The 57,671-nt window shown below is 39.9% G+C and carries 57 protein-coding genes (2 of these 57 only partly in view); 12 read left to right on the plus strand and 45 right to left on the minus strand.

The window, feature by feature from the left end:
- The 26 genes from AN391_RS01340 to AN391_RS01465 all read right to left on the minus strand — a co-directional run.
- On the minus strand, nt 1-111 hold the 5' portion of the coding sequence (locus tag AN391_RS01340; RefSeq protein ID WP_055013713.1) for a MipA/OmpV family protein. 693 nt of this gene lie to the left of the window's left edge; the window shows 111 of its 804 coding nt (coding positions 1-111); it begins with the start codon at nt 109-111; its stop codon lies beyond the left edge, outside the window.
- Between the two features lies 1 nt (nt 112).
- Entirely contained in the window at nt 113-1,342 is a 1,230-nt protein-coding gene (locus tag AN391_RS01345) for a beta-ketoacyl-ACP synthase (protein WP_055013714.1), read from the minus strand.
- Nucleotides 1,342-2,067: a 3-oxoacyl-ACP reductase FabG gene (gene fabG / locus AN391_RS01350; RefSeq protein WP_055013715.1), complete on the minus strand. Its 726-nt coding sequence runs from the start codon at nt 2,065-2,067 to the stop codon at nt 1,342-1,344. Before fabG ends, AN391_RS01345 begins: the two co-directional genes overlap by 1 nt.
- Nucleotides 2,067-2,522, minus strand: a complete 456-nt coding sequence (locus tag AN391_RS01355; RefSeq protein WP_055013716.1) for a hypothetical protein — start codon at nt 2,520-2,522, stop codon at nt 2,067-2,069. Before AN391_RS01355 ends, fabG begins: the two co-directional genes overlap by 1 nt.
- 3 nt (nt 2,523-2,525) lie before the next feature.
- Complete coding sequence (locus AN391_RS01360) at nt 2,526-3,695, minus strand: beta-ketoacyl-[acyl-carrier-protein] synthase family protein (RefSeq protein WP_055013717.1); 1,170 nt, start codon at nt 3,693-3,695, stop codon at nt 2,526-2,528.
- A 1-nt stretch (nt 3,696) separates the two neighbouring features.
- Nucleotides 3,697-4,185: a DUF3261 domain-containing protein gene (locus tag AN391_RS01365; protein ID WP_161804100.1), complete on the minus strand. Its 489-nt coding sequence runs from the start codon at nt 4,183-4,185 to the stop codon at nt 3,697-3,699.
- Nucleotides 4,186-4,259: 74 nt separating this feature from the next.
- Entirely contained in the window at nt 4,260-5,525 is a 1,266-nt protein-coding gene (locus AN391_RS01370; protein ID WP_055013719.1) for an NAD(P)/FAD-dependent oxidoreductase, read from the minus strand.
- Nucleotides 5,525-7,852: an MMPL family transporter gene (locus AN391_RS01375; protein WP_055013720.1), complete on the minus strand. Its 2,328-nt coding sequence runs from the start codon at nt 7,850-7,852 to the stop codon at nt 5,525-5,527. The genes AN391_RS01370 and AN391_RS01375 overlap by 1 nt, the downstream gene beginning before the upstream one ends.
- On the minus strand, nt 7,830-8,414 hold the full coding sequence (locus AN391_RS01380) for an outer membrane lipoprotein carrier protein LolA (RefSeq protein ID WP_055013721.1): 585 nt from the start codon (nt 8,412-8,414) through the stop codon (nt 7,830-7,832). The genes AN391_RS01375 and AN391_RS01380 overlap by 23 nt, the downstream gene beginning before the upstream one ends.
- Nucleotides 8,404-8,832, minus strand: a complete 429-nt coding sequence (locus tag AN391_RS01385; protein ID WP_055013722.1) for a thioesterase family protein — start codon at nt 8,830-8,832, stop codon at nt 8,404-8,406. Before AN391_RS01385 ends, AN391_RS01380 begins: the two co-directional genes overlap by 11 nt.
- A 14-nt stretch (nt 8,833-8,846) precedes the next feature.
- Entirely contained in the window at nt 8,847-10,397 is a 1,551-nt protein-coding gene (gene hutH, locus AN391_RS01390; protein WP_055013723.1) for a histidine ammonia-lyase, read from the minus strand.
- Between the two features lie 20 nt (nt 10,398-10,417).
- On the minus strand, nt 10,418-11,407 hold the full coding sequence (locus AN391_RS01395; protein ID WP_055013724.1) for a hypothetical protein: 990 nt from the start codon (nt 11,405-11,407) through the stop codon (nt 10,418-10,420).
- 15 nt (nt 11,408-11,422) lie between these two features.
- Nucleotides 11,423-12,160: a glycosyltransferase family 2 protein gene (locus AN391_RS01400; protein ID WP_055013725.1), complete on the minus strand. Its 738-nt coding sequence runs from the start codon at nt 12,158-12,160 to the stop codon at nt 11,423-11,425.
- A 12-nt stretch (nt 12,161-12,172) separates the two neighbouring features.
- Nucleotides 12,173-12,529, minus strand: coding sequence for an acyl-CoA synthetase (locus AN391_RS01405; protein WP_055013726.1), 357 nt, complete (start codon nt 12,527-12,529; stop codon nt 12,173-12,175).
- The gene (locus AN391_RS01410; protein ID WP_055013727.1) at nt 12,522-13,862 is read right to left on the minus strand and encodes an AMP-binding protein; all 1,341 of its coding nucleotides are present in this window, start codon (nt 13,860-13,862) and stop codon (nt 12,522-12,524) included. The genes AN391_RS01405 and AN391_RS01410 overlap by 8 nt, the downstream gene beginning before the upstream one ends.
- Complete coding sequence (locus tag AN391_RS01415; RefSeq protein WP_055013728.1) at nt 13,846-14,412, minus strand: hypothetical protein; 567 nt, start codon at nt 14,410-14,412, stop codon at nt 13,846-13,848. Before AN391_RS01415 ends, AN391_RS01410 begins: the two co-directional genes overlap by 17 nt.
- Nucleotides 14,412-14,666: an acyl carrier protein gene (locus tag AN391_RS01420; RefSeq protein ID WP_055013855.1), complete on the minus strand. Its 255-nt coding sequence runs from the start codon at nt 14,664-14,666 to the stop codon at nt 14,412-14,414. The genes AN391_RS01415 and AN391_RS01420 overlap by 1 nt, the downstream gene beginning before the upstream one ends.
- Nucleotides 14,667-14,717: 51 nt before the next feature.
- Nucleotides 14,718-14,975 (minus strand): phosphopantetheine-binding protein, encoded by a 258-nt coding sequence (locus AN391_RS01425; protein ID WP_055013729.1) that lies wholly within the window; start codon nt 14,973-14,975, stop codon nt 14,718-14,720.
- Nucleotides 14,968-15,744 carry a 1-acyl-sn-glycerol-3-phosphate acyltransferase gene (locus AN391_RS01430; protein ID WP_235576462.1) on the minus strand — a complete coding sequence of 259 codons (777 nt, stop codon included), beginning with the start codon at nt 15,742-15,744 and terminating at the stop codon, nt 14,968-14,970. The genes AN391_RS01425 and AN391_RS01430 overlap by 8 nt, the downstream gene beginning before the upstream one ends.
- On the minus strand, nt 15,741-16,466 hold the full coding sequence (locus tag AN391_RS01435; protein WP_055013731.1) for a beta-ketoacyl synthase chain length factor: 726 nt from the start codon (nt 16,464-16,466) through the stop codon (nt 15,741-15,743). The genes AN391_RS01430 and AN391_RS01435 overlap by 4 nt, the downstream gene beginning before the upstream one ends.
- Nucleotides 16,467-16,548: 82 nt before the next feature.
- A complete protein-coding gene (locus tag AN391_RS01440) occupies nt 16,549-17,073 on the minus strand; it encodes a hypothetical protein (RefSeq protein WP_055013732.1) in 525 nt (174 codons plus the stop codon).
- Nucleotides 17,074-18,159, minus strand: a complete 1,086-nt coding sequence (locus AN391_RS01445; RefSeq protein WP_055013733.1) for a beta-ketoacyl synthase N-terminal-like domain-containing protein — start codon at nt 18,157-18,159, stop codon at nt 17,074-17,076. It lies immediately after the preceding gene.
- A complete protein-coding gene (locus AN391_RS01450; protein WP_055013734.1) occupies nt 18,159-18,431 on the minus strand; it encodes a hypothetical protein in 273 nt (90 codons plus the stop codon). Before AN391_RS01450 ends, AN391_RS01445 begins: the two co-directional genes overlap by 1 nt.
- Entirely contained in the window at nt 18,422-19,585 is a 1,164-nt protein-coding gene (locus tag AN391_RS01455) for an ABC transporter permease (protein WP_055013735.1), read from the minus strand. Before AN391_RS01455 ends, AN391_RS01450 begins: the two co-directional genes overlap by 10 nt.
- The gene (locus tag AN391_RS01460) at nt 19,579-20,502 is read right to left on the minus strand and encodes an ABC transporter ATP-binding protein (protein ID WP_055013736.1); all 924 of its coding nucleotides are present in this window, start codon (nt 20,500-20,502) and stop codon (nt 19,579-19,581) included. Before AN391_RS01460 ends, AN391_RS01455 begins: the two co-directional genes overlap by 7 nt.
- 44 nt (nt 20,503-20,546) lie before the next feature.
- Nucleotides 20,547-22,580 (minus strand): FAD-dependent oxidoreductase, encoded by a 2,034-nt coding sequence (locus AN391_RS01465; RefSeq protein ID WP_055013737.1) that lies wholly within the window; start codon nt 22,578-22,580, stop codon nt 20,547-20,549.
- 240 nt (nt 22,581-22,820) lie between these two features.
- Between AN391_RS01465 and AN391_RS01470 the strand changes: the two genes are divergently transcribed.
- A complete protein-coding gene (locus AN391_RS01470) occupies nt 22,821-23,639 on the plus strand; it encodes a HEAT repeat domain-containing protein (protein WP_055013738.1) in 819 nt (272 codons plus the stop codon).
- Between the two features lie 52 nt (nt 23,640-23,691).
- Here the strand turns inward: AN391_RS01470 and AN391_RS01475 are convergent, their stop codons facing one another.
- Nucleotides 23,692-24,132: a DUF2141 domain-containing protein gene (locus AN391_RS01475; protein WP_055013739.1), complete on the minus strand. Its 441-nt coding sequence runs from the start codon at nt 24,130-24,132 to the stop codon at nt 23,692-23,694.
- A gap of 82 nt (nt 24,133-24,214) precedes the next feature.
- Between AN391_RS01475 and AN391_RS01480 the strand changes: the two genes are divergently transcribed.
- From AN391_RS01480 to AN391_RS01495, 4 genes are read left to right on the plus strand one after another with little or no spacing between them, the layout of a single operon-like run.
- Nucleotides 24,215-25,135 (plus strand): hypothetical protein, encoded by a 921-nt coding sequence (locus AN391_RS01480; protein ID WP_055013740.1) that lies wholly within the window; start codon nt 24,215-24,217, stop codon nt 25,133-25,135.
- Nucleotides 25,136-25,144: 9 nt separating this feature from the next.
- Entirely contained in the window at nt 25,145-26,299 is a 1,155-nt protein-coding gene (locus tag AN391_RS01485) for a beta-ketoacyl-ACP synthase III (protein ID WP_055013741.1), read from the plus strand.
- Between the two features lie 12 nt (nt 26,300-26,311).
- The gene (locus AN391_RS01490) at nt 26,312-26,713 is read left to right on the plus strand and encodes a hypothetical protein (RefSeq protein WP_055013742.1); all 402 of its coding nucleotides are present in this window, start codon (nt 26,312-26,314) and stop codon (nt 26,711-26,713) included.
- 8 nt (nt 26,714-26,721) lie between these two features.
- Nucleotides 26,722-27,726: a BtrH N-terminal domain-containing protein gene (locus AN391_RS01495; protein WP_055013743.1), complete on the plus strand. Its 1,005-nt coding sequence runs from the start codon at nt 26,722-26,724 to the stop codon at nt 27,724-27,726.
- 64 nt (nt 27,727-27,790) lie between these two features.
- On the opposite strand, the gene dapA is transcribed toward AN391_RS01495, so the two are convergent.
- Entirely contained in the window at nt 27,791-28,705 is a 915-nt protein-coding gene (gene dapA / locus AN391_RS01500) for a 4-hydroxy-tetrahydrodipicolinate synthase (protein ID WP_055013744.1), read from the minus strand.
- Nucleotides 28,706-28,877: 172 nt separating this feature from the next.
- Here dapA and AN391_RS01505 point away from each other — a divergent pair, with 172 nt between their 5' ends.
- Nucleotides 28,878-29,531 carry a DUF6058 family natural product biosynthesis protein gene (locus AN391_RS01505; RefSeq protein WP_055013745.1) on the plus strand — a complete coding sequence of 218 codons (654 nt, stop codon included), beginning with the start codon at nt 28,878-28,880 and terminating at the stop codon, nt 29,529-29,531.
- Between the two features lie 115 nt (nt 29,532-29,646).
- Here the strand turns inward: AN391_RS01505 and AN391_RS01510 are convergent, their stop codons facing one another.
- The 3 genes from AN391_RS01510 to AN391_RS01520 form a co-directional block, all read right to left on the minus strand.
- Complete coding sequence (locus AN391_RS01510; RefSeq protein WP_055013746.1) at nt 29,647-29,934, minus strand: putative quinol monooxygenase; 288 nt, start codon at nt 29,932-29,934, stop codon at nt 29,647-29,649.
- A gap of 66 nt (nt 29,935-30,000) precedes the next feature.
- Nucleotides 30,001-30,816, minus strand: coding sequence for a 2,5-didehydrogluconate reductase DkgB (gene dkgB, locus AN391_RS01515; protein ID WP_055013747.1), 816 nt, complete (start codon nt 30,814-30,816; stop codon nt 30,001-30,003).
- Nucleotides 30,817-30,970: 154 nt separating this feature from the next.
- Nucleotides 30,971-32,143 carry an MFS transporter gene (locus AN391_RS01520; RefSeq protein WP_055013748.1) on the minus strand — a complete coding sequence of 391 codons (1,173 nt, stop codon included), beginning with the start codon at nt 32,141-32,143 and terminating at the stop codon, nt 30,971-30,973.
- A gap of 114 nt (nt 32,144-32,257) precedes the next feature.
- Between AN391_RS01520 and AN391_RS01525 the strand changes: the two genes are divergently transcribed.
- On the plus strand, nt 32,258-33,145 hold the full coding sequence (locus tag AN391_RS01525) for a LysR family transcriptional regulator (protein ID WP_082429290.1): 888 nt from the start codon (nt 32,258-32,260) through the stop codon (nt 33,143-33,145).
- Between the two features lie 57 nt (nt 33,146-33,202).
- Nucleotides 33,203-34,246: a metal-dependent hydrolase gene (locus AN391_RS01530; protein ID WP_055013749.1), complete on the plus strand. Its 1,044-nt coding sequence runs from the start codon at nt 33,203-33,205 to the stop codon at nt 34,244-34,246.
- A 51-nt stretch (nt 34,247-34,297) separates the two neighbouring features.
- Here AN391_RS01530 and AN391_RS01535 read toward each other — a convergent pair whose 3' ends face one another.
- A complete protein-coding gene (locus AN391_RS01535) occupies nt 34,298-34,564 on the minus strand; it encodes a hypothetical protein (protein ID WP_055013750.1) in 267 nt (88 codons plus the stop codon).
- Nucleotides 34,565-34,787: 223 nt separating this feature from the next.
- Between AN391_RS01535 and AN391_RS01540 the strand changes: the two genes are divergently transcribed.
- Nucleotides 34,788-35,051, plus strand: coding sequence for a type B 50S ribosomal protein L31 (locus AN391_RS01540; protein WP_055013751.1), 264 nt, complete (start codon nt 34,788-34,790; stop codon nt 35,049-35,051).
- Entirely contained in the window at nt 35,051-35,185 is a 135-nt protein-coding gene (ykgO, locus tag AN391_RS01545; RefSeq protein WP_055013752.1) for a type B 50S ribosomal protein L36, read from the plus strand. Before AN391_RS01540 ends, ykgO begins: the two co-directional genes overlap by 1 nt.
- A 51-nt stretch (nt 35,186-35,236) precedes the next feature.
- On the opposite strand, the gene AN391_RS01550 is transcribed toward ykgO, so the two are convergent.
- Nucleotides 35,237-35,623 (minus strand): OsmC family protein, encoded by a 387-nt coding sequence (locus AN391_RS01550; RefSeq protein WP_055013753.1) that lies wholly within the window; start codon nt 35,621-35,623, stop codon nt 35,237-35,239.
- A 9-nt stretch (nt 35,624-35,632) separates the two neighbouring features.
- Complete coding sequence (locus tag AN391_RS01555) at nt 35,633-36,022, minus strand: cytochrome b562 (RefSeq protein WP_055013754.1); 390 nt, start codon at nt 36,020-36,022, stop codon at nt 35,633-35,635.
- A 511-nt stretch (nt 36,023-36,533) separates the two neighbouring features.
- Between AN391_RS01555 and AN391_RS01560 the strand changes: the two genes are divergently transcribed.
- Nucleotides 36,534-39,386, plus strand: a complete 2,853-nt coding sequence (locus tag AN391_RS01560) for a TonB-dependent receptor domain-containing protein (RefSeq protein WP_055013755.1) — start codon at nt 36,534-36,536, stop codon at nt 39,384-39,386.
- 558 nt (nt 39,387-39,944) lie between these two features.
- On the plus strand, nt 39,945-42,785 hold the full coding sequence (locus tag AN391_RS01565; RefSeq protein ID WP_055013756.1) for a TonB-dependent receptor domain-containing protein: 2,841 nt from the start codon (nt 39,945-39,947) through the stop codon (nt 42,783-42,785).
- 104 nt (nt 42,786-42,889) lie between these two features.
- On the opposite strand, the gene AN391_RS01570 is transcribed toward AN391_RS01565, so the two are convergent.
- The 11 genes from AN391_RS01570 to AN391_RS01620 all read right to left on the minus strand — a co-directional run.
- Nucleotides 42,890-44,668, minus strand: a complete 1,779-nt coding sequence (locus AN391_RS01570; RefSeq protein ID WP_055013757.1) for a sugar phosphorylase — start codon at nt 44,666-44,668, stop codon at nt 42,890-42,892.
- 24 nt (nt 44,669-44,692) lie between these two features.
- Nucleotides 44,693-45,916 carry a hypothetical protein gene (locus AN391_RS01575; RefSeq protein ID WP_055013758.1) on the minus strand — a complete coding sequence of 408 codons (1,224 nt, stop codon included), beginning with the start codon at nt 45,914-45,916 and terminating at the stop codon, nt 44,693-44,695.
- Nucleotides 45,909-47,654, minus strand: a complete 1,746-nt coding sequence (locus AN391_RS01580; RefSeq protein WP_055013759.1) for an HAD-IIB family hydrolase — start codon at nt 47,652-47,654, stop codon at nt 45,909-45,911. The genes AN391_RS01575 and AN391_RS01580 overlap by 8 nt, the downstream gene beginning before the upstream one ends.
- 136 nt (nt 47,655-47,790) lie before the next feature.
- Nucleotides 47,791-49,029 (minus strand): uracil-xanthine permease family protein, encoded by a 1,239-nt coding sequence (locus tag AN391_RS01585; RefSeq protein WP_055013760.1) that lies wholly within the window; start codon nt 49,027-49,029, stop codon nt 47,791-47,793.
- A gap of 9 nt (nt 49,030-49,038) precedes the next feature.
- Nucleotides 49,039-49,668, minus strand: coding sequence for a uracil phosphoribosyltransferase (upp, locus tag AN391_RS01590; protein ID WP_055013761.1), 630 nt, complete (start codon nt 49,666-49,668; stop codon nt 49,039-49,041).
- A gap of 143 nt (nt 49,669-49,811) precedes the next feature.
- Nucleotides 49,812-50,771 carry a DUF1679 domain-containing protein gene (locus tag AN391_RS01595; protein ID WP_055013762.1) on the minus strand — a complete coding sequence of 320 codons (960 nt, stop codon included), beginning with the start codon at nt 50,769-50,771 and terminating at the stop codon, nt 49,812-49,814.
- A 271-nt stretch (nt 50,772-51,042) separates the two neighbouring features.
- Entirely contained in the window at nt 51,043-52,017 is a 975-nt protein-coding gene (locus AN391_RS01600; RefSeq protein ID WP_055013763.1) for a transposase, read from the minus strand.
- Between the two features lie 164 nt (nt 52,018-52,181).
- Nucleotides 52,182-53,483: a S41 family peptidase gene (locus AN391_RS01605; protein ID WP_055013764.1), complete on the minus strand. Its 1,302-nt coding sequence runs from the start codon at nt 53,481-53,483 to the stop codon at nt 52,182-52,184.
- 773 nt (nt 53,484-54,256) lie between these two features.
- A complete protein-coding gene (locus AN391_RS01610; RefSeq protein ID WP_055013765.1) occupies nt 54,257-54,592 on the minus strand; it encodes a hypothetical protein in 336 nt (111 codons plus the stop codon).
- A 542-nt stretch (nt 54,593-55,134) separates the two neighbouring features.
- Nucleotides 55,135-57,390 carry an acyl-CoA dehydrogenase gene (locus AN391_RS01615; RefSeq protein ID WP_055013766.1) on the minus strand — a complete coding sequence of 752 codons (2,256 nt, stop codon included), beginning with the start codon at nt 57,388-57,390 and terminating at the stop codon, nt 55,135-55,137.
- Nucleotides 57,391-57,650: 260 nt separating this feature from the next.
- Nucleotides 57,651-57,671: the end of a zinc-binding dehydrogenase gene (locus AN391_RS01620; protein ID WP_055013767.1), read on the minus strand. It continues 1,008 nt past the right edge of the window; the window shows 21 of its 1,029 coding nt (coding positions 1,009-1,029); its start codon lies off the right edge, out of view; the stop codon is at nt 57,651-57,653.

Genomic DNA, 57,671 nt, shown 5'->3' on the forward strand with positions numbered 1-57,671 from the left:
ACCTAAATAGTGGGGAATATCAGCAGCAAATACGCCACCACCTAGTTCAAGTTTAGACGCAGCAAAACTCAACGAGCTAAAAAAACACAACAATAGCGCGAGCCAAGGCATATTAATAACCTTTAAAACGTTTAAAAATCAATGAGGTATTAATACCCCCAAATGCAAAGTTATTGCTCATGATATAATCTGTATGAATTTCTCGGCCCTGCTCTGTAATATAATCCAAAGGTGCACATTCGCTATCTACTTCGGTTAAATTGATTGTTGGCGCAAACCAATTATCAGTCATCATATTAATACTGGCCCATGCTTCTATAGCACCGCACGCGCCTAAGGTATGCCCAAGATAGCTCTTTAATGAACTTATAGGTTTAGCACCTAAGGCATTAAAGGTGGCTTGACTTTCAGCAATGTCACCGCGATCCGTAGATGTTCCATGCGCGTTAACATAGCCGATTTGATCTGCCGATAAATTAGCATCTTGTAGCGCCATCTCAATAGCAATTTGCATTGTTGCAGATGTCGGTTGTGTAACGTGTTGGCCATCAGAATTACAACCAAAGCCGACTATTTCAGCTAATATAATTGCTCCTCGCGCTTTAGCATGTTCGTATTCTTCTAAAATTAAAGTGGATGCCCCCTCCCCAATAACAAGGCCGTCACGCTTTTTATCAAATGGTCGTGGTGTTAATTCAGGGCTGTCGTTTTGTGTACTTGTTGCATATAAAGTATCAAACACGGCGGCCTCTGTGACACATAACTCTTCCGCACCACCTGCAACCATGAGTTTTTGTCGGCCAAACTTTATCGCTTCAAATGCGTAACCAATACCTTGCGAGCCTGAGGTACACGCAGAGCTTGTGGTGATCACTCGGCCTTTAAGACCAAAGAAAACGCCAACATTCACAGGTGCTGTATGCGCCATCATTTGAATATAACTAGTGGCAGTTACACCATTCATTGAGCCGGTGTCCATCATCTTTCCAAACGAGACCAGCGGTGTCGTCGAACCAATTGAAGAGCCATACGACACACCAGTAGAGCCATCTGTTAATGCTGGGTGTTCAAGCAGTTCAGCTTGTTCAAGAGCGCGTTCAGTGGCTAAGGTCGACATTAACGACACACGCCCCATCGAACGTACTTTTTTACGTGAGTAATGTGCAGGTCGGGTGAAGTTTTCAATTGGCGCACCCAGGTTTGTATTTAGCCCGTCTATATACTCCCACTGTTGCATTCGCTTCACTGCATTTTTACCCGCTACCAATGCAGTTTTAAAGTCACTCCAGTTATCACCTAAAGCGGTGATTGATGACATACCCGTTATTACTACCCGTTTCATTACGCCATACCACCATTTACTTGAAGCACTTGGCGAGTGATATAACTCGCCCCTTCAGACATTAAAAACGACACAGCAGCAGCCACTTCTTCTGGGCTCCCCATGCGATTTGCGGGGATCATTTTGGTCATTTCAGCAATTGGGAGATCGTCCGTCATACCAGTATCAATCAACCCAGGTGCAACGCAGTTAACGGTAATTTTTCGCTTAGCAAGCTCAACTGCAAGTGCTTTAGATGCACCAATTACGCCTGCTTTTGAGGCACTATAATTGACCTGTCCACGATTACCAGCTACACCTGACACTGACGACATAGCCACAATTCGTCCACCTTTACGGGTGCGGACCATTGGCATCACAAGTGGATGAAGCACATTGTAAAAACCGTCTAAATTGGTGTGAACTACACTATCCCACTCATCGTCTGTCATCGCTGGAAATGCTGTATCCGCGGTAATACCAGCATTACAAACAACACCATAAAAAGCGCCATTTGCTTCAACGTAGCCATCTAAAGCTACTTTTGCACTTGCTCTGTCAGCTACATCAAATTGCAAAATATCAACATCTACACCCAACGCAGCTATTTCAGCTTTGACTTGCTTTGCCGCTTCCAAACCCGAACGACAATGTAAGCTAATATCAAAGCCATCTTTAGCTAATTGAAGAGCAACAGCTTTGCCAATTCCTTTACTTGAACCGGTTACTAATACTCGTTTTGTCATTACATTTGCTCCGCTAAAAATTGTTCTGGATTTTCTGGCTGAAATACATTAATTTTTGCCTCTACTAACAAGGTACCCGCTTCTTTAATGCTACAGTCAAAAGCACTTAAACCGTTTGCTTCGCTGTAAAGCTTTTCAACTTTAACAGTTAACTTACTGTTTAAAGCAAAACGATTACAATGCATTTTATATTTACGGCTACTCACTAAAAAGCCAATTTCTACTTTTGCGCCACTATCTACTTGATTGGCGTTGGCATAAGCAGCAATTGCTTGCGCTACATATTCAATGCCAACATGGCTGGCAACACTTTGGCTATCAACATTATAAAAATTACTCTGTGGTGTAATAGTCACTGAGCAAACTCCTGTATTTTCATCATAGCTATCTAAGCTATCAATCAAAATCATGGGGGCGGTATGAGGTAAAATTGTTTCAATTGGGTGCACAGACATCTCTTATAATCCGATTAATACACTAACGTTATTGCCGCCAAAAGCAAATGAGTTTGACAGGCATGTTTTAATTTTTGTTTCGCTCTTCGCCCCTAATGGCACAAAGTTGATGCTAGGCAATCCAGGATCAGCTTCGCCATCCCAAATATGAGGTGCTAGCTCATTCTCGCCGAGTAACAACCAGCATAAACCTATTTCAGTGGCACCCGCTGCGCCTAATGTATGCCCTATCATGCCTTTAGAAGAACTACAGGGTATATTTGTACCAAACACTTCAGCCACTGCAATAGCTTCCATTTCATCATTTTTAGGAGTGGCAGTACCATGCAAATTCACATAATCGACATCACTGGGCTTATAGCCCGCTCGAGACAACGCAGCTCGCATAGCAGCAACCGCACCTTCGCCTTTTGGATGCGGGGCAGACATGTGATGGGCATCGCTAGATTCACCCACACCAAGCAACTTAATTGTACCTTGCTTTTCAACGATGCATAATGCCGCGGCTTCACCTAAATTGATACCATCTCGGTTCTTACTTGAGGGATTACTAATACCAGCAGAAGTTGACGCCAATGCGGTAAACCCATTGACCGTCATACCGCATAAGCTATCTACGCCTCCGACAATCGCAATATCAGCAAGGTCGGCTGCAATTAATTCTTGCGCGGTAGCAAATGCTTTGGCACTAGAAGAGCAAGCCGTTGATAAGGTCATGCTCGGTCCCTGCACGCCTAAGTACACACTCACAAACTGCGATAAATTACCCATCTCTTGCTGTTGATAATGATAATTAGAAGCAAACTCTCCTTGCTCTAAATGTTGTACCATAGCTTGTTCACCTTGCGCTATACCTGAGGTACTGGTGCCTACAACTACTGCTATTCGCTGTTGGCCATATTGCTGTTTTAATTCATTAACTGGGGCCACTAACTGATCTAGCGCTAAAGCAGCTAATTGATTATTGCGAGTATGAAACTCACGAGGATATTGTGCTAATGAAGGCAAGTCAGCTTGCACCGCGCCAACATGAGTTGGTCCTTCATTAAGTAGCTCATTATTAACAATAATGCCGTCTTGATTACCTGCTAATAAGTTACGTTTAATTGTTTTATTGTCACATCCTAACGGATTAACCATGGCATAGTGGCTAATAAATAGCGGTTGTTGCATATTAATATTCTTCTAATCGTTCTATTTTCAGGCGGTAATTTTGCTCATACTCTGTCAGTAGAGTCATAACGCCGTTATACGTGATTTCTCTTACTAATGTGTCATTGCGATAAAACTGCCGTGTTCGAAGTGACGCGTTATCGAGTTCAATCACTCGATTATTATCGCGCATGTTTTGCTCAAGCATTGCCAACGGCCAAAATGCACTTTGCATATCGTAAATAATTTTTTTGCCATCAAGCTCAACACCTAGCGTATTTGAGGTTATCAGTTGATGAGTTTGCGTATCAAATTGCAGCTGTGTCAACGGCACCCCTTCAAAAGTAAGAGCTGCAACTTTAATTGACGATGTTGCAAACTCAGTTGATACCAACATTGATTGATCAACAAAGCCTGAGAATTGAAATTTTTCAAGCCAACCTTGTTCATTCAGTTGCTTAGGTACTGGCATAAAATTAAACATTGGTGTTGCAACTTGATGAACCATCATTTGTTGGCAACCAGCTAAAAGTAGCACACATAATGGCAACAGGGCTTGTCTAATTAAGCGTATAAGCAACATCGTTAAGCAACGCTATCATTATTACCTGACTCACAGATTTGCTCTAAAATCTTTAGCCCTCGCTCAGTATTTTTAACAAATGGATTGCTTTTATCCCAAGCATAGCCCGCTAAAATTGAGCACACCATAGCTTTAACATCAGGTTGACCATCAGCAAAAAATATTACCGACTGTAAACTCGTGTCATACCATGAATTGACAAAGTATTTAAATACTTCGATGCCTTCACGCAGTGGCTCTTCATACTGAACTTGCCAATCAACAGCTTCTCCTTGAAGCTGTTTAACGACCAAATCAGACGCTTGAACAGCCGACTTTAACGCAATAGTGACGCCAGATGAAAATACTGGGTCTAAGAACTCACCAGCATTACCTAGTAATGCAAACTTATCACCGTGTAACGCTTTTACATTAGCTGAGTAGCCACCAATGGTGCGTACTGGCGCAATAATTTGTGCATCAGTTAATAAAGCACTTAGGTTATCATCCGCATTTATAAAATCTAAAAGTGTTTGTTCTAGTGTTTGGTCTGCTCTTGTGATTTGTGCTGTTTCACCAACAACTCCCACACTAATTGTGCTATCGCTAAAAGGAATAGCCCAGTACCATACATCTGGCATTGTAGGATGTACGGTGATCAGTATCTTATTACGATCAAACTGGCTGTTCTCAATGTTATCTTTAAAGTGTGTAAATACCGCCTTACGTGGAGTGAGTTCACTTGTCTCTTCTAAACCCAGTAAACGCGGCAATACACGGCCAAAACCACTACCATCTAAAGTGAATTTAGCTGAAATGGTGCTTTCCTGTTTCGTTTTTAAATCAACAACACTTAAATAACTAGCATTTTTGCCACTTTTAAAATTAGTTACTTGCTGGCCAAAGAGGATTTGGGCCCCTTGCTTAATAGCTTCTTGCGCTAATAAGTGATCAAACTCGGCTCGCTTAACCTGGTATGTTGTACCGGGCCCGTCACTGAACTTTTCTTCAAAGTTAAAGTTTGTATGATGGCCACTGCGATAAAATGCAGCACCATTTTTGAATTGAAACCCAAGAGTATCAGCATTATCTAACAGCGTATCAAGCATATTAGCTTTACTTAAAAATTCCATTGATTGCGGCAATAAACTTTCACCTATTGAAAAACGTGGAAATTGATCCCGTTCAACAAGGCACACGCTTAAACCATGCTGCATTAGCAAACACGCAGCTACCGTCCCTGAAGGGCCTGCGCCTATGATAGTTACATCATAATCAGTTGATGTCATTAAATGTTCCTTTTCGATACTAAAGCAAGGCGCGGCGCAAGCAAAAACACCACAACCACACCAATAAATACAGTAAAACCAAATTGGCTCACTGCAGGCGTTGAGCTAACAATTAATATTGCAAACACAAACAATGAACTTAACGCTGACACACAGGTTGTCAGCGTAATTTTTTTACACAATCCATGCTCTGCATAAAAAACACAGTAGTCTAAACCAAGGGCTAAAATAAGTATCCCTGCTACGTAGTTAAATACTGTTAAGCTGCCATAAAAACATGTACTTAATATGAGTGCAACTAGAACTGCAATGAGCGGACGAGTCACTGCTACAAATGCATTTAAGAAATCATAGCGTAGCCAAAATATTGCCATGGCCGCAACTAGAGCTAAGGCATAAATAAAAATCAGCTGTTGTCTAAACTGCCCTATTTGCTCGCTAATATCAGCGACTTTATCGATAAAAAAAACATCAACATGAGTGTTAGCTAGGGCTTTAACCGTACTAGCATTTTGGAGGCTCTTTAACTTTATAACACTGTAATAACGATCTTCTAATTGTAACCATTGGTCAGAAAAAAAGGCCGCTATACGCGTGTTTTGCCACGCTGAAAAAGTAAGCTGTTGAAAATCACCTAACGCCCGCTTTTCTGCACTCACGCCGAGCACCATGTTCAGTTGTGTAAAATCTCCACGATTTTCTGAACGACTAAGCAATTGTTGATTGTTCTTTTGCATTGATATTGAAGGCAACCATTGGCTGATACTGGCATACGCCACAACCTCTTTATTTACCTTTAGCTGTTCAAGTTGAGGTAAAAGTTGCTCCATCTGTATAAGCACCTGTTGCTCGCTGTTACCTGCAACCAATAAATATGGGCTGTCCCACTGCGTTGCGAGTAAATCGCTGATTGTTTGTTGCTGAGTGAGTAAATCGTGAGATGTTTCGTAGAAATGTCGAGGATCGTCATCATTATTTAATAACGTTAAGCTAAACAATGCAACAATGATAAAGAGCACTTGCCAACGCAACGCCAGCTTATTATTAAGCCAATTTTGTTGTAAGTTATGCAAGCTATTAATAAAGTTAGGTACACGCATAGCGCTTTTAGCTTTTAATATAACTAAACTAGGGTAGAGTAATAAAACACACAACAATGCTCCAAGCAGCCCCGCCATAGTGAAAACCGCAATCTGTCTAAATAATATCAATGGGGTAAACACCAGAATTAAATAACCGGCAGTCGTTGTTAAAAAACCTAATAATAACGAACTACGTATTTTGTGTAACGGGTTAGCCGTGTCAGTTTCAGAAAAACGTAATTCGCTCAGGGCGTGAAAACTGTAATCGGCTGCTATACCAATCAATGTCACGGCAAATACAAGAGTTAAGACATTGACCTCAGTAAACAATAACCGCAGTGCTGTGTAGCCATAAATCATACTGATTGATACGACTAATAACGTGCAAAATACACTCAAAACACTGCGATAAGTTATCATGATCAGTAACAACGTCGCTAATACTGAAATAGCCCCAAATAATGCCATTTCGCTTTGTGCACTTGAACTTGCGCTCGAGGTAAAAAAGGCAGCCCCTGTAGCCAAGTAATCCACACCAGTATTGTTTTTTAACGCCTGTTGTTTAAGGGAAGCTACATTTTGTGCAATCTTTTTCGCGACATTTAAATCTAGCCCCGTGCCATTACTCATAAAGTTTACGAGCACATAATAGCGAGTGTAACCTTGAGGTCCGTTTTTAGTCGTAATTAAAAACCCATCATGATTTTTAAGTTTTGCTGTAGGTAAGCTTTGCTGATTAAAAAAGTCAGCAAGTGCTAGTGTTTTATCGCTTTGTAAAGTAGCAGCCACCCAAGGGGATGCCATTTCATTAAGGAGATTAAATTGGTAGTTAAATAAGCGTTGACTATCATTGGCTTGCAACAGGCTTCGATATTGCTTACTGATAAAAGCGTGCGGAAAATTAATATAATCACTTACAATTGAATCAAGTTGGGGTAAAGCATCAAATTTTACTTTAACAGCAATGCCTGTAATTTCACTTAATGACTGGGCCGCGCTCTGAGCATATTTGGTAGCCGTTGCTTTATCTTGATGACCAACTAATAAAAGGTGTTGGCGTAATTGTTGCCGTTCTAATTGTTCAGTAACAAGTTGTATTTCTGGATCTTGTTCTACGGTAAATATTTGGTTGAGATCAGCAACAATCGAAAATGACTTAAATAGCCATAAATATACTAAGCCAGCTAATAGAACAGCAAACTGTATACACCAAATAACAAACTTAGTGCGTGAGCTTAACGGCATCCATGTCACCTTGACCAAGCTCCTTACTTGTTATGTTCATCGTTATATGCGTTTTATTATTTTGCTGATCGGTTATCACTATCTCGCGTTGACTATCACTATCTCGGCACAATTTAACTTGCTTAAACATCTGTCCAACTTCAGTTAAGGTTGGCACTAATTGATAGCAACGCTTTTGCTCTACAGTAGTTATTTGCCAATCTGAGCTCTGAATTTGACCACTTAATAACTTGGCTAACAACTGGTTTATTTGTTTATCTTGCGTCAATACTTGGTAGTCTTTCTCTGCTTCATTTCGGCGGTAAATTCCATCAGCTAAAACCAGTAGCTCACTTTTCACGGGCCAAAAAGTGTGCCAATAAATTTGTTGATTAAAAATAACAAATTCACCTTGAGATTTTATCGCTCGCTTTAAAAAGCTGAAATGTTTTGCTTGGCTAAACTCCCCTTTGCCTTGTTTAATTTCAAACTGACTAAAATCATTTTGCGCTAAACACTCAGTAGTACCACAAACCAGCAATATAATTAAAAACCAAATTGTTTTGCTAAATTTATTTAACATAGGCACGTACTTTATCAGTTAATACCGTAGGCGATTCAAATTGCAATTCTTGTTCTTTTAAATCTAGGGCAACTTGAATGGTATAGCCTTTAGTTAATACTTTCTGGCTGTCTAAACATTCAATTTTATAGTCAATTTTGATTCGTGTTTCGAATTCAACCAAGCTAGCATGAATACGTATATTCGAACCAAATACAGCCGATGCAACATACTTTAATCGCATATCAACAATCGGCCACATATAGCCTGACTCTTCCATCGCATTGTAGTTATAACCAATTCTATCTAGTAGTGCGCAACGTGCATCTTCTATATATTTTACATAGTTACCATGCCAGACAATTCTCATCGGATCTAAATCATAAAATGGGACCACCATATCAACATAGGCAGTTACAATAGCGTTGGATTTTTTCATTTTAGCCCTTAGCGTTATTGATAAAGCGACCAACGTTGAGTTTGAATATACTCAATGGTTTGGCGTAATAATTTATCAGTTGGACGATCTTCTTCTAGTAGCTCAAAGAAACTAGTAACATCATCAATCATGGCAGTGATTTCTGGGTTAAGTGAATCTGCATCTATTTCATTATTTAAAATACGGATACGCACCCCTTGAACTGCAGCAAGTAAAGTTGCAGCTAAAACTTGTTCAGTAAGTTGTAAAATACGTAAACAATCACGGGCTGCAATTGTACCCATACTTACTTTATCTTGATTATGACACTCAGTCGAACGAGAAAAAACACTAGCAGGCATAGTTAGTTTTAATGCCTCTGCAGTCCATGCAGAGCAACCAATTTGAATTGCTTTAAAGCCATGATTGATGAAACGACGCTCACTAGAAGCAGCGCTTAAATTTGATGGTAAACCATGACTCATTTTTACATCGACCAACGTGGCTATTTGGCGGTCCGCTAAATCAGCTAAGTTAGCCACACAGTTTTTCATCGAATCCATTGCCATAGCAATGTGACCACCGTAAAAATGACCACCATGTAACACATGCTCACCCACACCATCGATAATCGGGTTATCGTTTGCACTATTAAGCTCGTTTTCAATCATGTTTCTCAGCCACGGTAGGCTATCTTCTAAAACACCAATAACATGAGGTGCACAACGGATTGAATAACGATCTTGTAAACGATGTGAATTACGTGGATGTTCTACATGATTTAAATCAGTTTGAATGCGCTTTGCTACATTTTGCTGCCCCGGATGCGGTTTAACACTGAATAAAATATCATCAAAGTGATTGCTATTACCCTTCAGTGCAATACTTGCAAGAGCAGTAATACGTGTCATTAAACGGCTTGCATATTCGCTGCGGTCATAAGCCTGACAAGCAAGTGCCGTCATTACCGCAGTACCATTCATTATTGCTAAGCCTTCTTTTGGGCGTAAGGTGATAGGCTCAAGGCCCTCTTCTTTAAAGGCCGCTAATGAGTTAACAACTTTATCTTTATAATAAGTGTCGCGCTCACCAATTAAGCTTCCTGCCACGTAAGAAAGCGGCGTTAAGTCACCACTTGCCCCCACTGAACCTTCTTGTGGGATCACTGGGATAATATCGCGATTGATCATTTCAACAAGTAGTTTTAGTAAATCCCAGCTGACACCTGAATACCCCTGCGATAATGACGCTAAGCGGCTAGCTAAAATCAATTTACCTTGTTCAGGAGTAAAGTAGTCACCCAATCCACACCCATGGAAGCGCGTAAGGTGCACAGGTAGTTCATTTACTAATGCTAACGGTATTTCTACAGTACACGAGTCACCATAGCCTGTAGTGACACCATAGATATGGCCTTCTTCAGCTAAAAGCTTGTTTAAGAAGGTCACTGCTGAATCGATTTTTTCAGCAAACTTGCTATCACCAGATAGCGCTACAGTACGATCTTCTTTTACAACACTAATAATATCTTCAATCGTTAAACGGCCTGCGCCAAATAAAAGGTGTGTTGATTTATTGTTTTCCATTTACTACTGTCTCCAGATATTTAGCTAGGCTTAGAATCTTTGTCGCTGGCCTTTTGCCAGAAGTTAAAAAAATTGTACCACTGATAAGGCGCTTTTTTGCAATAGAACTCTAAACGCTCTGCAAATCTTGTTGCCATTGATTGAAAATGTGCTTGGCGCTCTTTACGTTTTACTTTAATGGGGTCGGCAAACTTCTCAATATAGGTTCTATAGTGTCCATGCTCATTAATACAAAACATTAAAAATACAGGACATTCCATTATATTCGCAAGGGCGAATGGGCCGACGGCAAAAGGAGCATCTTCACCTAAAAACGGTGCTTGATGAACACTTGTGGGATTATTTACGGAAGTTCTATCTGCAAAGATAACAATCGATTCGCCATCATCAATTTTTTGTTTTAGTTTAATTGTGTCATCAGGACCAAAGTTGTTGATATGAATAAAATTAATCGCTGCTTCTTGGTTTACTTTCTTTAAAAAATTATTGAATGATGGAGTATGCTCATTATAGGTGATGACATTGAGTGGACGCTTATTATCACCCATACTAAAAATTGCGCGGCATATTTCCATATTACCTAAATGTGCACTGAAAATGACTGACCCTTTTGCTTGCACTAATTCTTGATAAGCGCCTGGAGTTGCAATCTCGATATCTTCAATATTGACCTTACCAAGCCAAGCATCAAATTTATCGAGTATTGCCATACCAAATGAAAAATACAGTTTAAAACCTTGCTTAAAGCGTGCTAAACCTACCCGCTTTTGCTCACCCATACTGGTGTTTAAATTGTCTAAATAATGCCAAATTGCATGTCGTGATAAACGCCCTGTAATGTAAAAGTAAAACATCACTGGTGTTAAGACGACTTTAAATAACCATTTGCCAAATACTTTATAAATAAACACAAGCACTTCGATACCGAACATAGAACCACGCTCTTTTAGTTGTGACCAATGAAAGGTATTGTCGTTGTGAGGCTGCGGTGTTTTGTTGTTATCTGACACTGTATTTTTAACTTCCTATTTAAATTTATTCGCGATAAGCCAAGGTAAACGGGCCAACATACCAAAAAATAAGCGCGTATGCATTTTTGATATTAAGACGTTATCCTCCCATACATTAAAGTGAGACACACCATTTTCTGGGTACAAAACTTTAGTTTTAATGAACTCAACGGGTGTGCCCTGCCAATAAAGCTTTACCATGACCTCAATATCAAAATCCATCTTCTTCCCTAAGCGCGAGTTATTAATTAACCGCATGTAAGCAGCCAACGGATAGACTCGAAAGCCACACATAGTGTCTTTAATTTTAAAGGAAAGCGTTTCAATATAGACCCAGAAATGAGTGATAAAGCGACCATAATAACGCCCTTTTGATATTGAGTCGTCATAAACAGGCTGGCCACTGACCAATGCTGTAGGAGCAAGTTTAGAGCACGCAATTAATTGCTCTACATCATTTAAGTCGTGCTGACCATCGGCATCCACTTGTATAGCATGACTCCAGCCAGCTTCAGAAGCGTGTTTTAAACCGGTTTGTACAGCTGCGCCTTTGCCCCCATTTTGTGTTCTACGCACCAGTGTAACCAGAGCAAATTCACGTTCTACATTCTCTAACACTGTTTGAGTTTGTTGGTTACTTCCATCATCGACCAAGATAATAGGTAAGTTAAAACTAACTAAAGCCGCAATGGTATCGTGAATAACTATATGATGATTGTAATTTGGGATCACAAACCCGTATTTGCTACTCATATCTGGTTCGCTTTATTCATCTGTAAGGACCACTTTTCCTGAGGCATGCTGACCTTGTGTAGAGCTATAACTAAAACTAAATTTATTTGCTTTTACTTGCTTCAAGCACAGTTCAATTTCATAATTAGGTTTTACAATAATTTGAAATTTTAGCGCATCGATAGATACAGCTTTACTAGTATCAACCGCCAAGTATTTGTTTAAGTAATGCATCACCCAATCAAGTTGTACTACACCGGGTAGAATAGCTACCTGCGGAAAATGGCCTTGGAAATAATAGAGATTTTCAGGGATCTTTAATTTTAGCAATACATGTTCTTCACTTTGCTCAATCAGATGACAATCCGGTTTATATACAAAATCAGTCAAACAATTTCTCCAACTGCGCTTTATTAAGTTTACCCTGTGAGTTATAAGGTAACTCATTTAAATAACGATACTTTCTAGGTATCACTAAGGGTTCGAAAAATGCTTTTAAATGCGTTTTCAAAGCTTGCGAAAACTTAAATTTCCCAAGCTGTTCTAATGCCTGCTCACCTTGCTCTGTTAACACTAATACAGCGGCAATTTCATCTCGCTTGCCATCACTTTCATGGTGCTGCAATAGAAAAACATAACTATCTATAACCCAATCTGACTGGTTTGCTCTGAGGCTTATTTCGTCGAGTGAACAACGCTTTTCTTCTATTTTGACGATACGGTCTGCACGCCCTAATAAATTAAACTGATTGTTTGTCAATAACTGTACGCAATCATCAGTTTGATACCATTGACCATTATCAACATAAGGAGATGAAATAATAAGCCTCTGTAATTCATCGAGCTTAAGCTTTATTGCTGAAAAAGCCCGCCAGTGACTATGGGTACTTTGATTCCGCCAAGCAATACCACCTGTTTCTGTACTACCTAACACTTCTATTGGCGCATTTCCAAGTTGGCTCGCCAACTGCATCGCAGCGGCTGGCTTTAGTGGACCACCGGATGAAAATAAGCAATGTATTTTATGCTTAATAGCAACAAGGACATTGTCTTGTACTAATCGATGGTAGTAAGCTGGGCTGCTGATCACAACAAAGTCATGCGCGTCACTTTGTTGATTGATAAAGTGCAGTAAATGTTCTGGGTAATCAAAGCTACTAAAACAGACATCGCGCCCACTATACAGTGGCCACAAAACCTTAAATAATAAGCCATAAATATGCTGATGCGACACCGTCGCAACCATCATGGCTTGTTGCATTTGTTCAGCAAATTGCTGCTCCAACTCTTTAACTTCAAACAACAACTGAGAAAAGGTTTTATCAATCGCTTTTGGTTGCCCACTCGAACCAGAGGTGAAAAATCGGATCGCGGCGTTCACATCAACCTCAATAGCAGTATTTACCATATTCTCAACACGAATGTATTTATTGAAAGCCACATCTGCGCAGGTATTATCGGCTACGCCAGTGAATGCCTCAGCTTGCACTAAACACTGTGCAAGTTGTTCTGGTTGGCCATTCTGTGGCAATACGATGGATTTTTTTGCGGCTAATAATGCAAAAAATAAAACGCTAAACTGGTAACTGTCGATATCAAATAAAAGCCAAGTTTGCTCATCACGCGCAGTATACAACTCTGCATGGGCATGTACTTGCTGTTGCCAAATGCTAAAGTCGTGCTTTTGACAATAAAAGTAGGTCTTGTTAGTCGGCCATTTCATTTGATTTATTTTTTGCCTTTTTCAATTTTCTTATTATAAATTCTACGGCCATTAATATCCCCATTAACACATAGGAAATAAAACCGTTATAGGTTAGCCAAACCAATGGATCTGGGTGATATATAGTTGCTGTCGCAATCAATCCATTAATGATAAAAAATACACACCATACTTTTGTTACTATACGGGTGTAATGCTTGCCGTACTCGTCAATCGTTTCGAATTTACTGGCAATTACTTCAACAAAACTAGGTGGCTTATAAAGTGAATAAGCAAATACAACTAAAAAGCAGCTACTTATTACCACCGGGTAAAACTTCAGTGCCAATTCGGAGTTAGCAAAAGTCGCAAAACTTAATAAAGCTAAACCACTGATAGTTACTATTTTAATGTGTGCGAGATTAACTTTACTGCCTTTTGTTAACCAGTATCGCGCTATGAGTACTCCAATAAACAGTGCTGCAATTAATGCTGGCTCACTAAACTGTAAGCCAAAGTACACGGCTAGTGGATATAAAAAAAGTAACCCAACTAGCACAGCTTTGTTCATTAAGCGTCCTCTGTCATCAGTTTTTCAACTGCATCAATGACGTCTTGCACTGTCCGAACTTGTTTAAAATCATTTGGCTCGATTTTTTTACCAGTTTGCTCACGTAATTTAACAACCAAATCAACCGCATCAATGCTGTCTAAATCAAGGTCTTCGTATAGATTCGCGCTGTAGGTAATATCTTCTGCATCTATTTCAAAATCCTGCTCTAGGATTTCGCTTAGCATTGCAAAAATTTTATCGCCATTATTCATGTTTTCATTACTCATAGTTACTTCCAAACAATGCAGAGTCGCTGCAGTTTATTATGCCCGTGTAGAGGCAATAAAATTACACAAAGTTTTAACCGAGTAAAAATGCTTTTTACTGTCGTCGGTATTACCATCAATTTTTACGTCATAAGCTTTTTTTATCGCAACGCCTAATTCAAGAGCGTCAATAGAATCAAGGCCTAAACCATCAACGAATAAGGCTTCTTCGTCGTTGATGTCTGATGCTTCAATATCTTCAAGATCAAGAGTTTCAATGATTAGTTGTTTTATTTCAGTGCTTAAATTACTCATGTTTTAATTTTTCCTCGTTAAAATAAGCTTGTAAATCGCGGGTTAGTTGCCTTACAGTGTTCGTTACATGGCCACCTTCTAGATAAGGTTCTATTTCATAAACCGGTAACACGCGCATTTTAAAGGTAAAGCGACGGTCAGTCACCTGATACCACTTCTGCCCTTTAGTCAGTGTAACTGGGGATACATTTATCAAAATCGGTAACATATCTACTTCAGTACGAAGCGCAATGTTTGCCACGCCCCGTTTAAATTTCCATGGCTGGCCAGGGACACTTCTCGTGCCCTCTGGGAATACAATTAAGTTATTACCGCGGGCAAAACTTTGCTGACACTGATTTAAAAAGTATTCAGGGTCAGCATCATTGTTAATATAACCTGTCGCCTTGACCACACCTTTTAAAAATGGATTTTTCCAAAGGTCAGCTTTAACGACGCAATCAGCATTTCTGACAATTGAAATTAAGACCACTACATCTATCAAAGAAGGATGATTAGCAATCATTAACTGCCCTTTAGCATTTTTTATTGCATCTAACTTATCAAGATCAATTCGTAAAATACCAACTAGACGCATATAACCGACAAAAAACTTAAATGAATAATGTACAGAGGTACGCGCAGCTTGATTCCTTTCATTGATATCAGCATAAAGTAAACGCTGGATAGAAAATACCAACATAGATAAAACCAAGCCGCCACCGCTAAATAAGGCAAACGCACTGCCCGTGGCAATTACGCGGTATATTTTAACTAGTGTGGCTTTCATGCGCGGCTTAACTGCCATTGATAGCGTTTTGATTCAACTGTCAGTTGCTCCGAAGTCGAAAAATAAAAACGCAAAAAGTCAAAACCCTGAAGCTGCCCTAACTCTGAAGCTTTCTCATTCACTTCAAATTCAAGATTAAATCCATTTTGTCCCGTGCTTTTTTCAATTAACAAACCAATAGCTAGATTATCAGCTTGTTGTTGCACATAAGCTTGATAGTGTTCTGGTACTGCTAAGTCACTATAGACGTATAAAATACGGTCGTAATTGTAAGCATGTAATTTTGAGACCGCATCAACCAAGCCCATAAAAAAACTGTCTTCGCCAGCTGACACAGCAGACAAAGGCGCTTTATTACCGGTAAAGATGCTAAATAAACCACCTACAGCGTTATGAACAGATAAACCAAAATGGGTTGGAGACAGTGCCTCTTTACTTGCTACATCAGCAATTAATTTGCTTGTTTTGTGTAAATCCCCATGGCGAGATGAAAATACGCTAGGTACTGTTTTTTCATATGATTCACAGGCAGCAAGTGCGCAATGCAGCGTAATTTTAGCAAACGGACTAAGACGCCTGCGCTGCATAGCTGGCATTTGTTTCAATTCAGGAAGAGTTAACGTTTGGGTGTTTAAACTACGATTATTAGCAAACGCATACCAATCCTCGGTACTAGCTTTACCGTCGCCCCAAGCAACACATTTTTTTACAGCAAATTTCAACGTAACAATCCCTATTACAAAGGCGATGACAAAAAGAGGCTAGATTCTACAGCCCAGCATGCTCGGATTCAAGTAGAAGACACTAATCTTTGCCACGTTCGCTGGAAAAACCAGCATTTTCCACTATTTTCACTGAACATTGACGTATTTTATCATCTTCATGCCACACTACTAAGATGGCATTATCAATGATACCATTTTCCATGTCAGCTTTAGCTAATAGTTGATTCTTTTTCATTCCTGACTTATCTGAGCCGATAAACAAATTAGGGCCATTAATAAAATAAGCATTAGCAATATAATAATTAGCGGCATTGCCTACACTAGCGACGAAGCTAAGCGGCTTTATGGCTTCACAGTCATGAACATCAATCAGCATAGATTGCATTAAATCACTAGAGAAATAATCAGCACAACTGTATAAGCCAGTCCGCGAGGTTAATTCAAGACCATCTTTTGCCCTAAAAATTGTCAGTAAGGCAATCAATGTAAATGCATCCATCCTACGAACCGCTAAACCTGTTTCTTGTTTTACCTGCTGACGTAGTGCTTTTATACAGATTGACTTATCTAAACAGACTAATGAGTTTGCAAGTACGTTCATCATCTAAACCTTATACCTTTGCATCACTAACGCTGCATTATTTCCACCAAAACCAAAGTAATTAAGTAGCACCGTGTTTACCTGCGTAAAGTCTGGCTTTACATAAAACGGCCACATTAATTCTTTGCTATCGTGAGCATAACTTGCCACTGCGTAATTTTGTTGTTGCTGACATTGGTGGTACAAGGCTATTTCGATAACACCACACGCTCCCAAGGTGTGACCTGTAAAAGGCTTGAAAGCGATTAAAGGTGGTTGGTGCTGGTTAAAAACCCTTGTTAATGCGTTGCACTCTGCTTCATCGTTACCAAGCGTTGCTGTGCCATGTACCTTAACAACATCAATCTCACTAGCACTAATACCGGCATCGCTAAGGGCATCGGTGATCACTTGCGCAATATGACTGCCGTCTTCTTGCGTCATAGTTAAACTGTAAGTATCACAAGCAGAAGCACCACCTAACAACTTGAGCTGACACTGCTCAGCTGCGTTTTCAGATAGGTACAATGCAGCAAGGCCTTCTCCTAACACCAGACCGGAGCGCCCTTTAGCAAATGCGGCTAAGCCAGATTGACTAATCAAATCTAGCGACTTAAACCCTTCGACTGTTAAAGGATTATAAAACTCACAGCCAATGACTAGCGCATTGTCTATTTTACCTTGGGCAATTAAGCGTGTTGCGTATAAACATGCATTAGCGCTAGCGGTACAGGCCGTACTAAAAGTAAATTCTAAGTCATTGAGGCCATAACGCTGAACTAAAGCACGATTTATTTTATTGGTCGTAGAGAGCCAAAGTTCATCACTGGCACCAATATCAACTGCACTGATATCTAATGATGTTGAACCTAAAAACAAAGATGTGGCTTTAAGATCCTCTGCAGTTAATGAAAGTTTTGCAAACAGCGGTAATAACAATTGATCAAAGTAAGCTAAAATGTCGCCAAACTGACAATTGTCTATTTCATTTCTAAATGATTTAAACGCCACTACTTCACTTTCGTTAGTCTGTACTTTATTGCTTGTTTCAGTGCCTAGCGTTGCACACATCACTTCACTGGCATTTAAATAGACACTGCGTAAAGCCATTATTTTTTGCGCTCACTAACAATAAAATCAACAATAGTATCAATAGACTGCAAATGCTTACGAGTTTCTTTCGAGCCCTCAACTTTAATACCAAAATGTTGCTTTAGTACTAAAGATAATTGCAATGCGTCTAATGAGTCTAAATTTATGCGTGACTGACTACCAAATAAAGGCTCTGAGTCGATAATGTCTTCAGGGGCAAAATCATCTTCTTTGTCACACTCGGTAATAATCAGCTGCTTTAATTGTAATTTTAGCTCGGCTAATTCCATATCAAATTCCTCATTTTTTTATTAAATATCCATAGAGCGGCACTAAAGCATGACAATGAAAAACCCCAAAGTAATACACTATAATGCCAAAAACTGTGTGTCATTGTCTCGCCCATTATCAACCTTAAAATTTGTGCTGACCAATACATAGGCGAACCATTTGCCAGTGCTGCAAGATTGCTTGGCATGATCTCAAGCGGTACCATAAATCCACTCAATGCCGCTAGAATGATATTCACCCCTCCCCCAACAACAATAGCTTGCTCATAGCTTGATACTAAACTGGCTAAAAGTAATGCAAAGGAGATAGCCGCAACACTCAAACTGATTAATGCAATCACAGACAAGCTCAAGCTGTTTAGAGATAGTAGTGGCAAGTCTAAACAATACGGGATCACCAAACAGCCTATTAACGCTAATAAAACTGTTTGCACTAAGCTTACGAGTGTATAGGCACATGCTTTATTATAAAAGTAACGCGCCATGCTAATAGGGTAGGTTTTTAACCGCACTAATGTGCCATTATTTCGCTCGTTTATAAAAGTTAAAGAAACTGGTAATACAATAAAATACACGCCAAACACCCACCATGCAGGAATACTATTTAATGCTGAGTTGTGTAGCGCTTTTGCTGGCGTATCGGCAAGTAAATAATTGACATCAGATGCTGTGATTACTGCGTTTATTTGCTCATCAATAACAGCATCAGTGTTTAAATCACCAGTTTCGAGCATATATAAATAAAGTTTCAGTTGTGCCAAACACGCTTTCACTTTTTCTCGCAGTAATAAACGTGTTTGTGGGGCAAGATCATCACTTATAATAAGTTGTAACCGGCTTGTACCTTGGCGCATAAGGATTTGTTGATCAAACTGCTGATGGATAATCAACTGACTAACTTGCTCGGTTCTGCTTTTATTAACGCTAATAGTAAACCCTTGTGCTTGCAGTAACTTAGTAATAACCAAGCTGTGTTGGCTATTATTTTCACCCGCCACTGACAGTACCAAGTTTTCCTGTATACTTTGTTGTGACTGACTACTTGCCATGGTCATAATAACCATGAAGACGATGGGCATAAGCAATAATACCGCTAAACTGTGCAAATCATTAGCGATTAAGCGCGCTTCTTTTTTCAGTGTGTGAATTAACATGCCTGCTCCGAAAACAACGCCCGATAAAGCTGCTCAATTTGGTTATCAGAAAAATTAACAGACTTTATTTCATCACTGAGCTGACTTAAAGCGCTAAAAAGACTGCCAAGTAGCTTGGTGTCTGAAATAGTCAACTGATAGTGAGCCTCATTAACCACTGTTAATTGCTCTGTAAATAACGCTAACTGCATCTGAGATAAACGGTTTGTAGTAGTAAAGTTAAGCGTGAGTTGAGCATTGTTAATAGCTTGGTTGGCGACAACTTTACCGTCTTTTATAAACACTACATCGTCACATAATTGCGCCACTTCGTACAACAAGTGTGAGGTGTAAACCAAGGTTTTTCCTTGTTTTTTTAAATCCTGCAACAAACTAATAATGGCATCACGAGAGAGCGGATCGATTCCCACAGTCGGCTCATCTAAAAATATAATATCAGGTTGTTTGCTCAGTGCGATTGCGATATTTAAACGCCGTTTATAGCCACCTGAAAGTGTACTTGCTCGTTTATTAGTAACCGCTTGTAAATTGCAGGCAGCAATTGCGGATTCAATATACTGAGCATGTAAACGGCGATTTTTTTCACTTATTGCAACAAAAAAAGCAAGATTATCATACACAGTTAGCTCTTCATAAAAGGCAAAATCTTGTGGTACTAAAGCCACTTTTTTTGCTATTGCTTGTTTTAGGCTTAACTGTTGATAATGCGGGTACTCTATCCGTCCTGCAGCAGGGGCTAACAAGCCAGTCATTAACGAAATTAATGTCGATTTACCTGTGCCATTTGGGCCTAAAATAGCGGTGCATGTACCTTGTTTTAACTGCAATGAAACAGCATCAACCGTCAACCGTTCAGCCCCTTTGTAAGCAAAGCTAAGTTGTTGTAGTTCCAAGATGATAGGAGCTATTTTTGCCATAAGGTATCCTGCGCCATGATTACTGTCCTTGTTGTTATTTTTAATTATAAGCGTTGCGCAAGGTTAAACGCCTCGCCAATAGCCCGTTGTAAATCTAATTTTTCGGCTTTTAATGCACCACCAATATAGCTTACAGGAATAGTGAGTTCATCTAGCTGCTGATGATTACAAGGTAATACGGGTTCTTGCCCACTACAAATCACAACATGGTCGACCGCCAAAATCCGCTTTCTTTTTCGTACGCTGATATGTAACCCTTGTTGATCAATTTTAGTGTAATTTACCGCAGCTAACATCTTAACACCTTGATGTTTTAAATGTTCACGGTGGATCCAACCTGTGGTTTTCCCCAAGTCAGCCCCATGCTTTCGTAATTTTCGCTGTAATAAGTACACTTTAGGTGCTGTATCAGCACTGCCTGCTTTCGGCTGTTTATTTATCACACCACCGGGTGAACTCACCGTTAAATCAATGCCCCATTGATTCGAAAAAACCCGCGCAGATTGTTGCATACTGTGTCCAGATTGATTGCCAGTAATAAAACTAGCAACATCAAAACCTATGCCACCAGAGCCGACAATCGCCACATTGCCTTTAATCGGCACACTACCATCTAACACTGCTTGATAGCCGACCACTTTCGGGTCATCAATTCCCACAATATCAGGTGTATAGCCCTTCACCCCAGTAGCAACAACACAATGATCAAACTGAGCCAAGGTTGCAGTATCCGCTTGAGTATTCATGCAAACTTTCACATTAAGGCTCAATAAACGATTTTTAAAATACCGTAATGTTTCTTTAAACTCTTCTTTACCCGGAATATTTGCCGCTAATAAAAGTTGCCCACCAAGCTGGTTTCTTTGTTCAAACAAGCTCACTTTATGTCCTCGCTCAGCAGCATATATTGCGCAGGCCATGCCCGCAGCCCCACCGCCGATTATAGCTATCTGTTTACGGTGTGTTGCTTTAACTATCGGCATTAAGGTTTCATTACATGCGCGAGGATTAACAATGCATGAAGCGGGTAAATTAACAAAAATATTATCGAGGCAAGCCTGATTACAGGCTATACAGGTATTGATCTGTGCACTTTGGTTGTTATGTGCTTTGGCTACAAATTGGCTGTCAGCTAAAAATGGTCGCGCCATGGAAATAAAGTCAGCGTGTTCGTCCGCTAATAATTGCTCTGCGACTTCCGGGGTGTTGATACGATTACTGGTGATCACCGGCACCGAAACCGCCGCCTTTAAACGTTGGCTCAATGACGTAAATATCGCCCTAGGAACACTGGTTACAATAGTCGGCACGCGTGACTCATGCCAGCCTATGCCTGAGTTGAGCATATCGACTCCAGCATCCACAAGCGCATGTGCAAGCTGTAATACCTCAGAAAAAGTGCTGCCATCTGCAACTAAATCCAGTAATGATAACCTAAATACTAATAAAAATTCAGGGCCTACGGCTTGGCGAACCTGTTTTACAATTTCAATCGCAAAACGAATACGATTTTCATAACACCCACCCCACTCATCAATGCGCTTATTGGTCGCTTTAACAATAAACTGGTTAATTAAATAACCTTCTGAGCCCATAATCTCAACGCCATCATAGCCTGCTTGTTTAGCAAGTTTTGCACATTGCGCAAAATCATTAATTTGTTTTTCTATTTCAGCGGTGGTTAATTCTTTTGGCGTGTAAGGACTGATGGGTGCCTGAATGGCCGATGGCGCGACTTGCTGAGGCTGATAGCCATAACGACCGGCGTGGAGTATTTGCATGCATATTTTAGTTCCGTGTTGTTTTACGGCATCTGTTATGAGCTTATGCTGTGCCACCCCAGTTTGGCAATCAAGTACACTTCTATTTGGTGCCAGTATGCCTTCGGGATTCGGAGAAATTCCCCCTGTGATTATTAAACCGACCCCACCCTGTGCACGTTCACCGTAAAAAGCAGCGAGACGAGTAAAGCCATCTGGTAGCTCTTCTAAATTTGTATGCATAGACCCCATTACCACGCGGTTTTTCAGCGTAGTAAAAGCTAAATGATAAGGGGCAAATAATCGACTGAATGACATACAAACTACACAACTGTGGTACAAAACCGCGCTAGAGTAGCAAGCTTTGATAATGACTGCAAAAATAAGCTACTTATTTTTCTTCGTAGCAAATAAACAGTATATTTTACATACAGGAATTAAAATAAGGGCTTGTTGAATAGCTAAACCGGCATTATGATAAAACTCAGTTAACAGATAAAAACGTTTGTACCCTCTGTTTTTATTAATTTTATTTTACTCTACCAACAAGGAATGGTTATGTTTTCATTCAAGCCTTTAATAATTGGCTTAGCTTTAGCAAGCTTATCAAGCTCAGCATTTGCCCTAACAACAATAGAGCAGCGCGATTATGATCGTTTAGTTTCTGGTGATTTAACCGAAGTAAAAAAAGCCGCACAATCAATAGTCGCTAATAATACCAACAATGCTCAAGTGTTAGATGTACTAGCCGAATTTGTCGCACAAAACTATTTACATGCACCTGATTATCAACTCGATACCATTGCATGGGCGTGTCGCGCACTAGGTGAAACAGGTAACCCACGTTACCAAGAGTTACTCGCTAGCATTGTAAACAGTGATGCTCATAAAAAAGTTCGTAAATACGCGAAACGCTCACTAAAAAGCTTACCTTCTACTGATGCGAGCCAATACGTTGTTGGTAGTATTGATTTAAATAGCATACAAAAAGCGCCTGCTACAAACAATTCATCATTAACTGGTGATGATAAAGCAATGTTTGATATTGCTTCAGGAAATTTGATTGAAATCAAAATGCTCGCGCAAAAATACACCACAAGTGGTATTCCTTCGCAACAAGTTGGCGACACCCTGGCTGAATATTTTGCCCAAAACTACAAAACGGGGCAACAACATCAATACGATACACTCGCATGGATATGTAAAGGCTTAGCAACAGATAAAAACGGTCGCTATAAAGCCTTAATTGAAGATGCCGAAGAAAATAGTCCTATTCGTGCAGTGCGTAAGCATTGTCCTGACGAAATCGAAGGCAAAGGCCCTTACTATCAGGCAGGTACGGTTGACCTAATAGAAGTAGAAAAACAACTACAATAATACGGGGTCTGTAGACGTTATAGGTCAACAAACTTGATAACAACGCCGCATTTTAGCGGCGTTTTTTATTGTTCACTTTAATTTGAATCTCGCTATTTTGTCTAAACTCAAAGACAGCATCTTCAGGGGATGGCTGGCCAAACATCAAATTTGGGTTATTTGAAAAGCCAACAGGTTCTTTGGGTATCGAACTGCCAGCTAAGTCTAGCTCACCATTACCATTTAAATCCTGAAAAAATCGTACACAATAACTGCCTGCTTGCAGTGAAGTTGACTGCTCCAATGAGCTGGCTGAAACGACTACTTCTTGCGTGACTAGATTAGGTAACTCTTGCCAGCTTAAAGCCACATTACTGCAATCAAGAATTTGATAATGCACCGTGCCAGTGACCTGTTTAAATTTGGCAAATGAGAGCTTAAGTGTGTATTGCTCCTTCGCGACACCTTGACTCATCATTAAGCTGATGGCTAATAATCCAATGAATTTTTTCATGCCTATACGCTCCTTTCTATGGCTTGAGTACCTATATCTAGGTATAATAACGGACTTTTAGGAAGTTACAAAAGGTTAAAGGATGCGTAAAGTTCTCGTTATTCACTACTCACAAACGGGTCAACTCACTCAAATAGCAGACTCTATCGTCTCACCGATTCAAGGCGGTGAAGATATAATTGTCGACTATCTTAATTTAAAACCAAGTAAGCCTTATCCTTTCCCTTGGCCCTTTTTAACCTTTTTCCATATCTTTCCCGAATGCGTAAAAATGGTTCCGCAGCCAATGGATCTTATAGAGTCTGCCCATGATGACTACGACCTGGTTATTTTAACTTATCAAGTATGGTTTTTATCGCCTTCGTTACCTATATCTTCGTTTATGCAGTCTGAACAAGCGATTAAGCTACTCAACAACAAACCTGTTATTACTGTAATAGGTTGTCGCGGAATGTGGCTGAGTGCGCAAGAGAAAATGAAGCAACTACTGAGTAACGTAAACGCAAGGCTAATTGATAATGTTGTACTAAGTGATGAATGCGGCACCGGTTTTAGCTTTTTAGCCACACCACTTTGGATGTTTTCTGGGAAAAAGAAATCTGTATCTTGGGTGCCAGCAGCGGGTGTAGCAAAGCACGAAATAACCGCAGCAAGTCGTTTTGGCGTTGCTATCAAAAAAGCCTTATTAACCTTAGATCCGGGGCACACATTAGATAAACCCGTGCTTAAAGGGCTAGGCGCAGTCAAGGTGAACGAAAAGTTTATAGCTAGCGAACGTGTAGGCCAACATAGCTTTAAAATATGGAGTAAAATTTTAGCTACACTTGGCCCGATGCATTCAACGCGCCGAAGTTGTGGGCTATTGATCTATGTGTTATTTTTGCTGACCTTAATCATTACTGTTGTGCCAATAACAGCACTCATAAAAAAATTAATTGCCCCCTTAACTAGAAAAAGAATAGCCAAGCAAAAAGCCTATTTTGCTGAGCCATCTGGAGAGTAACCGTCCGTTATGGAAAATGCTGTATATATAAATAACTTGCACGCTGTCTTACCCAACAGACCTGTAAGCAATAAAGAAATGGAAGTCGTTTTAGGTGAGGTTGGCGGACAACGCTCCCGCGCAAAACCCGTTATATTACGAAGCAACCAAATAAAAACCAGATACTACGCCATTGACCCCGAAACTGGTGAATACAACTACACCAATGCGTCATTGGCTGCGGATGCAGTGCGTGGTTTGTTTAATCAGCAAGGCGCACAACTTGAACAACTTGATTGCTTAGTAGCAAGTACGTCAATGGCTGACCAAATCATGCCTAATCACGGTGTGATGGTTCATGGCGAGCTTAAAAACCCTAGCCTTGAGGTCATCTCAACCGCCGGTATTTGTTTATGCGGAATCACCGCACTTAAATACGCTTATTTAAATGTAAAAGCAGGCGAAAGCCAGCACAGTGCAGTGGTAGCCAGTGAGCTTGCTTCAAATGTCATGCATTCGCGTAATTTTAATGCTGAGAGCGAACATAAAGTTGCAATGCTAAACCAAAAGCCTGAAATCGCCTTTGAAAAAGATTTTTTACGTTGGATGCTTTCTGACGGTGCTGGTGCTGCATTATTAAGTAACAAAGCCAACGACCACGGCTTGTCTTTACGTATAGACTGGATTGATGTCACTTCGTATGCTGATCAACTCGAGGCATGCATGTACGCCGGTGCTGAAAAAGTTAACGGTAAGCTAAAAAGTTGGACACGTTTTGATTCACAAGAGCGCGAACAGCACTCTATTTTATCAGTAAAACAAGACGTAAAACTGTTAAATGAAAATATTGTAAAATACACTGTAGAAGACGCACTGAGCAAGATAGTTCAAAAGCGAGGCATTAAAGCCTGTGATTACGACTTTTTCCTGCCGCATTATTCTTCGGGTTACTTTCGTGAGCGATTATTCGATGGTCTTTGTAATATAGACTTCCAAATTCCGTACGATAAATGGTTCACAAATTTAACGAAAAAGGGCAATACTGGCTCTGCGTCTATCTTTATTATGCTTGATGAACTGTTTAAATCAGGTCAATTAGCTGATGGACAAACACTATTGTGTTATGTGCCTGAAAGCGGCCGTTTTTCTAGTGCTTTTATGCAGTTAACCGTGATTAACAAATAATGTGAGTCGCCTGTGAAAAAACATGATGTGCCACAAGACAACAGCAAAACCTATCAAGGTCAAAACAAACTTGTTTACGCCGTGGATGAGCGCGGCCATTACGAAGGCGTAAAATCATCGGGTTGGGAAGTGGAAAGTTTTGCTACCCAAATGGCTGTTGACGATTTAAACGAGCAAACCAACGAAGCCCTAGCACAAGCGCAACGCGGTGAAGTGTCGCCATTAGCTTATCATATGTTAGCTAGGCGCTTCGATATTCCCACACTCGCTGGTGCCAGCGGTTTTTTTCAATGGCAAATTAAACGTCATTTACGCCCAGCGGTGTTTGCAAAATTGTCTGATAACAAACTTAATCGCTACTGCGACACCTTAAAAATTAGCCGCGAAGCATTGCTGACTTTGCCCTCACAATAGATACTTTCATGCCTGATATTATTTTACCAATAAACCACCAGCAATCTTCGCATTGCGAAACTGGCGTAGTTGCTACGCTATTACAGAGCAAAGGCATAAACATGAGCGAGCCTATGGCATTTGGGCTTGCATCGGCGCTTACTTTTGCTTATTTACCTTTTGTTAAAATTAGTGGTATGCCATTAATCGCCTACCGCATGCCACCGAAAACCATCATCAAAAAGATATGTAAAAAGTTAAATATAGAATTAGAAAGCCGCAAGTTTTCAAATCCTGAAGCAGGTATGCAAGCACTTGATAAGGAGCTTGTAAAAGGCAATTTAGTGGGTCTGCAAAGCTCAGTTTATTGGTTACCCTACTTCCCTGAGGATATGCGTTTTCACTTTAATGCCCATAATTTGGTGGTGTATGGTAAAACCGAGCAAGGTGATTACTTGATCAGCGATCCAGTTTTTGAGAACCCTGTTACTTGCGCATACGAGGATTTAAAAAATGCCCGCTTTGCCAAAGGTGCATTAGCTGCAAAAGGCTTAATGTATGTGATTCGATCAGCGCCAAGGCAATGTGACTTAGCCCAAACAATAAAGCCTGCAATAAAAAAAACCGCTAAGATGATGAATGGCTTAGTGCTACCTTACTTTGGCCTGAAAGGCATTCGCCATATGGCAAAACAAATACGTCAGCTTGATAAAAAGCCTATTAAATACACTCGTTTGTATTTAGCGCATATTGTACGGATGCAAGAAGAAATTGGCACTGGTGGTGCCGGTTTTAGATTTATGTATGCCAGCTTTTTAGAGCAAGCCAGCGAGAAAACCAACACCCCTGCATTTAAAGAATGTGCTGAGTCTGCAACCTACGTTGGTGACTTATGGCGTGAGTTTGCAATGTTAGCGGTAAAATACTGTAAAAAGCGTAGCGATATCAGTTTAAACGAAATAGCAAATAAGTTAGAACAAGTTGCAGATCAGGAGGCTAAATTAAGTAAGTTGCTATTAAACGCTGCAGCTTAAAAGTCTTATCTTCAGAACGAAAAAAGTCACCCAAGGTGACTTTTTCATACTCACTGTTCATTCATTAGCCAATTATTGAATAGTCTTGCAGTAACGGTTTTGCTGTTTTTCCAACAAAGTCGCTGATTGATAAAGCATTGATAAGTTCTACACCTTCTACTTGTTGCTCATCGCTCAGTGGCACATACGGTAATCTAAATACTGGGTTTACCGCGCCTGTCATCATCATTGCGGTGTTTATTGCAATCGGGTTTGGCTCGCAGAAAAGCCAGTTCATTAAAGGTTGTAATGAGGTATTTAAGGCATCATTTTTAGTATCCATTAACTGGCGGAACAGCCCAGGTATAAGGTTAGATGTCACCGATATTACACCGTGCGCTTTATGTGTGTGGCGTGCATCGTGCGCTTCGTCATCGTTACCTGACCAACACGCAATCCCCTGCTGCTCGTAATGGGCAATACGCTCGTTACCACCACATTCTTTTATACCAATTAAATTAGGGTGTTTTGCTAATGGCTCAATAATATCTGGGGTTAAATCTTGCCCTGTGCGCCCTGCTACGTTGTAAATAAACGCAGGGCCAATATCGAGTACACGTTTAAAGTGCTCGTTAACACCGGCAATAGAGGTGCGGCCATAATATGGGTTAATTTGCAGCGCGGCGTGCATACCGCTTGCAAAGCCGTACTTAGTGGCCTTAATCGCTTCGCGGGTATTATTGCTACCTGTATTCCCTACAATTAACAGCTTATCGCCATATTTATTAGCACTGTGCGCGATAAGCATTAAATGCTCTTCCCAGTTCATTAGCTGGCCTTCGCCGGTTGTACCACCAACCACGATGCCATCTACACCCGCTGCAATTTGTATTTCAACGAGTTCATCGTACTTTGCTAAATCTATATCACCATTGGCTAAGTATGGGGTTTTAATGGCGGTAATTAAGCTTGCTTGTTTAATTTGTTCTAGGGTGCGCATAAAAATTCATTATTTATAAAACTTGCGCTATTTGTAACATACTTGCACGCATTTTTGCAGGCCTAAGCGAATAATAAACGTAAAATGGCTTGTGTTATTTAGTTTGATAATACAAAATACAAACACTGTACATTTAAACAGTGTTTGTATTTTTAACTTTAAGCGAGCCATTATGCGTTTATCTGACTACTTAACCACACATTTTTATAACACTAATGAGCTTTGCCATGCTTTAAATATTGATGCCGATCAACTAGATACATGGCAGCAGCAAAGTATTTTTCCTAAACCAAGTTATTGTATAAAAAGCCAGTTAAGTTGCAGCTCGTACTCTGGTTTGTATGAATGTGAAGAATACGATGACTATTACCCGCGCGGCTGCGTGAACTGGGGGCAAGGGCTAATAAAACAAAAAATTGAATCCTCTAGTAATGCTTTTAATTACTTTGCACAGCAGTACACGGCAAGCCTGAGTAAACTTGCCCAGCAAGGCTTTAGTTTTAATGAAGAATTATTTGGCTGCGAAATAGATGAGCATTTACAGCAAGTGTGGCAACAGTTTTTATGCAGTAAATATGGCGTACTGACACAGAACTGTTTAATTGATGAAATAGTATGTGTTGATATAGGCCGCCTACTGGTTGACGATATAACCGAATTGCGCACTAAAGGAAGTTTAAATCAACAAGAGCGCACCCAGCTTCACCCCGCGATGAAATTACTTAATAAAGCGTTAGGCCACGGCGCCGAACATGAAAAGCAGCACACACTGCGTGCCCGTTACATAGATGCACTTATTTTAAAGTACGATTTATCTATTAAATAAAAAACAGCAGTGGTTTTAATACGAGGTGGGTATTTAAAAGATTAGGTAACGCAAATGGCGGTGTATGATTACGCCGCCACTGTATTTAAATATATAAACAATGACTTAGCTTATTCTAACCGATAGATTTGTACACATCTATGTTACTGCTGGTCACTAAACCCGTTACTTGCGTACCAAAGGCTTTGAAATGTGGCTCATTTTTATGCGCTTCAAAATGCTCATTAGAAGCCCACTGCTCACTGACTAAATAAGTCGTGTGATCATCATCATTTTTAACCGATAACTCGTAACGCAGGCAACCTACTTCTTGGCGTGAATACTTTTGCAGGTTTTCGAGCGCGGTCAATACGACGTCGGCATCGATATTTTTGCTCACTATAGTGGCAATTACCGTTAACATACGCAATCCTTTTTAAAAAAATAAAGGTGCAGCTTTACTGCACCAACTATCATATTGCATTTGTGGTTATTGGTCCCACTGTGGCGCAAAATCAGGCGTTGCTTGGCGGTCGCCACAATCAAGGCTGTCTATACGGGCAATGTCCTCAGCATCTAACTTAACATGGTCGTTAAAGTTATCTTCTAAGTTTTTACGCTTAGTTGATGATGGTATGGTAGTCATACCGTTGGCATTAATCCATGCTATAACCACTTGCGCAGGTGATGCATCATGCTTATTTGCAATATCTATAATGGTTTGATCTTTGAGCACTTTACCAACTACAAATGGCATATACGCTGTAACATGAATGTCGTGCTGATCACAAAAAGCGCGTAATTTTGTATTGGTTAAATAAGGATGCACTTCAACTTGGTTAGTAAATATTTCACGAGAGTCGAGTGTCTGCATTGCTTCGTTTAAGTTGGCAATAGTAAAGTTTGAAACACCAATGTGTTTTGTTAAACCAAGCTGTTTAGCTTTTAAAAGCTCCGTTAAATACTCACTCATAGGCTCATCATTTGAAGGCGCCGGCCAATGAATAAGTAATAAATCAACAGAGTCTACTTGTAACTTTTCTAGTGACTTTTCAACGCTGGCAATAAAGTCAGTTTTGTTAAGCTTGTTGTTCCACACTTTGGTGGTTAAAAATATTTCGCTGCGCGGAATATTGCTGTCTTTTATGGCTTGCCCTACTTGCTCTTCATTACCATAAATTTGCGCAGTATCAATATGACGAAATCCTACTTCTAACGCCATTTTTACTGAATTGTAGGCGGTGTCGCCCTCTAAACGGAATGTTCCCATGCCTAAATCTGGCATTTCAATTACACGTTGTGTCATGGCTCTATCCTTATAAAATAATCGGTTAAAAAACAAGCTCTGTAGCTTTACGAAATACACCTTTTACTTCTATTGTGTTGTCATTTGAAAATCAATGACCTCAATATAGGTAATGAGGCCATTAATTTAAGTTTCAACCTTAACAAAAGATACTTTATGCTTGCTGAATTTCACGTCTATCAAGCATGCCGCTGTAACGGGTTGCAATTAATGCTAATGCGGAAATTACTGCGCCAATCCAAGCGGTATCTTTAACTGACATGCCCTCTACTACGCTGCCACCAATAATTGAGCCCAGCGCAATACCAATATTAAACGCCGCTATGTTTAAGCCCGAAGCGACATCTACTGCATTAGGAGCATGCTTTTGCGCCTGTTTTACGACATAAAGCTGTAAGCCCGGTACGTTACCAAACGCAAAGGCACCCCATACTAAAATAGTCAGTACGGCCGCCACTTTTGATTCCATCGTAAAGGTAAATGCCAATAAAATAATTGTTAACGCGCTAAATATAATACTCAGTGCGCTAATTGGGCCGCGTTTATCAGCCAGATTTCCGCCCCAAATATTACCAATGGCTACCGATACACCGTAAACCAGCATGATTAAGCCAATCGCTGAAGAAGCAAAACCTGTTTGTTGCTCTAATATAGGTGCTAAGTAAGTAAACGCAGTGAACGTGCCGCCGTAACCTAAAATTGTCATTAAATATACGAGTAATAAGCGCGGCTTAACAATAACCTGAAGCTGTTCTTTAAACGTTGCAGGAATAGACTGTTTTAAGTTTTTTGGCACTAAAATAGCGCTGCCAATTAACGCGATTAGACCCAGTACCGACACCACTAAAAACGTTGCACGCCAGCTAAATTGCTGGCCAATCCAAGTACCCAATGGCACACCCGTCACCAGCGCCACAGTAAGTCCGGTAAACATGATGGCAATAGCGCTGGCTTCTTTATCTTTACTCACCAAGCTTGTGGCAATCATAGAGCCAATTGAGAAAAACACCCCGTGCGCTAAGCCTGTTAAAATACGCGCTAGTATTAATGTTTCGTAACTGGGCGCTTGCCATGCAAGTAAGTTACCTACCACAAATAAGCCCATTAAGCTTATGAGTACAATTTTACGGTTCCAACGCCCGGTTAGTGCAGTCAGTACCGGTGCACCAATGGCAACCCCAACTGCATATAAACTAACTAGCAAACCCGCTGAAGGTAGGCTTACACCTAAATCGTTTGCAATAGTTGGCACTAATCCCACTATTACAAACTCGGTTGTTCCTATTGCAAATGCGCTCAAGGTGAGCGCCCACAAAGCCAATGGCATAATTAAATCCTCATTATTAGTTAAGATCTACAGTTTGACTAAAAATGTGTTTGCAAAAAACAGCATTAGTGACAAAATACTTTTGTAATTAATGCAAAGGTAAGGTGCTCACGTTTGGCTCAACATGCAAAGACCGAAGACTTAGAAATGTTTTTAACGGTAGTAGATAGCGGCAGTTTCTCGGCAGCTGCTAATTTACTTGATCAGCAAGTAGCCAAAGTGTCGCGGGCTGTGTCTCGCCTTGAAAACACATTGCAATGTACGCTGTTAAATAGAACTACTCGCCGATTAGAGCTAACCGAAGAGGGCCACACCTTTATTAAGTATGCCCGTGATGGCTTGAACACCTTACGAACCGGTGAAGAAGCCATAAAGCTTTTAAAACAAGCCCCCAGTGGAAAATTACGTATTGATGCCGCAAGCCCTTTTGTACTTCACCAATTGGTGCCTTTAATTGCTGAATTTAATCAGCAATACCCTCACATCACGCTTGATATAACTTCCCACGACAGCATTATTGACTTGCTCGAACATAAAACAGACTTAGCAATTCGTATAGGTGAATTAAAAGACTCTAACCTACATGCTAAAAAGCTCGGCGTAAGTAAATTACATTTAGTTGCAAGCCCTAGTTACCTTAAACATACACCGGCTATTTCGCGAACCAGCGACTTAAAGCAACATAGACTCATTGGCTTTACCGACTCGCCTAAATTAAATAACTGGCCGCTAAAATCGCCCACAACTTTAAATTTTGGTTTAACTGCCAGTAGTGGCGAAACGGTACGCCAGCTATGTTTGGCAAATCAAGGCGTGGCGCTGCTTTCGCACTTTATGATTGGTGATGATTTAAAGTCAGGCAAGCTAATAGAAATACTGCCAGGGTGTATCAGCACACCAAACAACCGCGAAATTGTGCAAGCGGTGTATTACAAAAACAGTGCTGTATCGTCGCGTATAATGGCTTTTCTAGACTTTATAAAACCACTGCTCAGATTATAAGTGACGTTTTTAAGCCCAAGGGCAGTATAACTAACACCCTTAATAAACAGGAATAAAATGGACTCGTTAACACAGGTAGTTTTAGGTAGCGCAGTAGGTTACGCCGTATTAGGCAATAAAATTGGCCGTAAAGCCGCTTTATGGGGTGCTGCTTTAGGTACCTTACCCGACTTAGATGTTTTTATTCCTTATGGCGGGCCTGTAGAGGCGTTTACTTATCATCGCGGTTTTAGCCATTCGTTTATAGTGCATTTATTGATTAGCCCCCTTATTGTTTGGCTTATTTTAAAAATACACACCGGTATGCAAATGCATAAAACACGCTGGTTTTGGCTGGTGTTTTTATGTTTATCAACTCATGCATTACTTGATAGCTTTACAGTATATGGCACACAATTATTGTGGCCTCTAACCGAGTACCCTTTTGCTATTTCAAACATGTTTATAGTCGATCCGCTTTATACACTCCCCTTAATATTTGGTGTAGCGTGTACATTATTACCAAAAATAACGAGTATGTGTGCCTATAAAATCAACACGACAATGCTTGGTCTTAGCTGTATATATTTATGTAGCTCACTTATTTTAAAAGTAATTATTGACGATAAAGCCACTGCTGCTCTTTCTGACAGGCAAATACAAGTAAGCAACTATATAAGTACTCCTGCGCCACTCACCACCTTGTTATGGCGTATTGTGGTTATGTCTGATGATCAATACTACGTAGGTTACGCGTCATTATTTGATGAACCAAACGACGTAACATTCAATGCCTATAACACTGACCCCTTATTAATAAATGAGATTAGCGATGAGTGGGGAATTAAACGCTTACAGTGGTTTACTAAAGGCTTTTACAGCATACGCCAGCAGCAAAGCAATATAATACTCTCTGATTTACGTATGGGCATGGAGTGCAATTATGTATTTAACTTTGTTGTGGGAGAAAAAACCGACTTAGGTGTAAGTGTCGGTGACTTTGAAAAAATAAGCCAGCGCTCTAATTTAAGCCGTGTAAGTAAAGTATGGGATAGAATTTGGAACCCAGATATTAATCTAGCGCCACCTTTAGCAAACAAAAGCTGTGCTAAAGCGCAATGAGTACATTAAAAAAGGGCAGCAAAGTGATAATACTAACCTACCCTTTTAATATTAATTTTGATGCTCGTATTGGCCTCTATAAACCTCAAACACTTTTAGCACTGTGTGCTGCTCTTTATTAAGGTTATCAAACCAATCATCAAATAACTCGTCATTATCTTGCTCACTCAGTGCCATATATTGTGCTAAAAGCTCAATAATGTCGTTGTGTGTGCAGTCTATAGGGTTAATTTGCTCTGATAAGGCAGTGTGATCGCGCTCTCTTAGGGTTTCCATCACCCCTTGGTCTATTTGTTCTTGTTGTGCTGCGTCGCTCATAGCTTACCTCTAAACCGTAAAATTTTCTTGTTAACACTTTTTATATAGTTATAACAGCCTAAAAACTAATAGCCAGTATTTTTGGTTTAAGTGGTTATTTTTTGAATTGTTTGCGTAATTAGCCAACAAAAACCCACGTAAATGAGAGTAAAAATCATTTGCATGATTGCCGTGAACGCGATAACCTATAGTTATATTATCACATAACAACTTAAGACGTATTATGAAACCTAATATTCATCCCGATTACAATATGGTTGCTTTTCACGATACCGCTGCCGATAGCTACTTTATTATTGGCTCTACCATCAAAACAGACCGCACTATTGAGCTTGAAGGGAAAACATATCCGTACGTGCCTATAGATGTGTCTAGTGATTCACACCCTTTTTATACAGGTAAACAAAAAACTGTGGCAAGCGATGGCCGAGTCGCGCAATTTAATCGCCGCTTTAAAAACTTATCGACTACCAAAAAAGGTGAGTAATGAAAGTATTAAGCTCGCTTAAAAGCGCTAAGCAACGACCTGGTTGTCAAATAGTAAAGCGCAAAGGACGTGTTTTTGTAATATGTAAAGACAATCCACGTTTAAAAGCAGTTCAAGGAATGAAGAAAAAGTAACGCTAATTCCGTGAAGTATACGGGTAAACGATACAGGTTTACCCGTATTTTTTATTTAACAACCACAGAAAACTCGGGCTGGGCCTGAATCACTTTTTTAACCGTACACGTATTAACCGCAGCAATAAGTGCTTTTTTATATTTTTGAGGAAAGCCATCTGGTAAATTAATTTCGATAGAAAATAATTTTTTACCCTCTTCATCTATGCTCTCGTTATTTTGCGTAAGGGTCATCCCCTCAGTAGAGATTTCTCGTTGTTCACAAAATTTACGCGCATAAAAACCAGCACATAGCACCATGCTTACTAAAAAGTAATCAAACGGTTCTGGGTGTTCGGCACCTCCACCCGCATTAATACTTTGATCGCTTATTACTTCAAGACTGCCAAACTTTGCACGCTGTTTTTGGCCGTCTAACAATGACACTGAAATTTCCATTACTACTCCTTAATTACCAAACAGTAAGTCAAAAAAGCCAGGAGGCTCATGTAACTCATGATACTTCTTACGTAAATCATCAATATTTTTAAGCGCTGGCTTTGCCGAATTCAGTCCCCGCTCGTTTGCTAACTTTTTCGCTAGTCTTGCTTGCTCAATGACCTTATCAAGCCCCTGTAGAGACATTTTTGGCTTTTTATGAAAGGTCGCCCTTTTGCTGCTTTCAATTAAGGTAATAAATTTATCGATAGCCGTATTAAAGCCTTCTATATCGACTGCTTGAACTGCATTTTTATAAGCAAGACCCGTATTTTTCATATTAACTTCGAGGTCAATTTCTTGCTCAGAATAGGCCCCGTTACTAAATAAAAAAGTAAAAATTAAAACTAAAAACTTCATAGTAAAACCCATTTATAAACACCGCGTAAGTGTATCAAGTTTACGTCATAAAGTAACTTAGGGCGCATAGAAGGCTTAATAACTGTAAAGGGGCTTTACAAAACATGTGATTAACAAATATGGCTAACAAGAGTTGTAATTAAATGGTGAACAAAAGTTAAAACCACTATAAACAGAACTCAAAATAGGGACGGTAAGCCGCATTTTTTAAAAATTATTTCACATAAAAACCCTGCCTTAACAGTCACGTACCCATAAAAACAACACTAAAAACAATTTCAAAAAACAAAACAAACCCTGTAAAAACAACGGCTAAGTAAATTATTTTCATTAAATTAACATAGTATTTGAGCTTATTTTATTGTGATTTCAGCTGAAATTAGTTGTTCCTATATGCATCCATGTTAATTGTTAATGTGCAATGTAAATAATAAATAAACAGCTCGTAGTAATTAATACGCATTGCACAAGAGCTGTAGTTTAATCACAAATAATCATCTAGGGAATATCAATGAAAACGTTCAATATAGTCTCTCACAGTATTAAAGCTGCACTTTGTCTCTCAACTGCAGGTTTAGCATTTTCATCACTCGCTGCAGAAGATGATGAAAAGAAATTAGAAAGAATAGAAGTAACTGGTTCAAAAATCAGCCGTGTAGGTGCAATAGCCCCCGCCCCAGTTACCGTTATCTCTGGCGAAGATCTTATAAACACCGGCGCCGTTAATATTGGTGAAGCCTTAAATAAATTACCCGCATTGGGGAATACCTACTCACTAGCAAACTCTGGTAGATTCATTGGTACTGCTGGTTTAAATATTCTTGATTTACGTAACATGGGCACAGACCGTACCTTAGTACTTGTCAATGGTAAGCGCCATGTATCTAGTTCAGCAGGCTCGCAATCAGTAGATACGAATACCATACCTAGTGTTTGGGTTGAGCGTGTAGAAATAGTTACCGGTGGCGCATCGGCCGTATATGGTGCAGATGCAGTAACCGGGGTTGTTAACTTTATTTTAAAAGATAATATTGAAGGTTTGAATGTAAGTGTAACGAAAGGCGTTTCTGATCTTAGTGACTATAACAATGAAAAAGCGACTTTTTCATACGGTAAAAACTTTGATAATGGTCGCGGTAACGCAGCATTTGCAGTTGAGTACTCTGGCCAAGATTCATTAAATGCGCTTGATCACCCTTGGACAGACGGTTCTTACTCTAATTTACGTAACCCTGCTCAAACTGAAGCTAATAAAGATGACCCAAACTTTCCTGATAAAATTTACACACCGAATGCAGGCTACTACGCAATTAACAATGCAGGTGTATTTAGCTTAGGTAATGGCTATGTAAATACGTTTAACCCTGATGGCTCTCATCGTGATATTTATATTGGTGATAACGTTGATGGTTTACTATGTGCCGATTGTGACTCGTTTAACCTTGCACAATTTGATGAAATACAACCTGAATTTGAAAGGTACAATATCAATTTCAAAGTAAACTATGACGTAACAGAAGACTTAAATGCTTATTTTGAAGCAAAATATGTTAACAGTGAAGGTGAAAGTATTGGCCAACCAGCGTTCTTCTTTGGCGATCCGAGAAATACAATCAGTATAGATAACCCCTACTTAGATGACAGCGTCAGAACATTAATGGAAGAAGCAAATGATGGTGAAGGCGTTGACTCTATTAATGTGTTAAGAATGATGACAGATTTAGGGCGTCGCATCGAAAATAACATCCGTGAAACCACACGCTTTGTAGCGGGTTTAAAAGGAACCGTTTTAGAAGATTGGGATTTAGATGCATCAGTGGTTCGTGGTAAAACTGAGCTTGAGCGTGTAAATGGCGCTAATATGATCTTAGATAACTATTCTTACGCGCTTGATGCAATTGAAGATGACAATGGCAATATTGTATGTCGTAGTGAAGCGGCACGTGCCGACGGCTGTGTGCCAGTTAATATTATGGGTTTTGGTGCACCTAGCCAAGAAGCCATTGATTATATTAATACAGTATCAACCGGTACTTCTGAAATTACACAAACGGTTGTATCAGCTTCACTAGCAAATGGTGCGCTTTTTGAAGTACCTGCAGGCTACGTCGGGATGGCATTTGGTGTTGAATACCGTAAAGAAGAAAGTGAAACAATAGAACCTGATAACGCTGAGGGGACTTTCTTCAATGCGTTAGGTGAGGATAAGGGCGAATTTGATGTAAATGAAGTTTTTGCTGAAGCCACGATTCCTTTAGTCTCTGACCTTCCTTTTGTTCAAGATTTAGTACTGGATGCAGCTGTACGTTACGCTGATTACAGCACTATTGGTGATGCAACAAGCTGGAAGCTTGGCTTAGATTGGACTGTTAATGACCAATTACGCTTGCGATTAACACAGTCAGAAGCACTAAGAGCGCCTAATATTGGTGAAATTTTTGGCGCACCTAGCCAAACTTTCTATAACGTAGATGATCCTTGTTTAGCCGATAACTTAGATGATTTACAAAATAGCGACACACGCCGTGCTAACTGTGCTGCACTTGGTGTACCCGTTGGCTTTGAATCAGACTACGATTCGCAAACACTTGAAGGCTTACAAAGCGGTAACCGTGACGTTAAAGGTGAAGAGTCAACAAGTACAACAATAGGTATAGTGTACCAGCCTGATTTCATAGAAAATGCAGTATTAACGGTAGATTACTGGAAAATAGAGCTAGAAGATGCGATTTCTACAATTGCATCTCAAGAAATTCTAGATCGCTGTGTTGATAGTACTTCAGGCATTTCAAATCAATATTGTGATTTAATCACACGTGATGCTAACAGTGAAATTACGCTAATTCAAAACTCAGTTTTAAACGTATCAGGCCAAGAAGCTTCTGGTATTGATTTTGAACTGGCTTATGACTTTGATGCCCTTGAAGGTAGCTTTGCAACCCGCTTAATTGGTACTTACTTAATTGAGCGTAAAGAGTTCCCATTTCAAGATGAACCAGAGGAGTTCATTGAATATTCGGGTACAACTGGCGAAGCACAGTGGCAAGCTAACATTAATATAGAGTACAGCTATGAGCGTTTCTACACCTCTTTAAGCACTCGCTATATTGAAGAAGTTAGCTTATATACTGAGCAAGAGCTTGAAGATAACCCTAATCCTAATAGCTTAATGAACTTTGGTACTTATATCATTTCAGATATAACAGTAGGTTATAACTTTGATAATGGCATGGGTGTTAAATTAGGCGTAGATAACGTATTTAACAGAGAGCTTCCATACGGTACACGCGGTACAGGAAGTGGTAGTGCAAGTTACGATAATATTGGCCGTTTTGGCTACGTAAATTTATCATACGACTTTTAATTTTTAACTCTCCCTAGAAAGACCCTTAATTGGGTCTTTTTATTTTTTAGATGAAATTTACTCAATTTATAGTTTTAAGTGGCTAATAACTGCTTCATTATGTTCTTTTTTTAAGAACCTGCACGGTAAATGAGTTACATAAAAAACACATATAAGCGCAAGCATTAACCAACTATTAGGTTAATAAGCTAATCACTAAAGACCACTAAAATATCTACAAAGTTAAATTAAACTCAAAAAACAAACTCAAAAGAAGATTAGATGTAAACCAAGTAAAAAATAAATAAACACACCAAAAACCCGCTCTAACTCATAACAAAACAACACAAAATAATAACAAGCAACTATTTCACCAAACGCAACAAACTTCAACTTTAAACAATTTAATAAAGAGTTAACTTACTGAAAAAGAATAAATTACGACGCTTCTATTCATAGTTTCCACATGCAATAATCGCCAGCCCTATAACAAAAGTTATAGGGCTTTGGCTAAATGCACACTGTATTTAGTTAAAATTTAATGTATCAAATTATTATAAAATCTCCTTTGGGAAACACATGAAACGTCATAATTTACTTTCTACTAGCATTAAATGTGCATTAATTACTGCTGCTGCAACAGCGAGTAATTCTGTGCTTGCACAAGATGAGCAAGCGACAAAAATTGAACGTGTTGAAGTAACGGGTTCGCGTATTTTACGTGAAGGCGCTATTGCACCAGCTCCTGTAACAGTCATAAGTGGCGAGCAATTAATTAATACTGGCGCTGTAAACATTGGTGAAGCGCTAAATAACTTACCAGCACTTGGCAATACGTATTCAATGGCTAACTCAGGCCGCTTTATTGGTACTGCTGGTTTAAATATTCTTGATTTACGCAACATGGGTACCGACCGTACCTTAGTACTTGTAAACGGTAAGCGCCATGTATCTAGTTCAGCCGGCTCTCAAGCTGTTGATACAAACACAATCCCAAGCGTATGGGTTGAGCGCGTAGAAATCATCACTGGTGGTGCATCAGCTGTGTACGGTGCTGATGCGGTGACAGGTGTTGTAAACTTTATATTAAAAGACAACATTGAAGGCATGGACTTTAGTGTTACCCGTGGTTTTGCCGACTTAAATAGCTACAACAACGAAAAAGCCACTTTTTCGTACGGTTCTAACTTTGATAATGCCCGCGGTAATGCTGCATTTGCTATTGAGTACTCAGGTCAGGATTCATTAAACGCACTTGACCACCCTTGGACTAGCACATCTTTTGCGAATTTACGTAACCAAGCTCAAACGGAAGCAAACAAAGATAGTGCTGATTTTCCTGATAAAATATTAACACCTAATGCAGGTTACTACGCGATTAACAACGCGGGCGTTTACGCTCTTGAAGATGGCTATACTAATAGCTTTAATCCTGATAGCAGCGCACGTGACCTATATATTGGCAATAATGTAGATGGCCTTTCATGTGCAAATTGTGACTTTTTCAATTTAGGTCAATTTGAAGAAATACAACCTGAGTTTGAGCGTTACAATGTAAACTTTAAAGTTAACTACGATGTGACCGACGACTTAAACGTCTACTTTGATGCAAAATACGTGAACAGCCAAGGCGAAAGCATCGGCCAACCAGCGTTTTTCTTTTTTGATAGCGACAACAGTATCAAAATTGACAACCCGTACTTAGACCCAGCTATCAAAGCACGTATGCAAGAGGAAGGCGTTGATTCAATCATGGTTAACCGCATGATGAGTGATCTTGGTCGCCGTGTTGAAAACAATACCCGTGAAACAACCCGCTTTGTTACAGGCCTAAAAGGGGCTGTGTTTGAAGATTGGGAATTAGATACTTCACTTGTTTACGGTCAAACAGATCTTGAGCGCGAAAACGGCGCTAACATGATTTTAGCCAACTACTTTAATGCCCTTGATGCCGTTGAAGATACCGATGGCAACATAGTATGTCGCAGCGCTGCAGCACAAGCTGATGGTTGTGTACCGGTAAACATTATGGGTTTTGGCGCGCCATCTCAACAAGCAATTGATTACATAAATACAGTATCAGTAGGCACATCAACTATTAAGCAAACCGTGGTTTCGGGCTCACTTGCTAATGGCGCTATTTTTGAATTACCAGCAGGTTATGTAGGTGTTGCATTTGGTGCTGAATACCGTAAAGAAGAAAGCGAAACAAAAGAGCCAGATAACGCAGAAGGTACGTTCTTTAACGCATTAGGCGAAGATAAAGGCTCGTTTAATGTGCGTGAAGTATTTTTTGAAGCGACTATGCCTATTTTAACTGACTTACCACTTATTCAAGATTTAGTACTTGATACCGCAGTACGTCATGCTGATTACAGTACAATTGGCGAAGCAACTAGCTGGAAACTGGGCCTTGATTGGACTGTAAACGATGAGCTACGTGTACGTGTAACGCAATCTGAAGCCCTTCGTGCGCCAAACATCAGTGAAGTCTTTGGTGCAGCAAGCCAAACTTTCTACAATGTAGATGACCCGTGTCGCGCTGAAAATTTAGGTGACTTATCGAATGCTGCAACTCGCTCTGCAAACTGTGCAGCGTTAGGTGTAGCGAGTGACTTTAACTCAGATTATGACTCTGCATCATTAGATGGTTTAAGCAGTGGTAACCGTGATGTAAAAGGTGAAGAGTCTACAAGTACAACGGTTGGTATTGTTTATCAACCGATGTTTTTAGAAAACGCTGTGCTGACAATTGATTACTGGGAAATTGATCTAAAAGACGCCATTGACACAATTGAGGCGCAAGACATTCTTGATCGCTGTGTAGATAGCACGACAGGCATAGACAACCAATACTGTAATTTAATTACACGTAACGCCAGTGGTGAGATTTCATTAATTCAAAACTCAGTACTTAACGTAGCTGGTCAAAAGGCGTCTGGTGTTGATTTTGAATTAGGCTATGACTTTGATGCCCTTGAAGGGAGCTTTAAAACCCGTTTAGTCGGTACTTACCTTATTGAGCGTAAAGACTACCCGTTCCAAGATGATCCTAGTTCTTACATTGAGTACGCGGGTACAACTGGCGAAGCTAAATGGCAAACTAACCTATCAGTTAGCTATGCCATGGATAACTTTTACTCAACCGTTGAAACTCGCTTTATCAGCGAAGTTGATTTATACACAAATGTTGAGCTCGCCAGCAACCCTAACCCAAGTAACCAAATGTCTTACGGTAAATACTTTATTACCGATATGACAGTGGGTTACAGCTTCGATAATGGTTTAGGCGTAAAAGTAGGTGTTGATAACCTATTCAATCGTAAGCTTCCGTACGGCACTCGTGGTACAGGTGCTGGCTCTGCAAGTTACGATAACATTGGCCGCTTTGGCTACATTAACTTAAGCTACAGCTTGTAATTAGAAACAACGTTTATTAAATATGTTAAAGGCTCGCACTGCGAGCCTTTTTATACCAATGGGCTTAATTAAGTGTGCTTTTTGCAAATGGGCGTTGCTACTCTTTATTTAATATTACTTAACCATACACTTTGATACGGCTCAAGCTCTATGGTGAGTTGATCTTCGCTTATTGTTTCATCAGCCACTAAATCAAACCATTGCTGGGTGTTAATTAAATTTAAATCTGCAAGGGTAAGTACTTGTGGTTTATCACTTATGTTATAAACGCAAAATATACTTTGGCGCCTATCTATACTTTGCCGCCAAAAACCAAATAACCCCCCCGCTAGATGCAGCGTAAATTGCGTGGCATTTGGATGAAATGCACTTTGTTTTTTACGAATACCTAATAAGTGCTTAATACCATTAAACACTTTATGATGATGGCTATATTTATCACCTAAAGCCGATAATAACTTTGACTCTTGCCAACGGTGTCGGTTAATTGCACGGTTATGCTGGGAATTTTCAAAGCGTTCGTAATCGTTTGTAGTGCCAAGCAAACTATGAATATAAAGCCCAGGTATCCCTTCAAGGGCAAACATAATGGCGTGTGCACACATAAACCGCTCAAGGCCAAACTTATCTTGCCCATTGTGCGTACCTTGTAATGCATCAAAAAGTGCAATGTTTAGTTCATACGGTGTGTGTGTACCATCGTTGCTGGTGCGCATTGATACACGCCCACCAAATTGCATTGACGTACTCACCAATGATGCCACTTCGCTAGGCTGTAACAAGCCTTCTATTGGTCTAAGCCCTATGCCATCGTGCGAGGCAATAAAATTAAAATAGGTGGTGCCATTTTGTGCAGGCGGCATACTCATCATCCAATGCTTAATGGCTGTGCTATCGCCACTGAGTAAGGTATGCAGTAATAAAGGCGGTAAGGCAAAATTATAAATGCTATGGGCTTCGTTAGCATTACCAAAATATGAAAGGTTTTCTTGGTTTGGTATGTTTGTTTCGGTAATTATGACAACACTTGGCTCAGTATGCTCTATAAGCGTGCGTATGAGCCTAACGGCTTCGTGGGTCTGGGGTAAATTAATACAGTTTGTATTGAGCTGTTTCCATAAAAACGCAACCGCATCTAGCCTAAACAAACGTACGCCATTATCTAAATAGTGGCGAATAATGCGTATAAACTCTTTTAAAACTTCAGGGTTACCAAAATCAAAATCAACTTGGTCATGACTAAATGTACACCATACATGTTTTTCGCCGCTTGGTGTAGTTACCGTATTTAATAGCGGTGACGTACGTGGGCGAACTACGTTACTTAAATCATCGGTTAAACTTGCTGTTTTAAAGTAATCTTTACCTGGGTCTACATCGTTTAAAAAGTTTTCAAACCATACACTTCGGCTAGAGCAGTGGTTAATTACTAAATCTGCCATTAGTTTTACATCTTTGGCAATATTTCTTATGTCTTGCCAATCCCCTAACGACTCATTGACTTGTACGTAGTTCATTACCGCAAACCCCTCATCAGAGCTATACGGGTAAAACGGCAATATATGCAAAGCGTTGAGCTGCATATCGCACTGCTCTTTTATAAATCGGTGCAAGGTTTTTAGGGGGGCTTCAAGTGGTTTTGCAACGGCTTGTTCTGCCTCATCATGCTTAATAATAGAATCGCCATAGGCTATTAAAACGATATCTTGCTCATCCCACCGGTTAGTATGGGGCGTAGGGTCGCGCAGCGGGCTGTCGCCTAAAATTATAGTAATAAGCTGCTCAGCCAGCTCTGTAATACTCAATGGCAGCTCAACATCTTTATAAATGATGTGCAGATGTTGCTCTACCCGCTGTAAAAATAATTCACTTACTGTATTCACACGCGCCCCTTATTATTGTTTTATTTATTCACTAAATTCTTTATTATCCAGATCTACCGCTTCTTTTAAGCGCTCAAACACATCAGGCATGGCCGATACAACTCGGTTCCAACTTGGCACAAATGGCGCTTCCATCGGGTTATCTAAAAAGTGCTGGCCTGCTTCCATAACATTTTTGGCGAACATTTCTACGGCTTTTTCTTCTTGGTGCACATCTAGGTTTAACCCGTTCATTATTGCATCGTTGTGGTAGGTTTCTATAAAGTCTAAACCAATACGATAATACGTTGCTTTTAAAGACCGAATAGTTTCACTGGTAAATGTAACCCCTTGAGTAGCTAACTTTCTAAACAACGCCTTTGTTATGTCTATCGACATTTTTGATAATCCAGCATTTTGATCATTAAGAGAAAGCTCCTGATGCTTATGGTCGTAGTTATCTGCAATATCCACTTGGCATAAGCGATTATGCGAATAATTGCGATACATTTCACTTAACACGCCAATTTCTAGGCCCCAATCACTCGGGATACGAATATCGTTTAGCACATCACGTCTAAACGAAAACTCCCCCGCTAATGGGTATCTAAAGGTATCCATGTACTCAAGGTAGTCGGTATTGCCTAAAATAGTTTTGAATGAGCGTAATAACGGCGTTACCAATAAGCGCGACACACGGCCATTAATTTTGCCGTTTGCAGTACGCGGGTAAAAGCCTTTACAAAATTCGTAATTAAAACGAGGATGTGCAACAGGGTATATTAAACGTGCTAACAGCCCTCTATCGTAAGTTAAAATATCGCAATCGTGCAGTGCTATCGACTCCACCTCTGAGGTAGCTAATTTATAACCCATGCAATACCACACGTTTCTACCTTTTCCAAGCTCACGCGGTGCAACGCCTAGCGCCTGTAATTCTTTATCGAGCGCTTGTAAGCGTGGGCCATCATTCCATAAGACTTTGTGATTTTGATTCAGCTCTTTAAAAAAGCCCAAAGCATGGCGATACTGTGACTCATCTGCCCTGTCTAAACCTATGGTAATTTGTGATAAATAGGGTACATCTCTAAGTTCTTTTACAATATTCTGTAACGCTGGGCCTTCAAGCTCGCTAAATAACGAAGGGAGTATTAACCCCATAGGCCGTTGCTTGCTAAAACCAATTAGCTCTTCTTCTAGCGCTTCTACCGGTCTATCGGCAATGTTATGTAAAGTTGTAATAATGCCATTTTGATAAAAATCAGCCATGTGATTTCTGCTCCTCAATAGTATTTAAAATGCTGCTAATACAAGGCAATGTGGTTATTTCTTCAATCCAACCCTGTGGAGCGGGAGATTGTGAATAACGCGCCTTGTTGTGAGATAACTTAACCGGCTTTTTACTGCTTGGGTTATGGATAATAATCGCGATATCAGCTTGCTCTAGCATCTGCTTATCGTTGTCACTATCACCGAGTGCAATTACCGTGAGAGGCTTTCTAAAATGTTGTGAAATTTGTTTAACTAACCACTGCTGTGCAGCGCTTTTATCGGTGTTTTTAGCAATATGTATAAAGCGCCCGCCTATTTTTATTTCGTAGCCAAGTGCTTTAACATCGTTTACAAACGAATTTAGTAATTCATCGCTTCCATGCCAATAAAGTGGGTCTGAAAACTCGCGTGTTTGAGCGCGCCTTGCCTGCGCTTCATTAAGCCCTGTGAGGGATGATATTTGCTCGCTCGATAAGTCACTAAATAATTTATAGTTTGCTTTGTATTCACTACTTAACGAGTTTAAATCGCTTAATAAGTCAGACAGCGGTGTTGCAAATGCATAACACCAATACGCCCCTACTTGCTTGCAGCCAATGGGTTTAAGCTCAAAATAATCTACGGGTAAATAAGCCGCCGCGCCATTTTCAACAATAAAAGGCTGTTGAATATTAAGCTCGTTTTTAAGTTCAACCACTTCGCAAAAAGTTTTACTAGTATTAAACACCACAGGAATGTGGGCGGCTTGCAAATCTTGCAGCAAGCCACTGATATTTTTAGTGTTGTAATCGCCATGATCGAGCAGTGTGCCATCTAAATCGGTAAATATAATAGGTTGCAGAGTATCATCGCTGGTCAAATGCATAGCACTAATATCGCGATTACTATCAAGCTCGATAAGGGCGTTTGCTTTAGCGCTTAAGGTGTTTAAATTTTCGCGAGTGATACGCTCAAAGTGTGAAATAAAGTGCAGCAGTTGATCATCACTCATGGTGCCATCGCCCTCGCCTTTAGCGGCAATAAGCTTTTGCTCTTGTTCTTGGCGCCACTTAAATACATCTTCAAAGCTCGGCGCTTTGAGCATCACTGTGTAATCTATTTTACTAAACACACTTTTGTATTCATTTGCTAGGCAACTGTTTACACAGCGTCGCCACACACCTTCTTTATCGTGCTGTGTTTCAAGCTCGTTTATAGGCTCACTTAAAGAAAATAACGGTTGTGGCTCACTGCCAACACACCAACCTTCTAAAATAATAATATCGATGGGCTTATCATTACATTGCCATGTTTGCTCGGGACTGCAGTCATCACAATGCTTATCAAATTTAGGCAAAGGTACGCCAACCTCTTTTGCAAGTAACCGGCTTATGGTGGTATTCATTAATCCTACATCGTGGGTGCCAGGCACACCTCGGGTGGCAAATAATGGGTGTACGTCTCTAGCGAGACCTTGGCGGTGAGATTTGGATAAGTAAAAATCGTCAATAGAAAGCGCGACACTGGTAAAGGGGGTATTGTTACTAAACCAAGTAACTAAAAAATCCGCAAGGGTGGTTTTTCCTGAGCCTTGGCAGCCATTTATTGCGACAAATATAGGGGTATTATTTTTTTTGGATTCTAGAATATCGTGTGCAAGCGGGATAAAAAATTGCTCGCTAAGGTACTGATACTTTAAAGGCAATTGGTGCTTTGCTAAAAATGGGGTTATATCCACAATACTGGCCTCTGACATAGTCACTCCTTATAGTATGAAGTAACAAATGCAGGTACTAGACCACTATTATTTTTATAATATTTTTAATAACTTACAATAATAGCGCAATTAATATGCGCTATTTTGGTGCGTAAATTTTACATACAGTGCAAAATTAATCAGTTTCTGGCTCGGCTTTTGGCAATACTAGATTAAGTACAATACCTAAAATGGCGCACAAGCTAACCCCTTCTAAGCTAAATTGGCTACCACCAATGTGCATCCCGCCAATCCCGCATACTAATATAAGTGCCACAATACTTAAATTACGGGGTGCAGTTAAATCATCACCCGATTTAACCAATGTATTTAAGCCCACTACCGCAATTGAGCCAAACAACAAAATCATGATGCCGCCCATTACAGGTACAGGAATAGTTTGTAAACCTGCGCCCATTTTTGCTACAAATGCCAGCACAATCGCAATAATGGCAGTCCACATCATCACTTTAGGATTAAAGTTTTTGGTCAGCATAACTGCGCCTGTCACTTCTGAGTAGGTTGTATTAGGCGGCCCGCCAAACATTGACGCTGCTGCAGTGGCTAAACCATCACCAAATAAAGTGCGATGTAAGCCTGGTTTTTTTAAAAAATCTTTATTGGTTACTTGGCTAATAGCCATCATATCGCCAATGTGCTCAATAGCAGGGGCAATAGCTACAGGTACCATAAATAATATGGCTTGCCATTTAAATTCTGGCCATGTGAAGTTTGGTACAGCCAACCAGCTCGCTTCATTTACGCTGCTAAATTCCACCACACCCATTACAAGCGACAAAGCATAGCCCGATATAACACCTGCTAATATAGGTATAAGCTTATATACACCTTTGCCCCACACAGCAAAAATAAGTGTTACAACAAGAGAAAACAGCGAAATAATAATGGCTTTATCGTAAGCGATGAGTTCAATACTGCCATCGCCACTTTTACCCATTGCCATATTTACCGCAACCGGCGCAAGTGCTAAACCAATCACCATAATAACGGGGCCAACCACCACTGGTGGCAAAATTTTATGAAGTGTTGCCACCCCTTTAAATTTAACCAACAATGCCAACAACATATAAGCGCCACCTGCAGCCATTAAGCCCCCCATGGTGGCTGGTACGCCCCACATTTGTACTGAGGCAATAATAGGCGCAATAAACGCAAACGATGATGCTAAAAATATAGGCACTTTGCCTTTCGTCACTACCTGAAATAGTAAAGTCCCTACACCCGCCGTAAACAAAGCGACACTGGGGTCAAGCCCCGTTAATAAAGGTACTAACACTAACGCACCAAATGCTACAAACAGCATTTGAGCGCCAGTTAAAATAGTTTTTACAGAAAAAGTGGCGTTATTTTGCACTGAATACTCCTAAACCGTACCAAATATTTTGTCGCCTGCATCACCAAGACCTGGGATAATATAACCTTTATCGTTTAAGTGACTATCCACTGAGGCGGTAAATATTTCAATATCTGGATGAGCTTCTAAAGTTTTTTCTACGCCTTCTGGCGCAGCTACAAGTACAATGACTTTAATGTCTTTACAGCCTGCTTTTTTAAGCATATCAATTGTTGCAATCATAGAGCCGCCAGTGGCAAGCATAGGGTCTATAACTAAGCTTAAACGTTCATCAATATTGCCTACTAACTTTTCAAAGTAAGGCACTGGCTCAAGTGTTTCTTCGTTACGCTCAAGGCCCACAACACTTACTTTAGCCGCTGGTAATAACTGCATAACGCCATCCATCATGCCAAGACCAGCGCGTAAAATGGGCACTACCGTAATTTTTTTACCCTTAATGTGCTCTACTTTTAATTTATTGCCGTCCCAGCCAGTAATTTCGTTATCTTCTAGCGGTAGGTTTTTCGTTGCTTCGTAAGTTAATAACGTACCTACCTCAGAGCATAATTCACGAAAGCTTTTAGTACTTATACCGTGAGCGCGCATTAAGCCTAATTTGTGTTGAACTAGAGGGTGTGAAATTACGTGAATTGACATGATAAAAACCTACTGATACAAGAATTAGCGGTATTTTATATTAAAAAAGGTCATTTGACCTGCAATTTTAAATAAGTTTTCATAGATCGTGCCAAAATGTATTGATTTGCTTGATATTTATGCAAGTCATCAACCCACCGTGTTTATAAGTTGTTATTTGCTAACGTTGTGTTTACTTGCGCCATCATATAACTATTTATTTTAAAATGCGTTGGGCTCCACCCTGCTAAAAAGCGATAGAAATCAGCCCATGTTATTGACCATAACTCTTGCCATTGAGCTATTACATCGTCAGCTATTATGGTTGGCTGATAAACTTTAAGTGCATTTTTAAACTGCGAAAAATAATAAGCTAAATGCGTATCAGCATACTTATGTAACTGCTCTTCGTTAAAGCAACTCGTCATAAAGTACATTACATCTGTAACACCAACGCCTGCGCCTACATATTGAAAGTCATAAGCGAGTATTTCGCTTTGCTCACTTGCAGCAAAATTGGCAAGTTTAGCATCGCCATGTATAAGGGTTTTAAAGTGAGATGCTTGCAGCGTTTTATCTATTTTAAATGCCGCATTTTTAATATCGGACTTTTCATCTAACGTTTCATCAAGCTTTTTATACTCATCAGGGCGTGTGCTTAAATGCCAATAATTCCCTTGTTGCCATAAACCTGTTGCAGGCTTATTTAAATTAAACGCATGAAAGTGTGCTAACCAAGTGAGTATTGCCTTTATGTGAAGAGAGGTTGCTTGAGCAAAACCATGTTTGGTAAAGTTTTTAAATACCAGCGCATAATCATCGCCGCTATTAATTGCACTTACACATTCAATACTTTTTGCTTTATTAGGTAAAAACGGGCTGTAACGCTTATAAAAGTTGTATTCAACGCAATAAGATTGCTGCTTTCTTTTTAATGCAAATTCGCTTTGCTTAATTTTAGGATGGTTTATGTGGCTTGGTATTTTAATCGCTTTGATAACACATGGCTCGGCATCAAGCGTGCACTCAACAATACTGCCACACCCGCTCCAAAGCGATGTTAGCGTATCGCCGATTTCAATGTGTTTAAAATGAGGCTGTAAAAGAGGAAGATAAAATGCCATGGTAATATTAAGTAATTAAATTTTTTGTAGTTTAACATTAGTGGGCGTTTTTAATAAAACGATTGCATCTATGAGCCTCCTTTCTTTTTTAGCGTGACACCCACCTTAATTTCTAAATTACAAAAAGTTAAAGTTCACTAATGAATTTATGTTTTTAACTGTCCAAAAATAATTTGAGTTTTAAAATAGAGATATTACTAAATAAGGCTCAAATGCCAGCCCCAAAAATTTCTACATTATGTAGTTGGAGTGCTCAAAAAGTGATTAGGCTCTAAGCGAATAACTTTGCGCAGTTACTGATATTCGCTCGCCGCTTTCGGTTTAAGTTTTCGCAATACCCTTCTTGTGAGGCTGGCCTGCCCACTGCACCATGAAATACGCGCGTAAATTGTGTGGTGAGTTTTAACCAGTTTTCTGATGATATTTTAAGCCTTTCTAGCAAAGGAAGGGTCATATTATCTATATGCCCGTGCTTACCCTCTCGCATTACTCGCCCTGTTAGCTCAACGAGTTCAAGGTACGATTTGAGCTCAAACGGCAGCCCTTTAGGCATTACTTGACGTGGCATGCCAGCAAAGCGAAGTAGTTGTTTTGGCTGCTTGCCTTCTTTTGCGCATATTAAGCGTACTTGAGCGCTGGTATGGTCTGACTTTTCTGGCGTGTTAGCCATCTTGGCTCTAATGGGGTTTAAATCTACATAGGCCATACACGCTGCAAGTGCTGCTTCATCAAGAAGTGCTTGAGATTTGAATCTACCTTCCCAGAAACGCCCTGTGCAGTTATCTTCTTTATTTGCTCTACGCGCTATATTTTCATTTAATAGGCGCATAAACCAGCTAATACTTGCTAAACGTTCTCGGTATTGTTTTACCGTTTGATTGAAAAAGATGAGTTCAACTTTACTTAGCTTCTCGCCTTGTATGTATTTTTGCGTAAGTACAGTGCCTTTACAGAGCTTATGCCAGCGAATAACAATCGCTTTATCATTCAGCCTATTTGCTTTTTTATCATCAACATACAACACTAAGTGCGTGTGGTTACTCATAACGGCATAAGCACACACATCAATACAAAATATCTTGGCTAATTCACCCAGCTTATCTTCAACCCAGCCTCGTCGATGCTCGTAAGATTGACCAGTGAAATGGTCTTCACCACATAAAAATGCACGACGAACACACCGTGAAATACAGTGATAGTATTTTGTATCAACCAAACTTACTTGACGCTTTCTTGCGATTGCCATAAGACACCCTGCTTGTTTTTTGCACTAAATAAAAGCTAGCCTCTAATTGCGTTAAGTGCAAAATTTAAGATGAGTGTCTTGTTTATTTCTTCGTTAGCTAATTTAGCAATTAAAGAGCAAAAACCAACTGTTTATTGTCCTTTTGAACAACTTACTAGCAATTTTCACATCGTTCTTTGAAATTCTCTTGGCTCTTCGCCAAAAGATAGCATTTTCACTGCAATAACCTTATTATCTTTGTATATTGCATGCAACCTAGCTTCAGAGAAGGCCTTAAAAATAATGGTCTCTTTATCAAGAAGCTCGATTTCATAGCCTGGTTCATCCAAATATTGATAATAAAGTTTATCATTTTTTAGAACAATTTTGCGCTCACCGTATGTGCCTATAATTTTATTAATATCACTCTGGTTTGGCTGGTATTGGTTAGATTTTGCTTTAACCAAAGGATAGACCCATTCGTGCAAGTGTAAGTTACTACTCTTACTATTGATTAGGGTATTTAGCACCTCAGCATAAGCCACGTTAAGTGCATTATCGCTGCTCGTTTCTATATGTGGTTTTACACCTTTTCTTTCCCAATTATCTTTAGTTCGTGGGTCAACAGGTCGTGTAGATGGTAAAGTAAGTATATAATCGTTATTTACTATTTCTGCACTTCTACCATGAGCAGCGCCAGCAGTTACCTCTCCAACAATGGTTGCTCTAGTTAAATTTTTCATAGCATAACTGAAACTTTCTGCTGCCGATGCAGAATTACTGCTGGTCAGAATATACAGGGGAGTATCTTTGAACCTAGGGCCAGGCACATATGGTGACGTCCAATCTTGCGTTTGCGTTAACACACCGTTTGCACGTTGTTCAAAGGTTGATAAGAGGACGGTATCTAAGTCAAAGAAGTAACTTGCTAAAGAAGTCACCATAAATGGGCTACCACCAAAATTTTTTCTCAAATCAATAATGATGCCATCCGAATGCTGTAAAAATTTCATCGCATTTTCAAGCGTTTCACCACCTAAATGACTATCAGAGAAGACTCTTATGTCAAGGTAGCCAATATTTCCATCAAGCATTTCAACTTTTTTAAAACCATAGTTATCTGACGGAGTCTCCATGGCTCGACTATCCGAAAACGCTTTAGTTTGTGCTGATGAACGGTATGTTTTCAGCTCATTTACCCATTTGGGGTCATAAACGACAGAGAGGTGTTTATCATTAGCAATTTTTTTTAATTCTAAAGTCATAAAATCAGCTATATCTTCAGCTGATTCTAGGCGGCTGCAATCAGAGAGAAATAGCTTGGAGCGCATTAACTTAGATAGCTTTGTTGCCGTATCTTGAATTACGTAGTTATCTTCAAGTTGCTTAGCAATAATTTGTGACACATCACGACAATCTGCCGCCGCAACTGAATTACATAAAACTAATGAGCCAATAGCGAGAGGTTTTAGTATTTTATTATTCATATTCTTCCTGAAATTTTATTATTGTTTTTTAATAACGTCCAAACACACCAAAAGGGGTTAAAAGATTTTCTACATGTTAAATTAAATTGCTAACGCTTACCTAAGCGGCAATTTATAATGGGCTAAAATATTGAGCGCAGCGACAATAACCCATTATTAATTGTCCGAGCGAGTTTACGAGCCTTAATGCACTTGTTAAGTGCGTTTCTCAAAATCTACTTTCTAAAACGAGCATCATTGGCGGCATTATATGACGAATGATTATACTCTTAGAGCTTTCTAAATCTAGGCAGTATTCAGTTGCGTAACCTTCACCCATAGAATCTGATATTGAAAGACGACTGACAACCTCGTTTGAAGTTAACCCAAGTAACTCTACCGGTTGAGTTTTCTTACCGTTAGCGAAAGTAAGGTAACAGTTTTGGCGTTCTAACTTGCAAACAGATAAACTGAGCGACGGGTAAGAATTAGGGGACAAAGAAATTTCACAGGGTGAAACTTGATAAAGGGTTCCACAACTCAAGTATAAATACACATATTGAGTGGAAATATTAGGCGCAGAGTCCTCCTTCCATGCAGAATCTATTTCTTTGTCCCTGCAATGGCCACACCTTTTGACTCACAACCAACCAAACGCTGAATATCCACAAGCACCTAACACTAAGCTAAGGGGCAAAAACACAGTGCGAGAATAGCGAAGCCGCACTTTGTTTTTTGTCCCAGCAGCCCGCGCAGCGGGATGCGACTTAAGCGTTTTGTTAGAAGCCATTCGCTCATATATCCTCTTCTGTTTTTTTAAGCTTTACCCCATCGACAATTATTGTCCATTCCCCATTTGATAGTGTTGGTGGCTGAGAGACATTAAACGTGGTGGTAAAAAAACTAAGCCCTACAATGAAGTCATCGCCAATAAATTCTTGTAGAGGTCCACTGATAGAGGTCTTTCCACCTCTTTGCAAGCGCTGGTATGAAACTGTTCCATCTTCCAAAATAAGCAGGTACATCTCTTTACTTTTCCACTCGCCGGCATAGACTAATTTGTCATCCGGTAACGGTTTGCTACACCCAGCAAGTAGTAGTAAAAACACTAGAGAGAATAGTTTTTTCATATTTCCTCGTTAGTAAAATGCCTTTTGGCTTCTAACAATTTTATCAAAGGACACTTTCCTCTTTTCATGAGCAATGGGCGTCCCCATAGTTACTTTATAATATTAGTAACAAAACCTGTAACACTTTGCCAGCTTTAAATTTTATGCCCGACTGTTAATTAAATAATGTGTAAAAAAAGGAAAACTTCCTCATTTCATGACTCAGTAGGAAAACACAAAAGTTGTATAAAAATACTGTTAATAAAGATTTAAAATCATATGCTTTGATTACTGCCTATATCCATTTCAATACTGCGGGTATCAATCCACTTCCTATAAAAGGTGCCGACGGGGTTATTAGCCCTTTTTCAAGATTGTAAGTGCCTCTTTTAAACCTCTGCACATACATACTCGCTTACAAACCAATACCGCTATCTATCTCTACTTTAAAAAACACATAAAAAAGCCCCGCTTGGTTTTAAACAAACGAGGCTCCACACTAATTTTTTAACCATGAATAAAAGCGCCGATACTGCGGGCGCTTAGCATCATTGAATGTAACTTTATTGATTAACTACACTTTTAAGTGGGTTAACTGGCTGTGCGTTGTCATCTAGTAAGTTCATATCAAAGTCGAACTCATCTACACGAATCGCTTTTTCACGCTTTTTGTTGTAATCAACTAATTGCGCGTGCTCAGCCGCGGTAATTACGTTTGCCGCTAGTGCATTGTCAAGCGTAATAGCAAAACGTGTACCTGGCTTAATTGTTTTAGCGCGCAGTGCTTTTTTAACTTTAGCCAGCTCACCAAGTGATGCCATTTTAGCTTTGTAAGCTTGCTCATTAATGTAATGACCATCGCCTTCAACTGGTTTAACTAAATGCGTAATTTGCGCTTTAAATGCAGTATCAAGCTGCGCTTGTTTAGCTAATTCGCGAATTAAGTCATCGCTAATTTTTGGCATTTTGGTTGAGTAGTTCATTGTTACAAAACGAATAAACTTACGAGTACCACTTGCAGGGAAGTTATCTAAAAACTTATGCAGTGCTTCTTCAGCGCTTTGCAGTGCAAAACGAGTTGCGTAATGGAAGTAAGGTGCTGCTTGCTCACGCTCGCTGCTCGCTACTTTTTGCTCGTAATACTTGATTGATGCCATTGCCGCATATAAAAAGCTCATTACATCGCCTAAACGTGCTGAAAGCATTTCGGCTTGTTTTAATTTACCACCAAGTACAAGTAACGAGAAGTCTGCATACACTGCCAATTTTGCAGATAGTTTATGTATGGCTTTTTCGTATTCACGTACTTCTGGTAGCGCTGAGTTTGCGCTTGCAGTAAATGGTAAAACGCCTAAACGGAACGCACGTAAGCTGTTTGCAGTGCTGTAACCAATTGTTTTACGTAAAATGCCGTTAAATTCTGCATCAGCGCCTTTATCTTCACTATGGATTGATTCAACCATAGATTGTAAATATGGGTGACAACGCATAACACCTTGACCAAAAATCATCAGGTTACGAGTAAGAATGTTCGCGCCTTCTACTGTAATTGCAATAGGCTGTGCAACATAACCGCTTGCAAGGGTATTTTGCGGGCCATTTTGGATTGCTTTACCTGCTTGAATATCCATTGCAGAATCTAGCACGTCGCGACCAAGCTCTGTCATGTGGTATTTAGCTATTGCTGTAACAACTGATGGTTTTAAGCCCATGCCTAGGCCTTCAGTTGTAAGCACACGCATTGCTTCTTGAAGGTATGTTTTACCTGCAATGTCGGCTAACTTTTCTTGAATACCTTCAAATTGACCAATGGCTAAACCAAACTGCTCACGTACTGCTGCGTATTCAGATGCAGATTTAAATGCCACTTGTGATGTACTTACACCAAGTGCAGGTAGTGAAATACCACGGCCAGCACCTAAACAGCTCACCAGCATTTGCCAACCGCGACCGATGTTTTTCTGGCCGCCAATAATAAAGTCCATTGGCACAAATACTTTGTTGCCGCGTGTAGTACCATTATAAAAACGAATACCCATTGGGTCATGGCGGTTGCCAAGCTCTACACCTGGGTGATCTTTTGGAATAAGCGCACAGGTAATACCTAGATTTTCTTTGCCGCCAAGTAGGCCCTCTGGGTCAACTACTTTAAACGCTAAACCAAGTACTGTAGCAATTGGTGCCAGTGTGATGTAACGCTTGTCCCATGTAATTTCAAGGCCAAGTACTTCTTCGCCGTTGTACATGCCTTTGGTTACAGTACCAATATCTGGAATACCGCCTGCATCAGAGCCCGCCTCTGGGCTAGTTAGCGCAAAACAGGGAATGTCTCTGCCGTTCGCTAAGCGCGGTAAGTAATGTGCTTGTTGCTCTTGCGTACCAAAGTGCAGTAATAATTCACCCGGGCCTAAAGAGTTAGGAACCATAACGGTCACTGCTACTGCAGAGCTTTTTGTTGCAATGGTTGCCACAATAGTTGAGTTTGCATAAGGGCTAAACTCTAAACCACCAAATGATTTAGGAATGATAAGCGAGAAAAAACGCTCTTTTTTCAAAAATTCTAATATGTCATCTGGTAAGTGAATACCGTTTTGAATAACTGAATCATCAATCATGCCTAGTAGCTCTTGTACTGGGCCATCTAAAAATGCTTGCTCGTCTGCAGTTAGGGTAGCAGCCGGCACGTCGCGTAGTGCACTAAAATCTGGCTTACCTTGATAGATAGAGCCCTCTAACCACACATCACCCGCGTCTAGCGCTTCTTGTTCAGTGATTGAAATACTTGGTAATACTTTTTTTAATTTTGTACGTAAACTCATGATTGAACTCATCCGACCAGATAAATAATACCTACATTACGTCATAAAAATCGGTTTAGATCAATTACTCTATTCAATTAATTAACAGTTTTTTCAATTTATTTTCTTTACGGTGACGTAAACTGTTGAAACTAAAAGGCTTACACTTGTGCGCTGAAATACATTTTTTAGCCGCAGTTATGCCTAAAAACACCAAATTTTATTTAGCCATAAAAAAACGCAGCCACTTGGGCTGCGTTTTTAAATTAAACTAGAGAGAGTTAACTGCTTATTTGCACTAT

It is taken from the genome of Pseudoalteromonas sp. P1-13-1a (genome assembly GCF_001401875.1).
Classification (GTDB): domain Bacteria; phylum Pseudomonadota; class Gammaproteobacteria; order Enterobacterales; family Alteromonadaceae; genus Pseudoalteromonas.

What these genes read in the sequence shown, in the direction of transcription:
- AN391_RS01345 (WP_055013714.1), bottom strand. Translation starts at nt 1,342, where the DNA reads ATGAAACGGGTAGTAATAACGGGTATGTCATCAATCACCGCTTTAGGT.
- AN391_RS01605 (WP_055013764.1), bottom strand. Translation starts at nt 53,483, where the DNA reads ATGAATAATAAAATACTAAAACCTCTCGCTATTGGCTCATTAGTTTTA.
- AN391_RS01565 (WP_055013756.1), top strand. Translation starts at nt 39,945, where the DNA reads ATGAAACGTCATAATTTACTTTCTACTAGCATTAAATGTGCATTAATT.
- dkgB (WP_055013747.1), bottom strand. Translation starts at nt 30,816, where the DNA reads ATGACACAACGTGTAATTGAAATGCCAGATTTAGGCATGGGAACATTC.
- AN391_RS01600 (WP_055013763.1), bottom strand. Translation starts at nt 52,017, where the DNA reads ATGGCAATCGCAAGAAAGCGTCAAGTAAGTTTGGTTGATACAAAATAC.
- fabG (WP_055013715.1), bottom strand. Translation starts at nt 2,067, where the DNA reads ATGACAAAACGAGTATTAGTAACCGGTTCAAGTAAAGGAATTGGCAAA.
- AN391_RS01510 (WP_055013746.1), bottom strand. Translation starts at nt 29,934, where the DNA reads ATGTTAACGGTAATTGCCACTATAGTGAGCAAAAATATCGATGCCGAC.
- AN391_RS01375 (WP_055013720.1), bottom strand. Translation starts at nt 7,852, where the DNA reads ATGCCGTTAAGCTCACGCACTAAGTTTGTTATTTGGTGTATACAGTTT.
- AN391_RS01480 (WP_055013740.1), top strand. Translation starts at nt 24,215, where the DNA reads ATGCGTAAAGTTCTCGTTATTCACTACTCACAAACGGGTCAACTCACT.
- AN391_RS01460 (WP_055013736.1), bottom strand. Translation starts at nt 20,502, where the DNA reads ATGGCAAAAATAGCTCCTATCATCTTGGAACTACAACAACTTAGCTTT.
- AN391_RS01380 (WP_055013721.1), bottom strand. Translation starts at nt 8,414, where the DNA reads ATGTTAAATAAATTTAGCAAAACAATTTGGTTTTTAATTATATTGCTG.
- AN391_RS01455 (WP_055013735.1), bottom strand. Translation starts at nt 19,585, where the DNA reads ATGTTAATTCACACACTGAAAAAAGAAGCGCGCTTAATCGCTAATGAT.
- AN391_RS01385 (WP_055013722.1), bottom strand. Translation starts at nt 8,832, where the DNA reads ATGAAAAAATCCAACGCTATTGTAACTGCCTATGTTGATATGGTGGTC.
- AN391_RS01595 (WP_055013762.1), bottom strand. Translation starts at nt 50,771, where the DNA reads ATGGCATTTTATCTTCCTCTTTTACAGCCTCATTTTAAACACATTGAA.
- AN391_RS01365 (WP_161804100.1), bottom strand. Translation starts at nt 4,185, where the DNA reads ATGATGGTTCATCAAGTTGCAACACCAATGTTTAATTTTATGCCAGTA.
- AN391_RS01555 (WP_055013754.1), bottom strand. Translation starts at nt 36,022, where the DNA reads ATGAAGTTTTTAGTTTTAATTTTTACTTTTTTATTTAGTAACGGGGCC.
- AN391_RS01430 (WP_235576462.1), bottom strand. Translation starts at nt 15,744, where the DNA reads ATGAAAGCCACACTAGTTAAAATATACCGCGTAATTGCCACGGGCAGT.
- hutH (WP_055013723.1), bottom strand. Translation starts at nt 10,397, where the DNA reads ATGGAAAACAATAAATCAACACACCTTTTATTTGGCGCAGGCCGTTTA.
- AN391_RS01535 (WP_055013750.1), bottom strand. Translation starts at nt 34,564, where the DNA reads ATGAGCGACGCAGCACAACAAGAACAAATAGACCAAGGGGTGATGGAA.
- AN391_RS01410 (WP_055013727.1), bottom strand. Translation starts at nt 13,862, where the DNA reads ATGAAATGGCCGACTAACAAGACCTACTTTTATTGTCAAAAGCACGAC.
- AN391_RS01495 (WP_055013743.1), top strand. Translation starts at nt 26,722, where the DNA reads ATGCCTGATATTATTTTACCAATAAACCACCAGCAATCTTCGCATTGC.
- AN391_RS01355 (WP_055013716.1), bottom strand. Translation starts at nt 2,522, where the DNA reads ATGTCTGTGCACCCAATTGAAACAATTTTACCTCATACCGCCCCCATG.
- AN391_RS01370 (WP_055013719.1), bottom strand. Translation starts at nt 5,525, where the DNA reads ATGACATCAACTGATTATGATGTAACTATCATAGGCGCAGGCCCTTCA.
- AN391_RS01505 (WP_055013745.1), top strand. Translation starts at nt 28,878, where the DNA reads ATGCGTTTATCTGACTACTTAACCACACATTTTTATAACACTAATGAG.
- AN391_RS01440 (WP_055013732.1), bottom strand. Translation starts at nt 17,073, where the DNA reads ATGATGAACGTACTTGCAAACTCATTAGTCTGTTTAGATAAGTCAATC.
- AN391_RS01540 (WP_055013751.1), top strand. Translation starts at nt 34,788, where the DNA reads ATGAAACCTAATATTCATCCCGATTACAATATGGTTGCTTTTCACGAT.
- dapA (WP_055013744.1), bottom strand. Translation starts at nt 28,705, where the DNA reads ATGCGCACCCTAGAACAAATTAAACAAGCAAGCTTAATTACCGCCATT.
- AN391_RS01360 (WP_055013717.1), bottom strand. Translation starts at nt 3,695, where the DNA reads ATGCAACAACCGCTATTTATTAGCCACTATGCCATGGTTAATCCGTTA.
- AN391_RS01580 (WP_055013759.1), bottom strand. Translation starts at nt 47,654, where the DNA reads ATGTCAGAGGCCAGTATTGTGGATATAACCCCATTTTTAGCAAAGCAC.
- AN391_RS01485 (WP_055013741.1), top strand. Translation starts at nt 25,145, where the DNA reads ATGGAAAATGCTGTATATATAAATAACTTGCACGCTGTCTTACCCAAC.
- AN391_RS01520 (WP_055013748.1), bottom strand. Translation starts at nt 32,143, where the DNA reads ATGCCATTGGCTTTGTGGGCGCTCACCTTGAGCGCATTTGCAATAGGA.
- upp (WP_055013761.1), bottom strand. Translation starts at nt 49,668, where the DNA reads ATGTCAATTCACGTAATTTCACACCCTCTAGTTCAACACAAATTAGGC.
- AN391_RS01615 (WP_055013766.1), bottom strand. Translation starts at nt 57,390, where the DNA reads ATGAGTTTACGTACAAAATTAAAAAAAGTATTACCAAGTATTTCAATC.
- AN391_RS01530 (WP_055013749.1), top strand. Translation starts at nt 33,203, where the DNA reads ATGGACTCGTTAACACAGGTAGTTTTAGGTAGCGCAGTAGGTTACGCC.
- AN391_RS01450 (WP_055013734.1), bottom strand. Translation starts at nt 18,431, where the DNA reads ATGGAATTAGCCGAGCTAAAATTACAATTAAAGCAGCTGATTATTACC.
- AN391_RS01445 (WP_055013733.1), bottom strand. Translation starts at nt 18,159, where the DNA reads ATGGCTTTACGCAGTGTCTATTTAAATGCCAGTGAAGTGATGTGTGCA.
- AN391_RS01400 (WP_055013725.1), bottom strand. Translation starts at nt 12,160, where the DNA reads ATGAGTAGCAAATACGGGTTTGTGATCCCAAATTACAATCATCATATA.
- AN391_RS01420 (WP_055013855.1), bottom strand. Translation starts at nt 14,666, where the DNA reads ATGAATAATGGCGATAAAATTTTTGCAATGCTAAGCGAAATCCTAGAG.
- AN391_RS01550 (WP_055013753.1), bottom strand. Translation starts at nt 35,623, where the DNA reads ATGGAAATTTCAGTGTCATTGTTAGACGGCCAAAAACAGCGTGCAAAG.
- AN391_RS01415 (WP_055013728.1), bottom strand. Translation starts at nt 14,412, where the DNA reads ATGAACAAAGCTGTGCTAGTTGGGTTACTTTTTTTATATCCACTAGCC.
- AN391_RS01425 (WP_055013729.1), bottom strand. Translation starts at nt 14,975, where the DNA reads ATGAGTAATTTAAGCACTGAAATAAAACAACTAATCATTGAAACTCTT.
- ykgO (WP_055013752.1), top strand. Translation starts at nt 35,051, where the DNA reads ATGAAAGTATTAAGCTCGCTTAAAAGCGCTAAGCAACGACCTGGTTGT.
- AN391_RS01475 (WP_055013739.1), bottom strand. Translation starts at nt 24,132, where the DNA reads ATGAAAAAATTCATTGGATTATTAGCCATCAGCTTAATGATGAGTCAA.
- AN391_RS01465 (WP_055013737.1), bottom strand. Translation starts at nt 22,580, where the DNA reads ATGTCATTCAGTCGATTATTTGCCCCTTATCATTTAGCTTTTACTACG.
- AN391_RS01575 (WP_055013758.1), bottom strand. Translation starts at nt 45,916, where the DNA reads ATGGCTGATTTTTATCAAAATGGCATTATTACAACTTTACATAACATT.
- AN391_RS01560 (WP_055013755.1), top strand. Translation starts at nt 36,534, where the DNA reads ATGAAAACGTTCAATATAGTCTCTCACAGTATTAAAGCTGCACTTTGT.
- AN391_RS01470 (WP_055013738.1), top strand. Translation starts at nt 22,821, where the DNA reads ATGTTTTCATTCAAGCCTTTAATAATTGGCTTAGCTTTAGCAAGCTTA.
- AN391_RS01610 (WP_055013765.1), bottom strand. Translation starts at nt 54,592, where the DNA reads ATGAAAAAACTATTCTCTCTAGTGTTTTTACTACTACTTGCTGGGTGT.